50 protein-coding genes, 1 tRNA gene and 1 riboswitch (1 of these 52 only partly in view) are annotated in these 57,671 nt (G+C 41.4%); of the genes, 32 read left to right on the top strand and 19 right to left on the bottom strand.

The genetic code is table 11. From position 1 onward, the window contains the following. Positions 1-40 carry the end of a hypothetical protein gene (locus GSQ74_RS07085; protein ID WP_158991574.1) on the top strand. Its footprint begins 443 nt before the window's first position, so the window shows 40 of its 483 coding nt (coding positions 444-483); its start codon lies beyond the left edge, outside the window; it ends in the stop codon at positions 38-40. A 67-nt stretch (positions 41-107) separates the two neighbouring features. After that, entirely contained in the window at positions 108-1,028 is a 921-nt protein-coding gene (locus GSQ74_RS07080; protein WP_158991572.1) for a DUF6263 family protein, read from the top strand. A 218-nt stretch (positions 1,029-1,246) separates the two neighbouring features. Here GSQ74_RS07080 and GSQ74_RS07075 read toward each other — a convergent pair whose 3' ends face one another. The 3 genes from GSQ74_RS07075 to GSQ74_RS07065 form a co-directional block, all read right to left on the bottom strand. Further along, on the bottom strand, positions 1,247-1,732 hold the full coding sequence (locus GSQ74_RS07075; RefSeq protein ID WP_158991570.1) for a GNAT family N-acetyltransferase: 486 nt from the start codon (positions 1,730-1,732) through the stop codon (positions 1,247-1,249). Positions 1,733-1,805: 73 nt separating this feature from the next. Then, positions 1,806-2,309 (bottom strand): MarR family winged helix-turn-helix transcriptional regulator, encoded by a 504-nt coding sequence (locus GSQ74_RS07070; protein ID WP_158991568.1) that lies wholly within the window; start codon positions 2,307-2,309, stop codon positions 1,806-1,808. After that, on the bottom strand, positions 2,306-2,815 hold the full coding sequence (locus GSQ74_RS07065; RefSeq protein WP_158991566.1) for a GNAT family N-acetyltransferase: 510 nt from the start codon (positions 2,813-2,815) through the stop codon (positions 2,306-2,308). The genes GSQ74_RS07070 and GSQ74_RS07065 overlap by 4 nt, the downstream gene beginning before the upstream one ends. A 520-nt stretch (positions 2,816-3,335) precedes the next feature. On the opposite strand from GSQ74_RS07065, the gene GSQ74_RS07060 reads away from it, so the two are divergent. From GSQ74_RS07060 to GSQ74_RS07050, 3 genes are read left to right on the top strand one after another with little or no spacing between them, the layout of a single operon-like run. After that, complete coding sequence (locus GSQ74_RS07060; RefSeq protein ID WP_254060827.1) at positions 3,336-3,926, top strand: RNA polymerase sigma factor; 591 nt, start codon at positions 3,336-3,338, stop codon at positions 3,924-3,926. Positions 3,927-3,937: 11 nt separating this feature from the next. Beyond that, on the top strand, positions 3,938-4,342 hold the full coding sequence (locus tag GSQ74_RS07055; RefSeq protein WP_216846687.1) for a hypothetical protein: 405 nt from the start codon (positions 3,938-3,940) through the stop codon (positions 4,340-4,342). Between the two features lie 23 nt (positions 4,343-4,365). Next, complete coding sequence (locus GSQ74_RS07050) at positions 4,366-4,581, top strand: hypothetical protein (protein WP_158991563.1); 216 nt, start codon at positions 4,366-4,368, stop codon at positions 4,579-4,581. Positions 4,582-4,674: 93 nt separating this feature from the next. Here the strand turns inward: GSQ74_RS07050 and GSQ74_RS07045 are convergent, their stop codons facing one another. After that, on the bottom strand, positions 4,675-5,187 hold the full coding sequence (locus tag GSQ74_RS07045; RefSeq protein ID WP_158991560.1) for a hypothetical protein: 513 nt from the start codon (positions 5,185-5,187) through the stop codon (positions 4,675-4,677). Between the two features lie 215 nt (positions 5,188-5,402). Here GSQ74_RS07045 and GSQ74_RS07040 point away from each other — a divergent pair, with 215 nt between their 5' ends. Continuing rightward, entirely contained in the window at positions 5,403-5,957 is a 555-nt protein-coding gene (locus GSQ74_RS07040) for an isochorismatase family protein (protein WP_216846686.1), read from the top strand. Positions 5,958-6,069: 112 nt separating this feature from the next. Next, on the top strand, positions 6,070-7,845 hold the full coding sequence (locus GSQ74_RS07035; protein WP_254060826.1) for a glycosyltransferase family 39 protein: 1,776 nt from the start codon (positions 6,070-6,072) through the stop codon (positions 7,843-7,845). Positions 7,846-8,074: 229 nt separating this feature from the next. On the opposite strand, the gene GSQ74_RS07030 is transcribed toward GSQ74_RS07035, so the two are convergent. From GSQ74_RS07030 to GSQ74_RS07005, 6 genes are all read right to left on the bottom strand, one after another. Then, on the bottom strand, positions 8,075-10,609 hold the full coding sequence (locus GSQ74_RS07030; RefSeq protein ID WP_158991557.1) for a phosphocholine-specific phospholipase C: 2,535 nt from the start codon (positions 10,607-10,609) through the stop codon (positions 8,075-8,077). Between the two features lie 183 nt (positions 10,610-10,792). Then, positions 10,793-11,710, bottom strand: coding sequence for a tRNA (adenosine(37)-N6)-dimethylallyltransferase MiaA (gene miaA, locus GSQ74_RS07025; RefSeq protein WP_158991555.1), 918 nt, complete (start codon positions 11,708-11,710; stop codon positions 10,793-10,795). Between the two features lie 93 nt (positions 11,711-11,803). Beyond that, positions 11,804-12,457 (bottom strand): hypothetical protein, encoded by a 654-nt coding sequence (locus tag GSQ74_RS07020; RefSeq protein ID WP_158991553.1) that lies wholly within the window; start codon positions 12,455-12,457, stop codon positions 11,804-11,806. A gap of 125 nt (positions 12,458-12,582) precedes the next feature. Continuing rightward, a complete protein-coding gene (locus GSQ74_RS07015) occupies positions 12,583-13,992 on the bottom strand; it encodes a CCA tRNA nucleotidyltransferase (protein ID WP_158991551.1) in 1,410 nt (469 codons plus the stop codon). 385 nt (positions 13,993-14,377) lie between these two features. Further along, a complete protein-coding gene (locus tag GSQ74_RS07010) occupies positions 14,378-15,493 on the bottom strand; it encodes a DUF3810 domain-containing protein (protein WP_158991549.1) in 1,116 nt (371 codons plus the stop codon). Positions 15,494-15,586: 93 nt separating this feature from the next. Continuing rightward, positions 15,587-16,102, bottom strand: a complete 516-nt coding sequence (locus GSQ74_RS07005; protein ID WP_158991547.1) for a DUF2911 domain-containing protein — start codon at positions 16,100-16,102, stop codon at positions 15,587-15,589. A gap of 268 nt (positions 16,103-16,370) precedes the next feature. Between GSQ74_RS07005 and GSQ74_RS07000 the strand changes: the two genes are divergently transcribed. The 3 genes from GSQ74_RS07000 to GSQ74_RS06990 all read left to right on the top strand — a co-directional run bounded on the left by GSQ74_RS07000 (position 16,371) and on the right by GSQ74_RS06990 (position 19,726). After that, complete coding sequence (locus tag GSQ74_RS07000) at positions 16,371-18,020, top strand: glycosyltransferase family 39 protein (RefSeq protein WP_158991545.1); 1,650 nt, start codon at positions 16,371-16,373, stop codon at positions 18,018-18,020. A 321-nt stretch (positions 18,021-18,341) separates the two neighbouring features. After that, positions 18,342-18,701, top strand: a complete 360-nt coding sequence (locus tag GSQ74_RS06995; RefSeq protein ID WP_158991543.1) for a nuclear transport factor 2 family protein — start codon at positions 18,342-18,344, stop codon at positions 18,699-18,701. 140 nt (positions 18,702-18,841) lie between these two features. Further along, positions 18,842-19,726: a hypothetical protein gene (locus GSQ74_RS06990; protein WP_158991540.1), complete on the top strand. Its 885-nt coding sequence runs from the start codon at positions 18,842-18,844 to the stop codon at positions 19,724-19,726. A 259-nt stretch (positions 19,727-19,985) separates the two neighbouring features. Here the strand turns inward: GSQ74_RS06990 and GSQ74_RS06985 are convergent, their stop codons facing one another. Next, positions 19,986-20,999, bottom strand: a complete 1,014-nt coding sequence (locus tag GSQ74_RS06985) for a fumarylacetoacetate hydrolase family protein (RefSeq protein ID WP_158991537.1) — start codon at positions 20,997-20,999, stop codon at positions 19,986-19,988. Between the two features lie 719 nt (positions 21,000-21,718). Here GSQ74_RS06985 and GSQ74_RS06980 point away from each other — a divergent pair. From GSQ74_RS06980 to GSQ74_RS06965, 4 genes are all read left to right on the top strand, one after another. Next, the gene (locus GSQ74_RS06980; protein ID WP_158991535.1) at positions 21,719-22,876 is read left to right on the top strand and encodes a homogentisate 1,2-dioxygenase; all 1,158 of its coding nucleotides are present in this window, start codon (positions 21,719-21,721) and stop codon (positions 22,874-22,876) included. Between the two features lie 58 nt (positions 22,877-22,934). After that, entirely contained in the window at positions 22,935-24,089 is a 1,155-nt protein-coding gene (gene hppD, locus GSQ74_RS06975; protein WP_158991532.1) for a 4-hydroxyphenylpyruvate dioxygenase, read from the top strand. Between the two features lie 215 nt (positions 24,090-24,304). Continuing rightward, a complete protein-coding gene (locus GSQ74_RS06970) occupies positions 24,305-27,733 on the top strand; it encodes a DUF559 domain-containing protein (RefSeq protein ID WP_158991529.1) in 3,429 nt (1,142 codons plus the stop codon). 238 nt (positions 27,734-27,971) lie between these two features. Then, entirely contained in the window at positions 27,972-30,500 is a 2,529-nt protein-coding gene (locus GSQ74_RS06965) for an outer membrane beta-barrel family protein (protein ID WP_158991527.1), read from the top strand. Positions 30,501-30,663: 163 nt separating this feature from the next. Here GSQ74_RS06965 and GSQ74_RS06960 read toward each other — a convergent pair whose 3' ends face one another. Continuing rightward, a complete protein-coding gene (locus GSQ74_RS06960) occupies positions 30,664-32,475 on the bottom strand; it encodes a DNA mismatch repair protein MutS (RefSeq protein ID WP_158991524.1) in 1,812 nt (603 codons plus the stop codon). A 66-nt stretch (positions 32,476-32,541) separates the two neighbouring features. On the opposite strand from GSQ74_RS06960, the gene rlmH reads away from it, so the two are divergent. The 3 genes from rlmH (at position 32,542) to GSQ74_RS06945 (ending at position 35,083) form a co-directional block, all read left to right on the top strand. Continuing rightward, positions 32,542-33,015, top strand: coding sequence for a 23S rRNA (pseudouridine(1915)-N(3))-methyltransferase RlmH (gene rlmH, locus GSQ74_RS06955; RefSeq protein WP_158991521.1), 474 nt, complete (start codon positions 32,542-32,544; stop codon positions 33,013-33,015). 64 nt (positions 33,016-33,079) lie between these two features. After that, a complete protein-coding gene (locus GSQ74_RS06950; RefSeq protein ID WP_158991519.1) occupies positions 33,080-34,060 on the top strand; it encodes a cation diffusion facilitator family transporter in 981 nt (326 codons plus the stop codon). A gap of 282 nt (positions 34,061-34,342) precedes the next feature. Further along, positions 34,343-35,083, top strand: a complete 741-nt coding sequence (locus GSQ74_RS06945; RefSeq protein WP_158991516.1) for an SDR family oxidoreductase — start codon at positions 34,343-34,345, stop codon at positions 35,081-35,083. Positions 35,084-35,207: 124 nt separating this feature from the next. On the opposite strand, the gene GSQ74_RS06940 is transcribed toward GSQ74_RS06945, so the two are convergent. Further along, positions 35,208-37,607, bottom strand: a complete 2,400-nt coding sequence (locus GSQ74_RS06940; protein ID WP_158991514.1) for a T9SS type A sorting domain-containing protein — start codon at positions 37,605-37,607, stop codon at positions 35,208-35,210. Positions 37,608-37,794: 187 nt separating this feature from the next. On the opposite strand from GSQ74_RS06940, the gene dctA reads away from it, so the two are divergent. Both dctA and sucD read left to right on the top strand, forming a co-directional pair. Further along, on the top strand, positions 37,795-39,045 hold the full coding sequence (gene dctA / locus GSQ74_RS06935; protein ID WP_158991511.1) for a C4-dicarboxylate transporter DctA: 1,251 nt from the start codon (positions 37,795-37,797) through the stop codon (positions 39,043-39,045). 214 nt (positions 39,046-39,259) lie between these two features. Further along, entirely contained in the window at positions 39,260-40,132 is an 873-nt protein-coding gene (gene sucD / locus GSQ74_RS06930) for a succinate--CoA ligase subunit alpha (RefSeq protein WP_158991508.1), read from the top strand. A 52-nt stretch (positions 40,133-40,184) separates the two neighbouring features. On the opposite strand, the gene GSQ74_RS06925 is transcribed toward sucD, so the two are convergent. Further along, the gene (locus tag GSQ74_RS06925) at positions 40,185-40,724 is read right to left on the bottom strand and encodes a hypothetical protein (RefSeq protein ID WP_158991505.1); all 540 of its coding nucleotides are present in this window, start codon (positions 40,722-40,724) and stop codon (positions 40,185-40,187) included. Between the two features lie 163 nt (positions 40,725-40,887). Between GSQ74_RS06925 and GSQ74_RS06920 the strand changes: the two genes are divergently transcribed. The 8 genes from GSQ74_RS06920 to GSQ74_RS06885 all read left to right on the top strand — a co-directional run bounded on the left by GSQ74_RS06920 (position 40,888) and on the right by GSQ74_RS06885 (position 50,452). Then, entirely contained in the window at positions 40,888-41,253 is a 366-nt protein-coding gene (locus GSQ74_RS06920; RefSeq protein WP_158991484.1) for a methionine-R-sulfoxide reductase, read from the top strand. A 226-nt stretch (positions 41,254-41,479) separates the two neighbouring features. Then, positions 41,480-41,682: riboswitch (cobalamin riboswitch) on the top strand. A gap of 103 nt (positions 41,683-41,785) precedes the next feature. After that, the gene (locus GSQ74_RS06915) at positions 41,786-42,760 is read left to right on the top strand and encodes a ribonucleoside-diphosphate reductase small subunit (protein ID WP_158991481.1); all 975 of its coding nucleotides are present in this window, start codon (positions 41,786-41,788) and stop codon (positions 42,758-42,760) included. A 192-nt stretch (positions 42,761-42,952) separates the two neighbouring features. Next, positions 42,953-45,325 (top strand): ribonucleoside-diphosphate reductase subunit alpha, encoded by a 2,373-nt coding sequence (locus GSQ74_RS06910; protein WP_158991478.1) that lies wholly within the window; start codon positions 42,953-42,955, stop codon positions 45,323-45,325. 226 nt (positions 45,326-45,551) lie between these two features. Then, positions 45,552-46,226 (top strand): hypothetical protein, encoded by a 675-nt coding sequence (locus GSQ74_RS06905; protein WP_158991475.1) that lies wholly within the window; start codon positions 45,552-45,554, stop codon positions 46,224-46,226. Continuing rightward, entirely contained in the window at positions 46,226-46,441 is a 216-nt protein-coding gene (locus tag GSQ74_RS06900; RefSeq protein WP_254060825.1) for a cysteine-rich CWC family protein, read from the top strand. Before GSQ74_RS06905 ends, GSQ74_RS06900 begins: the two co-directional genes overlap by 1 nt. Before the next feature lie 87 nt (positions 46,442-46,528). Continuing rightward, on the top strand, positions 46,529-47,272 hold the full coding sequence (gene fabG / locus GSQ74_RS06895) for a 3-oxoacyl-[acyl-carrier-protein] reductase (RefSeq protein WP_158991472.1): 744 nt from the start codon (positions 46,529-46,531) through the stop codon (positions 47,270-47,272). A gap of 191 nt (positions 47,273-47,463) precedes the next feature. Beyond that, the gene (locus GSQ74_RS06890; RefSeq protein WP_158991469.1) at positions 47,464-49,563 is read left to right on the top strand and encodes a hypothetical protein; all 2,100 of its coding nucleotides are present in this window, start codon (positions 47,464-47,466) and stop codon (positions 49,561-49,563) included. Positions 49,564-49,747: 184 nt separating this feature from the next. Beyond that, positions 49,748-50,452, top strand: coding sequence for a DUF4136 domain-containing protein (locus GSQ74_RS06885; protein WP_158991466.1), 705 nt, complete (start codon positions 49,748-49,750; stop codon positions 50,450-50,452). A 47-nt stretch (positions 50,453-50,499) separates the two neighbouring features. On the opposite strand, the gene GSQ74_RS06880 is transcribed toward GSQ74_RS06885, so the two are convergent. After that, positions 50,500-51,996, bottom strand: coding sequence for an NAD(P)/FAD-dependent oxidoreductase (locus GSQ74_RS06880; RefSeq protein ID WP_158991463.1), 1,497 nt, complete (start codon positions 51,994-51,996; stop codon positions 50,500-50,502). A 78-nt stretch (positions 51,997-52,074) separates the two neighbouring features. On the opposite strand from GSQ74_RS06880, the gene GSQ74_RS06875 reads away from it, so the two are divergent. Genes GSQ74_RS06875 through GSQ74_RS06865 form a run of 3 tightly spaced genes read left to right on the top strand, consistent with a single transcriptional unit; the run spans position 52,075 to position 53,888 of the window. After that, positions 52,075-52,923, top strand: coding sequence for a phytoene/squalene synthase family protein (locus tag GSQ74_RS06875; RefSeq protein ID WP_158991461.1), 849 nt, complete (start codon positions 52,075-52,077; stop codon positions 52,921-52,923). A 43-nt stretch (positions 52,924-52,966) separates the two neighbouring features. Next, complete coding sequence (locus tag GSQ74_RS06870; protein WP_158991458.1) at positions 52,967-53,656, top strand: lycopene cyclase domain-containing protein; 690 nt, start codon at positions 52,967-52,969, stop codon at positions 53,654-53,656. Then, positions 53,649-53,888, top strand: a complete 240-nt coding sequence (locus GSQ74_RS06865; protein WP_158991455.1) for a cytochrome b5 domain-containing protein — start codon at positions 53,649-53,651, stop codon at positions 53,886-53,888. The genes GSQ74_RS06870 and GSQ74_RS06865 overlap by 8 nt, the downstream gene beginning before the upstream one ends. Here GSQ74_RS06865 and GSQ74_RS06860 read toward each other — a convergent pair. Further along, positions 53,866-54,804 (bottom strand): PfkB family carbohydrate kinase, encoded by a 939-nt coding sequence (locus GSQ74_RS06860; protein WP_158991452.1) that lies wholly within the window; start codon positions 54,802-54,804, stop codon positions 53,866-53,868. The genes GSQ74_RS06865 and GSQ74_RS06860 overlap by 23 nt on opposite strands. 233 nt (positions 54,805-55,037) lie before the next feature. On the opposite strand from GSQ74_RS06860, the gene GSQ74_RS06855 reads away from it, so the two are divergent. Further along, positions 55,038-55,111: transfer RNA gene (locus GSQ74_RS06855), tRNA-Asn, on the top strand. Positions 55,112-55,330: 219 nt separating this feature from the next. Then, entirely contained in the window at positions 55,331-56,107 is a 777-nt protein-coding gene (locus tag GSQ74_RS06850; RefSeq protein WP_158991449.1) for a hypothetical protein, read from the top strand. Here the strand turns inward: GSQ74_RS06850 and GSQ74_RS06845 are convergent. The 3 genes from GSQ74_RS06845 to GSQ74_RS06835 all read right to left on the bottom strand — a co-directional run. Further along, complete coding sequence (locus tag GSQ74_RS06845; protein WP_158991446.1) at positions 56,097-56,747, bottom strand: hypothetical protein; 651 nt, start codon at positions 56,745-56,747, stop codon at positions 56,097-56,099. The genes GSQ74_RS06850 and GSQ74_RS06845 overlap by 11 nt on opposite strands. 1 nt (position 56,748) lies before the next feature. After that, complete coding sequence (locus tag GSQ74_RS06840) at positions 56,749-57,243, bottom strand: TIR domain-containing protein (RefSeq protein ID WP_158991443.1); 495 nt, start codon at positions 57,241-57,243, stop codon at positions 56,749-56,751. Next, positions 57,207-57,671 (bottom strand): nucleotide kinase domain-containing protein (locus tag GSQ74_RS06835; RefSeq protein ID WP_216846685.1); only part of this gene is annotated, 465 nt, incomplete at its 5' end. The genes GSQ74_RS06835 and GSQ74_RS06840, both read right to left, overlap by 37 nt.

Here is a 57,671-nt window from a genome sequence, read left to right as displayed (position 1 = left end):
AGGCACCGTAAAGGTTGAACAAAAGTATTATGTAGAGTAATGCTGCATCTCAAAAGAAGCATTCATATATCAAGTCAAAAACAATAAATTTAAATCCATCTATTTTCATGAAAATTTTATTAAGCTTTTTACTATCGATAATTATACTTGCGCCATGTGAGGCACAAAAAGTAAAGCCGGTTTTAAACCTGGTAAAAGGCAACACCTATTACACCGTTAGCACGGTAACCTCATCAATACTCCAAAGCTATAACGGGCAGGATGTAACGGTAGCGGTAGATATGTCATCCAAAACCGCCTATAACATTACCGATGTTAAGGATACCATTTACACCATGCAGGTAAGCTATGCCAATATCACTATGAAAATAGTATCGCCAAACGGTACGGTTGAAATGAACTCCGACAAAAAGGATAGTACTGATATGTCATCCAGATTCTTATCAGCTATGATTAACAAACCCTTTTCTGTAACCATTACCAAATCAGGCCGTGTGCTGGAAGTAAAGAATATCGAAGGTATCATCACTTCCATATTTGCAGGCATGCCACAAATGGATGAAACGCAAAAAACGCAAATGAAAGCCCAGTTTATGCAGTCATTCGGCGAAAGCGCATTTAAAGGTAACCTGGAGCAAACTTTGGCTATCTATCCGTCAGTTAAAGTATCAAAAGGCGATTCCTGGGTAATAAATACTACGCTGCAATCTGTAATGGCGGCTAATATCTCGACAACCTACCAGTTGCAGGATATAACAGATACTTATTACCAAATACATGGCGACGCCAAAATTACTTCAGCCAGTGATGGCAAAGTAAGCCAGATAAACGGCATGCCGGTAAAGTACGATCTGAGCGGTACGCTAACATCTGACATCAAAGCAGATAAAAAAACAGGCTGGGTGATCGAAGAAAAACTAAAACAGGATGTATCAGGAACTATCGACATCCAGGACAACCCTAAAATTCCCGGTGGCATGAAAGTACCCATGAAGATCCATTCTGATATTACTACGACGGATCATTAAGAGATTAGAGTATTTTTACCCTCTTTGTCGTGCAGCGAAAGCGAGGGTCGACCAGCGAAGCGATGTCGGAGTGAGTAATTATCAGTTAGAAAGTCGCCGCCACCCAACTAATCTCTAATTAACTCAAGTTGTTAGTTATACAATTTTATTTAAAGTAAAAGTGAAGATAAATGGTGGTGATTTTTCAGGAGGCATCCTTTGAAAGTTACTAAGTAGTTTTACAATTCTTTCACCATCCAGATAGTACAGGCAAAATGCCCCGAATTACCCAAAGCGCCAGTCAAAGGTTTAAAGCCAGCCTTTTCATAAAGGCTTACTGCTTTTGCTAATTGCGGGAACGACTCGAGGTACAAATGTGTATAGCCCATCGCTTTAGCTGCTTCGTAACATTTGTCCATCATCATTTTGCCTATGCCCCGGCCGCGGGTAGCGTTTATGAGGTATAGTTTTACCAGTTCGGCATAGCCGGCGGGTAATCCTGGTGTTGGGTATATGCCGCAGCCGCCAATTAAGGCGCCATCTTCTTCGGCTACAAAATAGCAGCTTGCTGGCGCCTCTTCAAACATTTCGAACAAGTGATCGGTATCCGGATCAGAATATACAGTGCCGATTTTAGGCACATCAAACTCAACCAACGATGCGCGGATAATGCGCGCTAACTCTTCGTTATCTTCTTTCTTTATATTTCTTAATGTAACAGGCATAAACAATAGGTGTTGTATATTTGATAATTGTAATTATTTCTTTATAGCGATATGTTTGAAACCCATCGCTATGTTAAAGTTCTTCCTCGTCTTTCAATTCATTAGCCGCCATAATAACTTTGGCGCGTTGGTAAAAGCCTTGCAGCTCCATTTGTTGTTCCACCTCTTCTATCGCCTTCATCAGGTTGTTTTTGGTTTCGGTTAATTGTGTTGTAGCGGCTATCATTATTTGCCAAACAGGCTTCATCCTGTTTATAAGCGCCTGCCCTTTTTCGGTCAACTGCAACAAGCGCTTGCGCTCGTCGGTTTTATCCTTTCCTGATTTTATCAGCTTTTGTTTTTCCAGCTCCTTTAATAAGGTTATGGTGGAAGGGTGCGAGTACCCGATCTCGGCAGATAACTCAACCACGCTCAAACCCGGCTTAACATGCAGCGTATAAATTACCGGGAACCACTTAGGTTCGAAATCTACGCCATGAGCTTTATAGATCATCAGGCCATCCTTGCGCATTTGCTCGGCGAGGCGCTGTAAACGGGTGGCAATAGCCAGTATACCCAATTCGTTGATAACATTCATAGCGCGGTTTGTTTATCTAAATGTAATTGATAAAACATATTGTCAGTAACCATGAGCGGGAAATAAGGCGGCAGATCGGCAACAGCTATCGGGGTAAAACTATTGCGCTCATAAAACCGGTGCGCGGCTTTTAGCTGGTGAACCGTGCCTAAATATATATCTGTGATTTCCTTCTCGCTGCAATATTGCAGCAATGTATTGAGCAATTGTTGTGCAGTGCCCAGTTCCTTACCCCGATATTCTTTTTTAACAAACATCTTACGGATACAAGCTGAATTATGCCCACAATTGATCAATGCGATAGTGCCAATCAGTTTGTCGCCCAGAAATGCGCCCCAGAAATTCCCGCCGCCCTGATGGTAATTGGTCTCCACATCCAGCAGATCAAGTTGCTGATTAATAGTGATAGTTAGTCCAAATTCTTTTTGCTGGATGGATAAGATCAGGTCTATGATCTGATCGCAATAATCGTTGTAAATGGGTTTGATGGTTAGTGTATTTTCCATACCAAATTATTTATGTTCAAATATATGTAGTTAACTACATATATTTGAACATTTTATTTATTTTTTTATCTGCTTAAATTTTACGCTTAAAACATTGTAATGATCTCGCTTTCGATTATTTGCAGACGGACGTCTTCATAACGACCGCTCGTTTTCAACAAATCATCTCTGAAAAAAATATTCCTATAATTTTATCTTTAGTGGGCATCGCTTAGAATTCCTTTAAGCGTGGTAACTCAAATTTATTCTTTGATGCTCACTTCTTAGTATCTTTTATCTAGCAACTTGAGTTAATTAATTAATCAATCACTAGTCACGGTGCTCTTTCCCTTTGTTGCGCAGCAATAGAGAGGGAAAGAGCGAAGCGAAGTCGGGTGAGGAATCTCCACCACATAACTAATCTCCAAACAACCACTCACAAATCACTATTATTTATAAAAAAAGCAGCACCCAACCGGATGCTGTTTTTTTTTATAAATAATTTAAAATGTTTTTATTGCCCAATCGTCTTTATCTTTAAATGCACAATACATTGGTAACAGCCGTAATGCCCGAGGATAAAAACAGTCACGTTATACAAACGATAAAATCGTATGGTAAAAACTTGCTGGGCTTTATTCGTCGCAGGGTAAAAAGCGATGCCGATGCCGAAGACATCCTGCAGGATGTTTGGTACCAGTTTAGTTCAGTGATCAATTCGCAGCCGATAGAACAAACAGGCGCCTGGTTGTACAAGGTTGCCACCAACAAAATTACCGATAAGCATAAAAAGAAATCAGAAACGCTATTGGACGATATGCTGGTGGGCAGCGATGAGGACACTGATGATGATGGCACCGACTTTAAAGCCATCTTGCTAACAGAAGCTTCTACCCCCGAAACAGAATACCTGCGCAATCTTTTTTGGGAGGAACTTTTTTTAGCGCTGGATGAACTGCCCGAGAAACAACGCCAGGTTTTCATTTGGAACGAACTGGAGGATGTTTCCTTTGCCGAGATGGCAGAACTAACCGGTGATAATGTGCAAACCCTGGTAACCCGTAAACGCTATGCTGTACTGCACCTGCGTAAACGGTTGAAACAATTATATGAAGAGATTACAGAATATTAAAAATTAAAGACATGAAAAGAATATTTTTTAAAGGACGATTTATTTTTATCCCGATACTGGCAGCGGTTGTTTTATCGCTGGTAAGTTTTGTGGTGATGCAGTTATGGAATAACCTGCTGCCTGCTATACTGCACGTAGGCATAATAACTTTTTGGCAGGCCATGGGCATATTTATATTATGCAAAATACTGTTTGGTTTTGGTAAAGGTGGTAGAGGCTGGGGTAATGGAGGCGGAGGGCCATGGATGCGCCGCCGTATGGAGGAAAAGTTTAAAAACATGACCCCCGAAGAAAAAGAACGCTTCAAACAAAAAATGGCCGAGCGCATGTGCGGAGGTTTCAGTGGCCACCACCGTGGCGGAAGGTTTGGCGATTGGGAAGATTTTAAAACCGAAGCTCCAAAAGCAACCGAATAATTAAATTAAAAAAATACCCCTGCATGGATATACTGGTATTTGTAACAAATGTTGCCGACTTAAAAGCGGTTAGTAAGATTAAACCCTTATTAACCGCCATGCCGGCTATCGAGGATTGGAATGTCGACCTGGATGATTGCGACCGCATCCTGCGTATTGTAAGCAATGACCTTTGCCCACGCAAAGTAGAATCAACCCTGCAAACCGCAGGCTTTGATTGTTATGAATTGGCTGATTAAAAGGCTGGAAAATCCTCTTCTGTATAGAAGTCATTATATAATTAAGCGACGCAAACTTACCATGTGGCATAGTTTACGTTGCTTATATTGTTATTAAATAGCCACGCCTGCCGCTGTAAAGCGCAATGGCCCGGTACCTGACAGCGCCGCTGTTGCCCAGGAATCTTCATTAACCCAAAGCTTCTCGTTTTCGGCAATAACGTGTACGCCATCAGCCATAAAGTCACCGCTAATGCGTATCACCGCCAAAGGCATGTTTACCTCAAATTCCGCGGTAATATTATGTTCAAGATTCATCGCTGTTTCGTTATCCAATTGATGAACATGTATCAGTACAGATCCATTACCGTTTAATACCTTAACGCTGTTTCGTTCGGTTTCAACCTTGTAATTGCCTTCGCTTTCAGCTTTGTTTTCGGTAAGGCGTATGTAATTGCCCGCGGCATCCTGAATATCCAGGTTTATACTGAAAAACGATGCCGGGTCGTTATCATGGTAAAGAGAATGAACATGCAGGATCTGCTTGGTAATATCGTCATTAGCAACAGTAATAACACCCTGTGGAACTATAAAGGCGCTGGTGCCGAAAAGAAATGCGTATTTCATGATATGTTGAGATTAATTATATTTATTAATACCTCAAAACCATCAAAATGTTTATTCAATGACAATTATTTTTTTAACATAATAAGTTAAACTTGTAAGTTTGCCTTATTAAAATTGGTGAATGGTTGAACAGGTTGATTAAGTTGTTACAATCCAACATTTAAACATTAGAAAATAACTACTCACTTAATAAACTCAATAAACAATTCACTATTATGATAACTGCCTTAGACGAAAAAACAGCACTCGTATTAATCGACATGCAAAAAGGGATCGTAGCTTTCCCGGTAGCGCACCCAATAGCCGGTATAATCGAAAACACAGCTAAGTTAGCCGATGCTTTTCACAAAGCCGGTCAGCCGGTTGTAATTGTTAATGTAGATCCTGCAAAATTTAAACCATCACGCAAAGAGCCAGCACCATCTCATGGTGGTTCATTACCAGCGGATTTCATCGAAATCATCCCTGAAATCAAAACAATAGATTCCGACATCTTCGTTACCAAATCAACCTGGGGCGCTTTCGACAGCACCGACCTTGATGCGCAGCTTAAAAAAGCAGGCGTAACCGGTATTGTAATTGGTGGTGTTGCAACCAGCATAGGTGTTGAAGGTACCGCACGTACAGCAGCAGCATTAGGCTACAACGTAACCTTCGCCAGCGACGCCATGACCGACATGTTTGCCGACGCCCACAACCACAGCTTCAAATACATTTTCCCAAGGTTAGGAGAGGTGGATACCACCGAGAATATCCTAAAGTTCTTATAAATATTTTTTTAATTGTCATTGCGAGGAACGAAGCAATCGCACGGAAGCAAGCCGGATTACAAGTTCGCGATTGGTTCGTTATTACAAGTTCCCGACTACCCCAACCATCGCAATGACAATTTTTTCTCATTATATTTGCCCATACCCGAATTACAAATTATTTATGGAGCAAACTATCCCGGCTAAGCAATTAAAATGGCTTTACTTTTTTATTGCGCTGGCTGTCGCGGTTAATTTTAGTGGCTTATTTGTTACCATTATGGGGCCTGATGCTGCGTTGTACGCCACCATATCCAAAACCATGGTATTGCATCATGATTATATAAATCTGGCTGTAAACGGCCGCGATTGGCTTGATAAGCCCCATTTCCCGTTCTGGATAGCAGCTCTATCTTTTAACCTGTTTGGCTTTGGTACCTGGGCCTATAAACTGCCGGGGATCTTGTTTTTGCTGATGGGCGCTGTGTATACTTATTACTTCGCCAAAAGCCTGTACAATAAACAAATTGCCCTATGGTCGGTGCTGATACTGCTTACCGCCCAGCACATCTTACTTTCTAATAACGATGTTCGTGCCGAACCCTATTTAACCGGACTGATCATTGCCGCGGTATATCATTTTTATAAAGCTAACATCCGCAATAATTATTGGCATCTGCTGGCGGGCTGTATCTTTACCGCCTGCGCTATCATGACTAAAGGCATGTTCGCTATTATTCCTATTGGTGGCGCTATTGTTGGTCAGTTCATCATCACCCGGCAATGGAAACAACTGTTCAACTGGAAATGGTTGGTAGCGATTATATTCGTGCTGATATTCATCATCCCCGAACTGTATTGCCTGTATTACCAGTTCGATATTCATCCTGAGAAGGTTGTTTTTGATCATACCAATGTTTCGGGGATCAAATTCTTTTTCTGGGATAGTCAGTTTGGGCGTTTCTTCAATACCGGCCCCATCAAAGGCGGTGGCGATCCGTTTTTCTTTGTGCACACCACGCTTTGGGCATTTTTGCCATGGTCGTTATTGCTTTTTGTGTCGATATACCGCTTTATAAAAACAGGTATAAAAAACACAAAGGGGCAGGAATGGTACTGTATCAGCGCTGCCTTGCTTACTTTTTTACTGTTCTCAGCATCCAAGTTCCAGCTGCCGCATTACATGAATATCGTGTTCCCGTTTTTTGCCATTATTACGGCGCAATACCTGTACGGCGTGCAATTGCCTAAGAGCATTAAAGCTATCCGCATTACGCAAATCGCGGTAATCGCTATCATGATCGCGCTCATCTGCACTATCGAATATTTCTTTTATTCAGCGTTAACAGCACCGGTTATGATTATGCTGTTAATCCTGTATGTTGCCATGATTATTGTACCGCGACAAGTTAGCCACGATGGCATCCAACGCATTATCATCAGCACCATACTGGTTTCGTTTATAGTGAACGTTTACCTTAACATGGCTTTTTATCCAACCCTGCTCCAATACCAGGCAGGCAGCCAGGCCGCGGAGTGGATCAACCACCACGACCTGAAAAAATACCCGGTAATACAATGCGATAATGATGCCTGGGCTATGGAATTTTACCTGAACAGGCCACTGCAAACCGTTAACCCTGATACCATAAAATCCGTTCCTGAAAATACTTTTTATCTGTATGCTAACCCCGCTGTTATAAAAAGTGTAAAAGCAAAAGGCTGGCAGTTATTAATTGTAGATACCCTGCAATATTATACTATAACCCGTTTAAAAGGTAGTTTCCTGAACAAGAAAACCCGCGCATCCCAGCTAGCACCTATGCAAATTGCACTGGTTAACCCTCCGGGGATACCGGTATTGAATAAGTTGAATATTAACCCGGCAGCGGTAAGAAAGCCGTTATAGTTAATTGAAATGACAATGGTCTGTACGCCATAGGTGTTCGGAAGATTGCATTGCGGTTTTTAATTCCCCCCAGGGGAGAGGCGCGATTGGATATGAAGTGGCAGGGTTTACACACCAGATAATCTGTTAAACCCCACCCTTCCCTGCCCCTAGGCGGGAATCGCACAAGGCCAATGCTTCCTTTTTTTGATCTTCTGAATACTAATGGTCTTTACGGAATCCGTTATAATCACACGCTCACCCTACCCATAATAGGGTCACTAAAACTGGATTGTCCGGTATCAACATGCCCGGCAAATCGTCTTAAATAAATATCAGAGTCTTCACTTTTTATGGTAAAATCATACCAGCCATAACTCTTTTGCAGTTTAATTATACCGGTCAGTACACTTCCGGCCGCTAATGGCAACGTTTTAACAGGTTCCCGCCCGGTATTATCAATCAATTGCAGGCGACAGGTTTGCTTACCTAAATTCCTGAAAGATATGGCAACATCACCCGTAGGTTTTTTATCTTTTGTAGCCTGATAATCAAAAACTAAAGCAACTTCAGGGTCACCAGCACTACCACCAAACTCGCGGAAGAACCCATTAGGCCCATATACCCGCAAATGATAATTGCCTCCTTCAAATGCATGCAATGGCCAGCTATCAGTTAAATGATCGCCCGCTTTAAGGGCATATGCCCAGCTACGAGCATCTTCCTGTAAATACCTGCCTGGTGCATACACATTATAAGGCGCACCCAAGGCATCTGCTCCAAAAAAGCGGCTCCCGGCAGCAAAGGTGATATTAAAGATAGAGCGGTCCTCATTCAAACTACCATCGGCATGTAATTGATAATTTACCGCACATGATGGCCTGATGCCGACTTCCTGCTTAGGCAGATATGGCGATGATGCCGGATCATCATTAATTTGTTTGATTTCCTCCGCGGTAAGTACCTTAAAATCACTCGGCAGAGCCTTAAATTTAGCCTTGTGTATATCCTCAACAACAGTATCTCTAACCAAAAAATCGGGCTCCTTTATTTCTTCACCATTATATTGTCGAAACACTGAGGTCAAATCCCCGCAAATGGTACGGCGCCAATCGCTGATGTTAGTTTCTTTGATCGGCTTGCCTGTTTTCTTGCTTAAAAAATGCTCCAGAAATTGCAGGATAGAAGTATGATCGAACACTTCCGAGTTAACAAAACCACCCCTGCTCCACGGCGAAGCAATAACAAGCGGTACACGATAACCTAAACCTATAGGGCTTTCGGCAAGGTCTTTTTCAGGGAATCCATTTCTGGCTTGTTCCTGTTCCAGCGTCACATATTCTACTCGGGTATCGATGCCTTCGGATACTTTGCCAGTCCCCGGCCTATGCGAATGCGGCGCTACAAACGGCGGCACGTGGTCAAAATAACCATCGTTCTCATCATAATTTAAAATGAAGATGGTCTTTTTCCAAACTTCAGGGTTCTTAGTCAATATATCCATCACTTCAGATACATACCAGGCACCATACCACGGCGCGCTCGGATGATCAGAGAAATTCTCAGGCGCCACCAACCACGACACGGTTGGTAAACTGCCGCTATTCACATCCTCTCTAAATTGCTTCAACACATCGCCTTTAGGTACTTTAACCTCGCGTTTGGTGCCGTTGTCATCATAAGTCAAGGTGGTTAGCTCGCGGTAATCCGTCTCCTTTTGGTTGGTTATAAATGCTTTTTCGTGGATGTTTTTATCTCTTCGCGATAGCTTTTCAAATGCACCCGGTTTAATCGCTGCTAGTTCTTTTTCTATATCAGCAAGGTCATTTTGTTTGGCTTTTAGCTTTGCTTTCAGGTGGGGAGCTTGCGCATTACCCACAGGTAAACCCACTATTTTTTGTTTGACTGTCTCAATCTCAGTGCTCAACTCTACCTTGCGTTTTTGCGCATAGCTGTTTCTTTTTTTATTCAGGAAGATATTGTACTGCGCGAAGTATTCCAGCGGGTTATCCGTAAAATTCGATAGCCATTCTCCCTCTTCCTCGCTTAAACCTGTTTCAATACCAATTTCGTTCTGGTAACATTTCCAGCTGATGCCGTTATCCTCTAACCGTTCAGGAAAAGTAGTCCATTTTAAGCCGCCAAAATCAGCATCCTCGTTCCATACACTGGCGTGCGAATCTTCATTTTGCTGCTCGCGTATGGTGCCCGACCAAAAGAATAACCTATTAGGACTGGTACCAGTAAGCGACGAACAAAAGTTTTGATCGCATACCGTAAACGCATCAGCCAAAGCATAATAAAAAGGAATATCATCCCGGTTATGATGGCCTAAAGTTAATGGCATATCAGCATAAGCCGCATTGCCAGATCGTTTTGATTCCAACCATTTATCAAATTTGCCATCGTTACGGGCGGCCACCTGGTTTTGCCATGTATGGGGTAAGGAATTCATCCAGGTAGATTTGGTGTTCTTTATATCGAGATGAAACGGCGCATAAGTTTCGCCCTTATCATTGCTTTGCAGCCATACTTTGTTTTTATTGGGCAGATGAATTGCACGTGGATCATTATATCCCCGTACACCCCGCAAAGTACCAAACATATGATCGAATGAGCGGTTTTCCTGCATAAGGATGACCACATGCTCGGCATCCATGTAGGTGCTGCCCGGCATAGGGTTAATAGCCATAGCCCGCTGAATAGCCGATGGTAGAATAGTGGTTAGTCCTGTCGCGCCGGTCAATAACGCTGCCTTTTTTATAAAGTTCCTGCGGGTATCCATACACAAAAGTGAGGAAAATTTGATGGATTTTAGGGCTTGGGAAGGTAAATATTACACACGGTTGTGGAGAGGATGTTTCTCATCTTTGTCATTCTGAACGCAGTGAAGAATCTATCGATAAGCTCGCCGCTGGCAGAGTAGCGGATAGATGCTTCGTCCCTCAGCATGACAAATGGAAAAAAATCAGGTAACCACTAATTCCGCGTGCCTCACAATATCATTCACCACATCCTCATCATCAGCTTCCAGCCAGTGTATATCTTTGTCCTTGCGGAACCATGTTAACTGCCTTTTGGCAAAATGACGTGTATTTTGTTTGATGAGTTCCAAAGCAGATTCCAGATCAATATTTCCATCAAAATGATCAAAAAGCTCACTATACCCAACGGTATTCAAAGCGTTTAAACTGCGATGGGATATAAGCGATTTAACTTCATCAATTAAACCCAGCTCAATCATTTTATCAACCCGGTAATTAATCTGTTGGTACAAAATATCCCTCGGTAAATTCAACCCGATCTTCACAATATTAAATGGACGCTTATTAACGGTCGACTTACGGTAATAGGAGATGGGCTTACCTGTCGTTTCAAAAACCTCCAACGCCCTTATTAAACGTTGCGGGTTTTGTATATCCACCTGCTCATAATAATCAGGGTCAACTTCTTTCAATCGCTCCTGCAAATGCTTTATGCCAAGCTCGGTAAAGTCCTTGTTTAATTTATCTCTGATGCCCGCATCAGCTACCGGCAGGTTATCAAAACCCTCACAAATCGCCTTAATATACAAGCCTGACCCACCAGCCATTACAACCGCGTCATACTCCTTAAATAATTCATCCAGCAAAGCCAAAGCCTGCTTTTCAAAATCGCCTACGCTAAAATTTTCATGTATAGAGTGCGAATCAATAAAATGGTGCTTAACCGCCGCCAATTCATCTGCATCAGGTTTAGCTGTACCAATGCTCATTTCGCGGTAAAACTGGCGCGAGTCGGCAGATAACACAACCGTATTGTAATGCTTGGCAACTTGTATGGCTATAGCCGTTTTACCAACAGCGGTAGGGCCGGCTATTACGATGAGGGTTTTGTTGTTATTCATATTCTAGTCGATGGTCAATAGACCATAGCAAAATTTATACCTTTATTTTTCAGCAGCTTTGCTATGGACTATAAACTATGGTCCATCGACTAATTAATAGTCGTCGTGCGATTTTTCGTCATCGAAACCTTCGTTATCAGAAAACTCGCTGCCAAATTCGTCCTCTTCTTCATCATCAGCACCACGAACGCCAACTTCGCCAACTTCTTCTTCAGTATCCAGTACCCCGGTTAATTCATCTGCATCTTCCGGATTAAAGCCAAGTTCTTCGTGCAAAAAGTCAAAGTCACCTTCTTCTTCAGTTGCGGGCTGCGCAGCCACATTAACTACATTGCCGAATTGCTTAGGTGCCTCGCCAACTGATTTAATAACAGCTGGATAGGTAACGCCTTTAGCATCTTCCAGTATAATTTTCATCAGCTCCACGTGAAAATCAAACGGGCGGTCGAAATTAAAAGTGTAGTAAAATTTCTGGTGCGGATCATCAATAAAGCTACTCAGCTTCACTTTATCCATTAACGATACCCCGCGATCAATCCTGCGTTGGTTTGGTAAATAGGTAATCTCTTCGCCTTTGGTCCATTGATCATTGCTGATGTAGAAAGACGAAGGATATTCGGGATTGTAACCTGTTGACTGGTGAATAGCACGATGAAGGTCCTCGAAAGTTTGATTTGATTTTACATCAATCTCTCTCATTACATCATCGTAGTCTTCAAAAGTAACCCTGAACCTGTATAGTGCCATTTTTATATAGTAGATTTTAAGCTAACAAAAATAATATTTTAATTTTATTCTAATCCCCGAACTTTGATTTGATATATACAGTTTTTTTTAAATATGAACTGTAAAAATATCGTTTCAAAAATTCATTAAATCCTTTCCACAACTTTTAAGCCAATTTCTGTGCCTTTTAAAATTGTGTACTCAATTGCCTCCTCGCGCGAGTTTGGAATTTCCCCCTCCAGGATAGCTTCGCGGATCTGATTTTTAATTATTCCTACTTCCCGACCTTCTTTTATACCAAATAAGTGCATAATATCCAATCCAGTAATGGGTGGTTGCCAGTTTCGCATATTATCGCGCTCCTCAACATCTTTTAATTTTTGTTGAACGAGATCGAAATTCTGGCGATATTTTTTTACTTTATATTCATTTTTGGTGGTAACGTCTGCTTTACACAACAGCATTAATCCTTCAATGTCGTCACCTGCCTCAAAAAGCAAACGCCTCACCGCCGAATCCGTCACGATAGATTGCGACAAAACTATCGGCCTCAAGTGCAATTGAACCAGTTTCTGCACCTGCTTCATCTTTTCGTTCAGCGGCAACTTTAACTGGGCGAATATCTTGGGCACCATGCGTGCGCCTTTATCTTCATGACCGTGGAATGTCCAGCCGTGGCCTGGTTCAAAACGTTTGGTAGCAGGTTTGGCAATATCGTGCAATATGGCAGCCCAACGCAGCCAAAGGTCATCGGTTGTGGTGCAAATGTTATCCAACACCTGCAAGGTATGATAAAAATTGTCCTTATGGCCTTTACCATCAATATAATCAACCCCGTAAAGTGTTACCATTTGTGGGAAAATCTTATGGAGCAAACCTGTATCAAACAAATAATTAAACCCGATAGATGGTATAGGCGATAAAATGATCTTATTTAACTCATCCGTAACCCGTTCCTGCGATACAATGCTGATCCTATCGGTATTTGCTTTGATTGCAGCTACGGCAATATCATCAATCCTGAAATTTAGTTGCGAAGCAAAACGAATAGCCCGCATCATCCGCAACGGATCATCCGAAAAAGTCTCCACTGGGTTTAAGGGTGTGCGGATTAATTTCTGCTCCATATCGGCCATTCCGCCAAAGGGATCAAGTAACTCGCCATAAGTATCCGGGTGCAAGGAGATTGCCAAAGCATTTATGGTGAAATCACGGCGTTTTTGGTCGTCTTCTAAAGTGCCATTTTCAACCAGTGGTTTTCGGGAATCTAAACGATAGGATTCCTTGCGGGCACCTACAAATTCAATTTCCAAATCCTGGTATTTTAATTGTGCGGTGCCGAAATTTTTAAACACAGCCAGCTTTACATTCAGTTTTTTAGCAACCTTTTCGGCAAAGTCAATGCCGTTGCCAATCACCACAATATCAATATCCTTTGATGGGCGTTTTAAAAAAATATCGCGTACAAAGCCACCAATAGCATAAGCTTGTAAATTAGTTTCGCCTGCTATTTTTGATATGATTTTGAATACCGGGTGGTGTAGATGTTGTTTCATGTAATGAAGCAAAATTAGCAAAATATTTTAAGGGTGTTATGCTGAGCGTAGTCGAAGCATGAGGGAGGGGCTTTTAGCCTATTCTAAACCAACGTGTCATTGCTGTAAGGCCATTCATGCAGACTGAACGCGGAGCAATGATGATTAGGCTTTTTACCCTCTTTGTCGCGCAGCGAGAGAGGGTGGTCGAGAGAAGCAAAGACCGAGTGCGTAATTACACGAGCGACATTAGCGCAAATACCTGACGCACAGTTGACTCACCCCGACTACGCTGCGCTGGTCGACCCTCTCTCCGGCAGGCCGGAAAGAGGGTGAAAAATTATTTCCTCGTTACTTAATTACATTGTCCAAAGCGGGAATCACACAAGGCCCTTGCTTCCTTTTTTCATTTTCTGACTACTGGTACCGGCACTTCGCTTCTCGCTCCTTTTTTCCACGACATTACCAGCCTTACCATGCGGTTATAGGTTTGCAGGCCGTGCGGTTGGTTGTTCGCCTTTAAAAAATTGTTGTAAAACAGGCTGCTTATTACATCGATGGCGCTTTCGTGCGAGATCCAGTAATTGCGTTCGGCAACAAAATCGAGGTGTACCTGGGGCAGTACGCGTTTTTTTAGTTGGAGTTGAAGGGTGCTATCGCGCATGTGCAAATCGCCCATGCATTCGTCAACCAGTTCGTGCCAGGCGGAGTAGCGCAATAGACGGTCGTTTGATTTGATGCCGGTTAGGAAGCCTACAAAATTAGCTTCATCTTCCGCACCGTAACCCATTTGATGCGACATCTCGTGACAAGCCACAAACGGCCGCAGGAATACCGGCATTTGGTAATTGATCTGCGATTCGGTGGTGAAAGGGTTATAATAACCCGATGTGCCCAGGTAATTGATGACAGGTGTAAATAATGACAGTTTAATATCCGGGCTATACGTTGAAAAATTTTTTGAACTATCGGACATTACCAGCACTGCTTTAATGGCTGTTTGGATGATGGCTTTATTACCTTGCTGCAAATCGGCGGGAGTAACGCGCGCGCGGGTGGCGTTGGCGCTATCGATAGCCATTTGGGTGAGGCTGTAGAGTTGTTGGGTGGTGTAGTCGCTATCTGCCAGTTTTAGTCTTTCCCCCGCTGAGGGGCGGAAGTAATTCAATCCCCATAAAAAATAAAAACTCAAGGTGGCGATTTGCAGGGTGATGATGATTCCTAATGCCAACATCCCGGCAGGTTTAAACTGCTTTTTAAACAATAAACGTATCAGTTTAACTAGATAATAAACGATGAAAGCAATGGCTACAAGGTATAAAATATCGCCAACACTAAACGGGAACAGGTTAAATACCGGGTGAAAAATATGGCAAATTACCGGGTATATACCGGTTGAGTAATAGCGCTCAATAACCAAAGGATAAGTCTCGAGCCATTGCAACAGGAAATATACTACAGCAAGTATTGCTATAACGATGATCCGTTTCTTTAGAATGCTGCTTTGGGGCCTTTTGCGCATGGGGTAAATATAGCGGATAAATTATCCGCAGAAAAGCAAAAAGCCACCGGGACTATCTCCTGATGGCTTTTATATATAATTGTTACTTATAGCTTATTTTATGCTAACAGGCACTTCAAGCTCATCCCAAATCAGGCTGAAACCATTGGCGTCAATAGTGTAAAGCAATCTTTCGTGTTTGGTTGCCGGTTCAGGGGTTACGGTTACACGTAAAACATCTTTTGATGCATCATACTTAAACGCGCCCCATTGGTTAGCTACGCTATTAAAAATGATAGTCCATGTTTTTTCGCCGGGAATAGCGAAGAAACCATAAGTACCTGCAGGTAACCTTTTGCCTGCAACGGTGATAGCTTTGGTGGTTGTAAAACGGGTTGCTTCGTTAGCACCGGTGCGCCAAACAGCTTTGTATGGAACTAAACCATCCCAAATTTTGCGCCCTTTAACAGAAGGGCTACCATAATTGATAACAATAGTAGAGCCGGCGACTACTGCGCTTACACTATCGCGTGGGCTGGCAATGGGTTTAGTTTGTGCAAACGCAGCACCAGTAAACATACAGGCCGCTACTAAAAATAGTACAGCCTTTAAGCGAATTGTTGTTTTCATAATCAGACAAATAAAATGATTTATAATGTAAAGATAGGATTAGCGCCTTATTGTTACAGAAACGGTAAGAAATTTTAATATTATGGCATTAGCATTAATATTGAAATTAATATTGGCACGAATTATGAACAATATTTGAAGGAAACCCACATTGCAGTTAGGAATAGCCTGAATAAGGTTAAACAATTGTTGTGAGTTTTTTACCTCTGCCGCAAGGCAGGGGTTTTTTATTTTCGGATATTTGCCTGCAGATTATTTACTTTGCTGCATGAAGGTACAAAACAAGCCGTTTTACATATTATTGTTTGTTTTAGCGCTGATTGTAAATTTTTCAGGCATCAACGTAAAATTCTTCACCGATGACCCCGGGTTGTACGCCTCCATCGCTAAAAACCTCATCTACAAAAAAGAATTTTTCGAGCTATTTACCTATAACCAGGATTGGCTGGATAAGCCGCATTTTCCATTTTGGATGGTGATGTGCAGCTTTAAACTGTTTGGCATAAGCCAATGGGCCTACCGCTTGCCCGCGCTATTATTTTTTATGCTGAGTGTGCTGTATACCTGGCTGTTCAGCAAAAGGTATTACGGTACCGAAGTTGCAGCCATGGCTGTTTTAATATTGATGACGTCGCTAAGCATCATTATGAGCAATACCGATGTGCGCGCCGAGCCTTACCTGATGGCTTTTGTTATCGGTAGCATATACCATGTTGCACGGTTGCATGAGCGTTATAAATTCTCCGACTTAATATTAGCGGCCCTGTTAACCGCCTGCGCCTTAATGACCAAAGGACTGTTTGTAATGGTAGCCATTTATGGCGGTTTACTGGGGCAGGTTTTATTTGAGCGGAGATTTACCAGTCTGTTTAATTTTAAGTGGCTGGCTTTAGCGGTATTGATAATTGTATTTATCTCGCCTGAGTTGTATGCTTTATACATTCAGTTTGACATGCACCCGGAGAAGCTGGTATTTGGAATACACCATGTATCGGGCATTAAATGGTTTTTGTGGGATAGCCAGTTCGGCAGGTTTGTAAATAAGGGGCCCATCACTCATAAATCGGGCGATGTATTTTTCTTTGTGCATACCCTGCTTTGGGCCTTCGCGCCATGGTGCCTTATATTTTATTACGCGGTGTTTAAGAACCTGAAAAGCATCTACCAAAAACAAAAACTTACAGAATATTATACCCTGTGCGGTGGTTTGTTATTGCTGGTGTTGTTTTCACTGTCGAAATTCCAGTTGCCATTTTATACCAATACTATTTTCCCGTTGTTCGCGGTGATCGCAGCACCTTATTGTTTTAAACAGTTGAGCAAGGCTGGCACCGCATTCAGATTGGTTGGGCAGTGGGTTTATATTGTGGCATTCCCGGTTTTGGTTTTGCTGATTAACTATTTTTCGAGTCCGGATAAGGAGTTTTGGTTTTATATAGATATTGTAGTCGCCTTGTTGATAATTGGGCTCATCTGCTATAAAATAAAAGTAAACCACATTAAGGTTTTCCTGCTGAACTGTACGATTGTGCTATTTGTGAACTTCTATCTGAATACGGTATTTTATGAGCAAATAACAGCTTACAAAGGACAAATAACGGCTGCTGATTATTTGAATCAACCTCAATTCAACCACCTGCATATTTACTCGCTACGCACCGAGAACAATATCTTCCAGTTTTATAATCAAAAGCACGTCGACTTTATCCCTTTGGAGCAGTTCCAGAACTTTAAACCACTTGATAGCGCGGTATTTTATGTAACCCAGCCATCTATGGATATTTTGGTGCAGAGCCATGCTCAATTTAAAATACTACAAAGTTTTACTGATTATCCGCAGGAAAACCTTTTACCGAAGTTTATAAATAGGGCAACGAGGGATGAGGTTTTGGGTAAGGTTTATTTGATAGAGAAATAAGGGCGATTAATTGGTACGGTGAAATTACCATGGGTGTTCGGAAGATCAAAAAAGTGGTCATGCTGCGTAGTCGAAGCATGCGGGCGGGCCTCTGCGCCTACCCTTCGACTACGCTCAGGGTGACATCCACTACACATAAAGCGATTTGTCATTCTGAGGAACGAAGAATCTTCTTCGATATGCATAGCGGCCTTCCATGCCCGCTTGTCGCTTTTAGAAGATTCTTCACTCCATTCAGGATGACAAAATTTTAATTATATTCGTTTAAACCTAACACTATCATCGTATAAAGGAGTCTATCAAAAATAAAAGATAATCAAAATGACAGCTATAACAACAATCGCATCCCGCCTTATTGAATTATGCAATGCCGGCCAATTTGTGGATGCTTATACCGAACTTTTTAGCGACAATGCCATCAGTATTGACCCCATTGCAGGCCCGGAACCGGTAAAAGGGTTACCGGCACTAATACAAAGGGAACAGGATTTCTTAGCCAATACTGAAATACATGAGGTAAATGTATCCGATGCAATTTCTTCAGGCAGCTATTTTAGTGTAATTTTTTCGTTGCACATCACCCCAAAAGGCGGCGAAAGTCGGCAGGTGAAAGAACTAGCTGTTTATAAGGTTGAGGATGGTAAGATTGTGAGTCAGCAGTTTTTTATTGATAGAAATTGAATTGGAAGTGGTGCGGTGAAAATGCCGACAGCAGGCTGAAATAATATTGTATACCGCAGGGTACTCTCCGAGAGCCCCTGCGGAGACTGAGATTCAGCAAAGGTTTTTTTTATGTTATACTTTCTTAACTTCAAAAGTTAATGGGAGGTAATAAAAATAAAAAACGAAGAACGACGAAGAAAAATAAAACAGCGACAAAAAAGCCAGAGATTCAAACGATAAAAGTTAATCCAATATGGAGCTTTATCAAAAGGTTTTGGGGGTGGATAGTATCTTTTAGCGTTGTAATTGGCTTAATTTTAGATTACCAGCAAATAAAGAATATGCTTTTGTCTCCTCAGAAACAATATGAGCAAAACTATTTTTATAAAGGAGACTTATCGCCCGAAAAAATATCTGATGACAAAACGCTTTTATATAAGTTATCACCGGTGCCCCCTAATTTCAACTATGTTAAAAAGAATTGGTTGCCGCTTATACCTGGTATAGCTATAAAATTTAATCCTGACAGTATGTTACACATATTTGTTGGTCAGTATAACTTTTATTGTCCCAAAACAATACTCGAAAAAGGTGTAAGTCTGCACTTACCAAACACATGCGACACTACCAGTTTACTTTCATTAGGCGTTAAAGACGATAGAATATACGTTTCTGTTCAATTTGATGATTTACAAAAAGAAGAAACGGTTGGTTATATCACATACAACCACTGGACGCTATATAGGCCAAACATGTTCGATTTTCAAACAGATGGCAAGCGATATCTTCAGGTAGAAGATTTAAAAAATAATATTATATTTTCTATTCACTATTGGAAAGGCGTCGATGTTGTTGATGATGGTGTTTTTATTGCAGGTTATTTTTTGGAATCTAAATCTGTAACAGTAATACCAAATTTCAGATATGGTTTCGATCATATCACTTGTTATTTAAAAGATAGTCCGGAATGGAAAGAACATGCTTATGACGATATTCGTCATATTATTAAAAGAGTAGATACTCTTGCTTATAAGACAAAGTAAATTGGCCTTTAAAAACAATAAATGTGATGCATTCTGATTATTTTAACATCACAATTGCGATCGTTTGCAACGAGTGCTTAAAATGGGTAGCTATTGTATCGCGACACGCATTGCAAATGAGGAAAGAGTTAAGCACTCGTTACCGACGAGCGCAAAGTAGGTCATCACCTCTCGCGTCATTGCGAGGTACGAAGCAATCTCTACTTAGGAAAGTCCGCTTTGTACAGCTTAGAGATTGCTTCGTACCTCGCAATGACGGTTACAGTTCAATTAGCTGTTTCTTTTTCAACTCCAATATCGAAAAATCACTATCCGATTGTTTAATGATATTGCCCAGCATGCCTAAGCCCGTAACTTCCAACTCAACCAAATCATTAGGTTGCAGCCATTGGGGTTGGTAGTTGGGGTTGTTTAATTTGCCTGTACCGTTCAGCTCCAGGAAGCAACCGGTGCCTACTGTGCCGGAGCCGATGACATCGCCCGGAAAAACATCGCAGCCATAGGCGCAGCGCTCGATGATCTCAGCAAACGTCCAGTCCATATCCGCCATCGTGCCTGCGGAAATTTGCTTGCCGTTTACATGGCATATCATTTTTAAATTATAGCTATTACCGATGTGGCCCGCTTTGGTTGGCACTTTGTAAGCTTCCAACTCATCCGGTGTTACCAACCACGGACCAATAACGGTAGAAAAATCTTTGCCCTTAGCCGGACCAAGGTTGAGCAGCATTTCCTCCATTTGCAGGGTACGGGCGCTCATATCATTCATAATCATATATCCGGCGATGAAGCTATCCGCCTCGGCGGCACGGATATTTTTACCTTTTTTATTGAGTACCACGGCAACTTCCAGCTCAAAATCCAACTGCTGAAAATGATCGGGCATACACTCAATTTCGCCGGGGCCCTGTATTGCGTTATGGTTGGTGAAATAAAATATCGGGTACTGGTCGAACTCGGCTATCATCCCCACTCCTCTGTTGCGGCGGGCAGTTTCCACATGCTGACGGAAGGCGTAACCATCCCGGCACGATGTGGGGTGCGGCACAGGTGCTATCAACTCGAAAAACAGTTCTTCGCGGGCTTCAAGTTTCCCAGCGCTGATAGCGGTATTTACTTTTTGTGCACGCTCCATCAGCTCATCACCACCCCACAAAAACCCGCTCATGTTATCGGGTATCAGCTTATCACAGGAGTTTAAATTATAAATATGCCCGTTTATGTAAATACCAAGGTGCTCCCGGTCTTCGGTTTTGTAGGATACTAATTTCATGGCTATAATGGTTGGTTAACTCAAAGCTAACGCTTTTTGGTTGATTTTGTTGGGTGAAAAGTTGGGTTGATTTTGTTGAAAAGTTTACTCACCCCTTAACGTTGGCGAAACTTCATTGAGTCGCGCGACAATTTACTCACCCCGACTGCGCTACGCTCGTCGACCCTCTCTCCGCCGGTGGCGCATAGAGGGTAAAAACAGGGGAAAATCATATATTTTTTGATGCTTTTTATTACTTTTTTGATCAATTTCGGGTGTTTTTTGACCTAAAATCAGCTGTTTTGGGGCTAAAATCGACTAAATTTCGGCTTAAAATCAATGTAAAATCGTTGTTTTTGGGGTATTTTAGGGGCTTTTTCGGGCTAAAAGTGTACCAAATGTACCATGTGTTCCATTTGTACCGCGGTACAGTACGCACCAATCAACTACTCAACCACTCACCAAAAAAAGCTTGCATGTTAAACATTTAAAGCCTAATTTTGGTTAAACCATTATGAGCATACAAAAGCACTTTTATTTTTCCCTTGGACTCACTTCAATGAGTGACGCTTCTTCTTTCAGGGATGCTATGCTCAGTTCAATCGTACTGGCACAGTACTAATTACCTCTTTTCAGGGATAAAATTTTCATTGTCGGATTAATCCGGCGCATTCCTGCTATTTCCTGCTTTTTTAAACTTTAAAGTTTGTAAACTGTTAATAATAAACCAATTATTAGTTATGCCTATTTACCACACATTAGGAAAAATTCCGCCAAAGCGGCATACGCAGTTCCGTAAGCCCGATGGAACTTTATACGCTGAAGAACTGGTATCAACCGAAGGTTTCTCCAGCTTGTACTCGTTGGTTTATCACGCCTACCCACCCACTATTGTTAAGGAACTGGGTGAACCTTATTCTGTTGAGCCTAAGATCGCTCGTGAAAAACATTTGAAGCATACCAGCCTCATCGGTTTCAACGTAGCACCCGAGGATGATTACCTGAAAAGCCGTAAACCAATGCTGGTTAACAGCGACTTGCATATCTCGCTGGCAGCCCCGCGCAAATCTATGACCGACTATTTCTACAAGAATAGTCAGGCTGATGAAGTGATCTTTATCCACCAGGGATCCGGCACGCTGAAAACAGGTTTTGGTAAGATCAAGTTCGCTTATGGTGATTATGTGATCATCCCGCGAGGGACAATCTACCAGTTGGAATTTGATACGCCTGATAACCGTTTGTTTATTGTGGAGAGCTTTAGCCCCATCCGCCCGCCAAAGCGTTACCGAAATGAATACGGGCAGTTAATGGAGCATTCGCCTTATTGTGAGCGTGACATCAAACGCCCAACCGACCTGGAAACCCATGATGAGAAAGGCGACTTTAAAGTCCTCATCAAAAAACAGGGATTGATCTATCCTTATACATACGGCACACACCCCTTCGATTTTATCGGCTGGGACGGTTTCCATTACCCATGGGCATTATCTATTCATGATTTTGAACCGATAACTGGTAGATTACATCAACCACCGCCAGTACACCAGACATTCGAGGGTAATAACTTCGTGCTCTGCTCATTTGTGCCGCGTAAGTTTGATTATCACCCGCTATCCATCCCTGCGCCATATAACCACAGTAATGTGGACAGCGACGAGGTGTTATACTACGTAGATGGCGATTTTATGAGCCGTAAACATGTAGTTAAAGGCCAAATCACCCTGCACCCGGGTGGCATACCACACGGACCATCACCGGGTTCAGTTGAAATATCAATAGGCAAGGAATCAACAGAGGAGTTAGCGGTAATGATCGATCCGTTCCGCCCACTGATGATCACCGAAGAAGCAATTAAAATAGAGGACCCGAATTATTATAAAGGCTGGGCAGAGTAGGCCCCACCCAAACCCTCCCCGGAAGGGAGGGCTTTAAAAACATTAAAAAACCAAGAAAATGGATACAATAATAGATCATAACAATACAAAAGTCTCCCCTACCGGGGGAGATTTAGAGGGGGCTAAAGATTTTTTACCGTTGAACGGTACTGATTATGTTGAATTTTATGTAGGCAATGCCAAGCAAGCTGCCCATTATTATAAAACAGCTTTCGGTTTTCAGGATCTGGCTTATTCAGGCCCTGAGACCGGCGTGCGCGATAAGGCATCGTATGTATTACAACAAGGCAAAATTCGTCTGGTATTAACTACGCCTTTACACTCGGAGCACCCCATCGCGGAGCATATTAAGAAACATGGCGATGGTGTAAAAATACTGGCTCTTTGGGTTGATGATGCTTACGATGCATTTCAGCAGACAGTAAGTCGCGGAGCAAAACCATATCAAAAACCACAAACATTAACTGACGAACATGGTGAAGTCCGCACCAGCGGGATTAAGCTTTATGGTGATACCGTACACATGTTCATCGAACGTAAAAACTATAACGGTTTATTTTTACCGGGATATAAAAAACTGGAAACACATTACAATCCAAGTGATACCGGCCTTTTATATGTCGACCATTGCGTAGGTAACGTAGGCTGGCATAAAATGAACCAATGGGTTGATTTTTATGCGGATGTAATGGGTTTCAAGAACATCTTAACATTTGATGACAAAATGATCTCTACCGAATACTCAGCGCTGATGAGTAAGGTAATGAGTAACGGTAATGGCTATGTTAAATTTCCGATAAACGAACCGGCCGAAGGCAAAAAGAAATCGCAAATAGAAGAATATCTGGAGTTTTACGAAGGCGAAGGTGTACAGCACATGGCTTTGGCTACGCATGATATTGTAAAAACGGTAACCGACCTGCAAAGCCGCGGTGTAGAGTTTTTAACAGTGCCTACCTCCTACTATGATGAGCTGACCGATCGTGTTGGTCACATCGATGAGGACTTAGTACCACTAAAGAAACTGGGTATCTTAGTTGATCGTGATGATGAAGGTTATCTGTTACAGATCTTCACCAAACCGGTTGAAGACAGGCCAACTTTATTCTTCGAGATCATCCAACGTAAAGGCGCCAAATCATTTGGTGCAGGCAACTTCAAGGCACTATTTGAAGCCATTGAACGTGAGCAGGATTTGAGAGGAAATTTGTAATTGAACAGTTCACAATTTATATAAAGAAAAGCCCCGCAGTAAGTTGGGGCTTTTCTTTTTTGCTGTTGTCATAATAGCGTTCTAACGCTTTCTTCTTCCGGTATCCTGGCTCTTGAATCTTGGTTCTTGCTTCTCCAATCCCAACTAATCATCAATTAACTACCAAACTCATAGGTATTTTACTAATTTCGCTACCTCATACGCTTAATTATAAAATGGACTATCAATTTAAAGATATAGAGCAAAAGTGGCAGCAGTTTTGGGCCGATCATCAAACTTTTAAGGCTGAGGATAATAGCACTAAACCAAAGTATTATGTGCTGGATATGTTCCCGTACCCATCGGGCGCGGGGCTGCATGTTGGCCACCCGCTGGGCTATATCGCTTCTGATATTTTTGCAAGATATAAACGTTTAAAGGGCTTTAACGTGTTACACCCAATGGGTTACGACTCATTTGGTTTGCCGGCTGAGCAATACGCTATACAAACAGGTCAGCACCCGGCTATTACTACCGAAACTAACATTGCCACCTATCGCAGGCAGTTAGATCAGATTGGTTTTTCTTTCGATTGGAGCCGTGAAGTGCGCACCAGTTCGCCCGATTATTACAAGTGGACGCAATGGATATTTATGCAGCTATTCAACTCATGGTATAATAAAGCCATCGAGAAAGCAGAACCGATAAGCGTATTAGTGAAGCATTTTGAGCAGCATGGTTCAGGTGGTATAAATGCTGTGTGTGACGAGGAAGTTTTAAACTTCAGCGCAACTGAATGGAGGGCGATGAGCCACGATGAACAACAAGCAGAACTATTAAAATATCGCTTGACTTACCTGCGCGAAAGTACCGTTAACTGGTGCCCGGCCTTAGGTACTGTATTGGCAAACGACGAGGTAAAAGACGGCTTTAGCGAGCGCGGCGGCTACCCTGTTGAGCAAAAGAAAATGATGCAGTGGAGCATGCGTATTACCGCTTATGCCGAACGCCTTTTACAAGGTTTGGATACCATCGACTGGCCCGAACCTTTAAAGGAAATGCAAAAGAACTGGATTGGTAAGAGTACTGGTGCTTCGGTGAGGTTCCCTATAGCAGCCCCACCCAAACCCTCCCCGGAAGGGAGGGCTTTAGAAGTCTCCCCAACTGGGGGAGATTTAGAGGGGGCTTATATAGAAGTTTTTACTACTCGTGTTGATACCATTTTTGGAGTGACATTTGTTGTGTTAGCTCCTGAACATGAATTGGTAAAGGAATTAACTACGCCTGAGCAACAGGGCGCAATTGATGCTTACATCACCCAAACAAAAAAGAAATCGGAGCTGGACAGGATGGCGGATACTAAAACGGTATCTGGCGCATTTACCGGCAGCTATGTGCTGAACCCGCTTAACGGCGAGAAAATCCAGTTATGGATTGCCGATTATGTGTTAGCCGGTTACGGAACAGGTGCTGTTATGGCTGTACCAAGTGGTGATCAGCGTGATTATCTGTTCGCCAAACATTTTGATTTGCCGATAGTACCGATCATGGACATCCAAAAAATAGAAACCGAAGCCGACCCAACTAAAGAGGGTAGATATATCAATTCGGATTTTATAAATGGCTTGTTTTATACCGAGGGTACTAAAGCGGTAATTGCCAAACTGGAAGAAATTGGCGCAGGTAAGGCAAAAGTAAACTTCAGGATGCGCGATGCCATATTTGGCCGTCAGCGTTATTGGGGTGAGCCGGTACCGGTTTATTTTAAAGACGGTTTGCCTCATCTAATTGAAGAAAATGAATTGCCTTTGGTGTTACCCGAGGTTGATAAATATTTACCTACAGAAAGCGGTGAGCCGCCTTTAGGTAGAGCAGAAAATTGGAACTATAACCCAGCCCCCTCTAAATCTCCCCCGGTTGGGGAGACTTCCTCCTCCCACTTGGCCGGAAACTACAGGGAGACGGCAGATCCCGTATATTATGAGCAGTTAAAGGATTTTAGCCGGGATAATAGAAATCAACCAACAGAAGCAGAAAATTTTCTATGGCAATTATTAAGGAACGAACAAACAGGTTTTAAAATACGAAGGCAACATGCCATTGGTCAATATATAGCTGATTTTGTTTCCTTACAGAAAGGATTGATTATTGAATTAGATGGTCATCACCACAAACTAAATAAAGAAGCTGACGATGCGAGAACTGAAGTACTTAATCACTTAGGATTTAAAGTAATCAGGTTTATAAATGATGAGGTGTTGAGTAATCCGCAAAAAGTAGCTAATGATATTAAACAAAAATTAGAAGTTCTACCCGATAGAAAAAAAGTCTCCCCTACCGGGGGAGATTTAGAGGGGGCTAGTGAGGCTTATGCTTACGAACTTTCAACCATGCCTGGTTGGGCAGGATCAAGCTGGTATTGGTACCGTTACATGGATGCGCACAACGACAGTGAATTCGCATCCAAAAAAGCAGTGGAATATTGGAAGGATGTAGACTTATACATCGGTGGCAGCGAACATGCTACCGGGCATTTGTTGTACAGCCGTTTCTGGAATAAGTTTATGAAGGACATGAACCTGGTGGTTGAGGAAGAGCCTTTCAAAAAGCTGATTAACCAGGGGATGATACAGGGCAGGAGTAATTTTGTGTATCGAGTAACTACATTTGATGCAAACGAAACACCAAGTCATTATTATCTATCAAAAAAACAATGGGATCGCTATAATGATCCTTTAGAAAGTGCTGGAGCACTCTTTGAAGAATGGGGATTTCCTATTAAGAGTAGTTATGCGACCTATAGTGCCCCTATACATGTAGACGTAAATATTGTAAACAACGATGTACTTGATATAGAAAAGTTTAGAAACTGGCGCGGAGAGTTTGCAAATGCTATTTTAATTCTTGAAGATGGTTCTATCTCCTCCCCAACCGGGGGAGGCCGGGAGGGGGCTTACATCTGCGGTGTCGAAATCGAAAAGATGTCGAAATCCAAATTCAACGTGGTTAATCCTGATGATTTGATCGCTCGTTATGGCGCGGATACATTGCGTATGTATGAAATGTTCTTAGGTCCGTTGGAGCAGAGCAAGCCGTGGAATACCAATGGTATTGAGGGTGTGTTTAAGTTCCTGCGTAAATTCTGGCGGTTGTTCCATAATGATCAATGGGTATTTACGGTATCGGATGCTGAACCAAGTAAAGCTGAATTAAAATCATTGCATAAGATCATCCGTAAAGTTGAGGAAGATGTGGAACGTTTCTCGTTCAATACTTCAGTTTCCAGCTTTATGATAGCGGTTAATGAATTGACCGACTTAAAATGCAATAACAAAGCGATATTGCAGGATCTGGTGATCATCCTATCCTCTTACGCACCACATATTTGCGAGGAGCTGTGGACTTTATTAGGTAATGAAGCTGGCGCTTTATCCTATGCAAGCTATCCTAAATTTAATGGTACTTATTTAATAGAGGATGAGTTTGCCTACCCTATTTCCATCAACGGCAAAACCAAAATGAATTTGAGTATATCGCTTAGTCTGGATGCAGCAGCTACCGAGGCTATTGTGTTGGCTAATGCTGATGTGCTGAGGTATCTGGATGGCAAATCGCCTAAAAAAGTTATTGTAGTGAAGGGCAGGATTGTGAATATGGTGGTGTAAAGGCCGCTTTGATTTTGTGTCATTGCGAGGGACGAAGCAATCGCGGACTGTGCATATCAACTTGCATAGCGCACGATTGTTTCGTCCCTCGCAATGACATTTCTTTTTCAGACCTTTTTTATTTTCCAAATCCCTTAGTGTAACATTTACAATATGTTACACTATAATTAATTAATTTTGACAAATTAATTGTAACAATTCGGGTATTTTCGCCTCCAATTTCCAAAAGCATCAAAAAATGAAACGTTTTTACATATTAGTTCTATTATTAGGCTCCATGCTGACGGCAAAAGCGCAGTTTGGCGGGTCTACAATTACAGGTAAAATAGCCGGTACGGTTATTGACTCGATCACCAAAAAACCTGTTCAATATGCCAGCGTGGCTATCTATCTGAGCAGTGGTAAAACCCCGCTAAACGGTATGCTTACTGATGCTAATGGCGGTTTTAAAATTTACAACATCCACCCGGGCAGCTATAGGGTTACCATTACGTTTGTTGGTGGCTATAAAACTAAAACCATAAACCCGGTTGTTACCAGCGGCTCAAAACCTGACGCCAACCTAGGGAGTATTAAAATAAGACCCGATAACGGAGACCTTGGCGAAGTTTCAATTACAGCAAACGCGCCACTTGTTGAAAGCCATATCGACAAGATAGTTTACAACGCCGAAAAGGATATTACCAACGTAGGCGGCAATGCGAGCGACGTATTACAAAAAGTACCATTGGTAGCAGTTGATATTAACGGTAATGTTTCTTTACGTGGTGATGCGAATGTTAAGGTTTTGATCAATGGTAAACCATCTGGCGCTATGTCGGCCAGTTTGTCGGATGTATTAAAAACCATCCCTGCCGATCAGATCAAGAGCATCGAGGTTATCACCTCACCATCTGCAAAATACGATGCGGAAGGTTCAGCAGGCATCATCAATATCATCACCAAACAAAAAAATGTATCGGGTGTAAGCGGTTCAGTTAGCGGTGGTATCGGTACGCGTCAAAACAACGGTAACTTTAACTTAAACTATAACAAAAACAGGTTAAGTATATCTGCCAATATTGGTGGTAACCTTACCTGGCCGCAAACATCTCTCACCAATTTTAATCAGTATATAACAAAGGCACCGGATACCGCGCATAACACTGCAAATCGTACCAGCATTATTAAGCGATACGGAACTATCAGTTCAATTACTGCCGGGTATGATGTTAATAGTTATAACAGCATTACCTCAACTTTCAGGTATAACAGGGGGGGCTTTAATCAAACCGGCCCTTCGCATAACACATCAAGCGGTAGTATGCTTAGCAGTAAAGGAATTGACAGTGCATATAATAATATATACGACAACCAAACCATACAGCACAACCTGTTTTATGGATTTGACTGGAGTGTAGACTATACGCATAAATTTCATAAAGAGGGGGAAGAACTGGATCTATCAGCACAATGGAGCCATAGCATAGTAAATACTGACTATACTAACACCTACACAGGTGAAGCAGGGGTAGTGCCTTACTCAAACCAAAGAGGTTTAAATGATGGTACAAACAATGAATATACTTTCCAGGTTGATTATACCCTGCCGATTAGCAAAACATTAAAATTTGAGGCCGGTGGTAAAACAACCATCAGAAGACTGAATAGTAATTTTGATACTTTTGGTGGTGATGACCTTGACGTACAGGACCCGGTTAACAGCGATATTTATGATTACAATCAAAATGTTTACGCTGGATACTCAGTGTTTACAATTACGCTACCTAAAAATTACACCATATTAGCAGGTGGTAGGTTTGAGAACACAACAATTAACGGTGATGCGATTAGCGAAGAACCGAATTTGCCAGCAGTGAATCAAAACTATAATATATTCATCCCAAGCTTAACCATTCAAAAACAGTTTGGTACATCACAAACGCTGAAATTAAGTTACAGCAAACGTATAACCCGCCCAAGCTTAACTTACCTTAACCCGTTTGTTAATATGAGTAATCCACAGAGCGAATCAGAAGGTAACCCCGACCTGCGTCCTGAAATTTCGCAAACGGTTGAGTTGAATTACAATACGTTCATTAAATCTTCGGTAATTAACTTCTCAATTTATTACAAACACATTAACGGCTTAATAGAAAGTATAGTAGTTCCGGATAGCACCGGATCAGCAGCAAAAAGCGATGTTGGTACGGTAAGCACTTACCAAAACATAGGTAGCAATAACTCTTGGGGTTCAAGCTTTTTTGGCTCAATTAATCCGATCAAAATATTAACTATTAGGGGGAGTATTAATGCATACACTTACAGCCCTGATCCTACCGGCCTGTTCGCTTCAGACCATAGTGCTGAAGGTACTTATGTGCAATACAACGCATTCGGTATGGCTGAAGTTGATTTGAAAAGTATTGTAGGCCAGGTTTTCGCTATTGAGAATTCACCACGCCGTACTATTCAGGGTACTAACCCATCGTTCAGTCTGTTAGGTTTCGGCGTAAAAAAACAATTTGATAACAAAAAAGCATCGATTGGTATTAACGTGCTGCAGCCGTTTAACAAGTATAAATACTTCGATCAGAACATAAGCGGCCCAGGCTTAACGCAAACCAGCAGTACCGCATTCCCGTTCCGTTCGGTTGGTTTAACGTTTAGCTACAGCTTTGGTAAACTTACCTTTAGCAACCCTAAAACGAAAAGCAATAATCCTGATGATGAGAAACAAGATGACCAAGGCATGGGCAGTGCACCAGCAGGTGGAGGCGCAAAATAATAAAACCACAATTGTATAAGTCAAAAAGGCCCTCGTTTTACGAGGGTCTTTTTTTGTTGAAATCTGTCTAAAAACGATTGAATCCTGTTTTTATATAAAAACAAAGCGTCACTGCCACGCTTCGCTCAATGACGATAGTTTATCGCTTTGCCCGCTTCTAAGATCAATTTACCGCATCAACATCAATACCTATCTGTTTCAGCAATAACGATGCATTAAAGGTTTTGCATTCGCCATGCTTCATTTTGTAGTCGAATAGCATTTCGCCGTTTACTACCTGTATATCGAAATAGAAGTTGCGGATATAATCCGGGTATTTCTTTTCCAACTCGGCAATCTGCAAATCATGAGTGGCAACCATGCCCACGCCTTTTTTGCTGATGAGCTGCTCAATTACTGCTTTCGAGCCCAGGTATTTATCAACCGAATTAGTGCCGCGCAGCATCTCATCTATCAAAAAGAAAACCTTATGCTCGTTTTCAACCGCAGCCAGCAGCATTTGCAGGCGGTCGAGTTCGGCTTTAAAGGTTGAGGTGCTTTCGTTCAATGAATCCTTAATACGCATGTAACTCACAATGGTAATCACCGATACGGTCATATCATCACCACAAACCGGCGCCCCCGATAAAGCCAATACGGTATTAATACCGATGGTACGCAAAAAGGTACTTTTACCTGCCATGTTTGATCCGGTGATAATATCTATCTTAAAAGCATCATTCAGCTCGTAGTTATTGGTTACGCTGTATTTATTGCTGATGAGCGGGTGGGCGATATTTTTGGCTATGATGGTGTAGGCCTCACCATCAGCTATTTGAGGGAAACCCCATTTTGGATAATTGATGGCTACGGATGATAGGCTGATCAATGCCTCAAATTCGGCTATTACATCAAAAGCGGTTTCAATATCCTGTTTATTATCGCGTTTCCAGTTTTCAATGGCGATAACCTGTTTTAACGACCATAAAAAGAAAACATTTAACACGAAGTTAACTATCATAATGAGGTTATATCCGAGCTTGTTAATAAGCTTAGCCAAGCCCTCTATACTTTTATTCGTTTGCCCATTATTCAGCTTTTGATTGAGCTCGGTGCATTTTGGCGACTGCCACTTTTCTGCTTCGATTATTTTTAATACCACCGCATAATTAGCCAACACCTGGCCTATTTTATCAGCAATAGTCGCCGACTTCATAATAAGCTCACCTTTTGAATTTAATATCAACAAATTAAAAATACCCAGACCTATGGCGACAAAAGTTATAGGCGCAAAATAAATGCTCGTTACAATGGCGGCTGATAATAACAAGGGGGCAATTTTGATATATATGCCCAGCCATTTTTCGCCGGTAATTTCAAGCGGTAATTTCAGGTAAGCAAACAGCATGTTCAATTGGATTGCATCCTTGCTGTTGGCAAATAAAAGGCGTGCCTGCATATCTGTCTTCCAATCCGGTTTTGAGGCTATTTCCTTTACGGCATCTTGTCGTAATAGAACCGTATTCTTTTCTGAAGGCGCATTCAGCCATTCGCCGAGTTTATTGTTGCCAGCAGTAGTTGCCGAGCGGTTGATGAACTGATACAGTGATGAACTGCCAAAAATATCCAGATCAGCGCTGTAAAAGTGTTTATCGTTGCTAAATGCGGCACCGTTATCATACATGTTGGTGTGGTGCAGTACGCTGTTAATTTCGTTGTCGTTCACCTTTACCAGGTTTTCGAAATATTTCTTTTCGTCCTCAAACCCACTTTGTTTTGATACCAGCCAGGCAAAGCCAAAAAGCACAATCACAAGCGTTACCGCAATAATGGTGAAGTTGTTTTGCATATTACCCAGGTAAATGGATATGACCAATAGCCCAATCAATCCCAGCCTTAAAAAGGAGTAGATATTGATCAGCTTTTTATATTTGTTTACTTCTGCATTAGCAGCTGTTATGCGTAGGTTATAGTTGTTAATAGTATCCTGTTCCATTTGCGTTTAAAAAATCAAGCTAAATAAGCACTTATATTTTAAATAAACGTTTATTTTGTTTTTGATATGAAGATCACTTTTTTAACAGTTGGCAAAACAGAGGACGCTTATTTGAAAGATGGCATTGAAAAATATGTTAAACGACTGAAGCATTATACCCGTTTGGAGATAATCAACCTGCCTGAACTGAAAAATACCAAGGCCCTAACTCCCGAGCAGCAAAAAAATAAAGAGGCCGAAATGATCTTAAAAAAAATTGTGCCTACCGACCATGTGATTTTATTGGATGAGAATGGTATGGAACTCACCTCTAAGAAATTTGCAGCCTATCTCGAAAAGAAAAACATCAGCGCGACAGCAAGTTTAATTTTTATTGTAGGCGGACCTTATGGCTTTGATGAAACCGTTTACCAACGGGCTAATGATAAAATATCGCTATCGCGCATGACTTTTTCGCACCAGATGGTACGCTTGTTTTTCACTGAGCAATTATATCGTGCCTTCACCATTATAAAAGGCGAGCCTTACCATCATGAGTAGCCGCTATTACCTGGCAACGAATGTTTTGATTGTTTGGGATTGTTAATTTGGCTAACTTTGCACTATGTCAGAGCATTCCCCTTCGCACGATCATTCACACTCGCATGATCACTCCCATTCACACGATCACGATCATTCGCATGGATTATTCGGTCATCATCATCACGACGCACCCCAAATTGATAACTTAAATGCTGCCTTTATCATCGGCATCATTTTAAACTCGGCCTTTGTTATTATTGAGGTGATAGCGGGTTTATATATACACTCTCTATCATTATTAACCGATGCAGGCCACAACCTGAGCGATGTTGCAGCACTTGCATTGGCATTGTTAGCCTTTAAGCTAACCAAGGTAAGCTCAAATAATAAATACACTTACGGTTACAAACGTTCAACCATCATCGTATCGTTTTTTAACGCGGTTATACTGTTTGCCTCGGTAGGTGTAATTGTTTACGAAGCAGTGATCAGGTTTATACACCCTGCAACTATCGAGGGTGGTACTATGACCTGGGTAGCTTTAATAGGTATTGGCGTTAATGCTTTTACCGCCTACCTTTTTGTTAAGGGTAAAGATGGCGACCTGAATATAAAAAGCACTTATATGCACATGGCTATGGATGCTATTGTATCCTTAGGCGTAGTAATTTCGGGTGTTATCATCTACTTTACGCATTTCTACATGCTAGATAGTATTGTGAGTATTTTTATAGCGATCATTATTTTACGTGGCACCTGGAGCTTGTTAAACGACAGCTTACGATTAGAAATGGACGGGGTGCCTAAAGAATTAAACCTCGATAAAATAAAAACAGAATTACTTAAAGCCAAAGGTGTTATTGATGTACACCACATGCATGTGTGGGCATTAAGCACTACCGAAAACGCGCTAACGGCCCACCTGGTTGTTGACCCGGAGCATTTGAGTACGTTCGATAATATCAAACATGATCTTCGCCACCGTTTGGAGCATCTGGACATTAGTCACAGCACCTTTGAACCGGAGTTTTCTACAGAAGATTGTAAGCATCAGGACTGCTAATATTTCACGTCATTACTGATATATAAAGGAATCTTTACATATCGAAATTCTACACCACGTCATTGCGAGGTACGAAGCAATCTCTACATAGGCACGTCGGCCTTGCAGGTTTTTTCTGTACAGTATAGAGATTGCTTCGTACCTCGCAATGACGCTCGGCAAACCGGCACACGTTCTCCCCGCTCGCACCTCCCCGCACCCATTTGAATTTCGCAACACATTGTTTGAACTTTACAACAACAATGCCCGCGCCCGCATCTACCTTTGTTAAAAAAATCAACCATGAATAAGTTAGCAAATAAAGTGGCACTGGTAACCGGTGCGTCAAAAGGAATAGGTGCTGCTGTAGCTGTTGAACTCTCCAAAAATGGCGCAGCTGTAATTGTAAACTATGCGGGCAGTAAAGCGGGTGCCGATGAAACCGTAGCAACAATCACCGCTGCCGGTGGTAAGGCTATTGCCGTACAAGCCGATGTAAGTAAAACCGCTGATGTTACCCGCCTTTTCGATAGTGGCATCGAAGCATTTGGTAAGATAGACATACTGGTAAACAATGCCGGTGTAATGACCGTAAAGCCAATAGGCGAATGCACCGACGAAGAGTTTGATCATCAATTCAACATCAACGTAAAAGGAACTTTTAATACCATGCGCCAGGCTGCAACCCGTTTGGCTGACGGTGGTAGCGTGATAAACTTCTCAACCGCAGTTACGAGGGTGAACTTTGCAGGATACGGCATCTACGCGGCAACCAAAGCGGCGGTAGATCAATTTAGTAGAATTTTCGCTAAAGAAGTTGGAGGCCGTGGCATCAATGTAAACTCCATACAACCCGGCCCAACCGCTACCGATCTTTTCCTTAACGGTAAAAGCGATGAACTGATAGCCAAATTAGCATCTGCAAGCCCGTTTAACAGAATTGGTGAGCCTGTTGAAATTGCCCGTGTAGTGGTATTTTTAGCGAGTGATGATGCCAAATGGGTATCCGGCGAAAACATCGCGGTGAGTGGTGCAAGATCATAGAAGCTATTTAAAACAAGATAAAACAAATCGTCATTGCTTCGTACCTCGCAATGACGATTTGTTTTTTATATAAAAGACCTGCTGTCCGTCCGTTCTCTAATATAGACAAAGCGAACATGCCGGACTAATCGCTCGTCTTAATTAGCTTTTTAACGATGGTTTTACTCCCACGCTGTTTTATCTGTACCAGCCAAACACCCCGGTGAAGTCTGCCGAGATCGAGTGTTTCGGAGAAATCGTTGCCGGGCTTTTGGTAGGTGGCAACCGCGTATGAAATACCCATCCCCACATCGGTAATATTAATAATTACAGGATTCAAATTATTATTACTGAAGACAACTGTTACATATTTTGAAGTGGGATTTGGATAAAGGCCAATGCCGCTAGCCGGTGTTTTCACGGTAGAGGTGTCAGTCCCTGTTGAATCTGGTTTTGATGGTGGAACAGTTGTTTTTGTTGTATCCGGTGGTGGCACTACGCCTGACGCTATACCTACAGGCACTACAAAGGTTGGTGTTTCAGTTACATTAACAGTTAATTTACCGCCGGTGAGCTTTACAGCAGTTGAGCTCATCATATTCCCCGTCATGCTGGGGCTATAGATTATAGCCGAATCTGCCGTTCCCAAATTAAGTGTGTAGCTCGCGGTGCGGCCAACCTGATCAGGTATGGCAAGGGCATACATTACCTTGGCGCTGTCCTGATATTGATCAACTATAGGGTTGCTGCTTAGGGATTGCTTATACAAGTAATTACCAAATTGTTTATTTAGTTCATAAAGATAATTAGCCGCTGGTCTGCGCGAAAAATCCGGATTTAGTAAACCCGATGATCCGTATTGTATTGGGTTTGTTGGGTTATCGTCATAAGCCTCATAAAAAAACAACCTGGCTACACCTGCCCGAGCGTATAGCATCGAAGTACGCAATATCCAGTCCGCCTCAACCTGCAAGGCTGTTTTGCTGCCGATTGCAGGTGCCCTTTGCGGGCTACCGGAATTAACATCATAACCCGATTCTGTTACCCAAACCGGCATATCATGTGCATAAAGGTGCGACATCTTTACAAAAGCCTGCGCTGTTTTCATTGTGCCTGATAACTCGGGGGCTACACCTGTTGTTGCTACCCCACCTGATACCCCATTATTAGAATAAAAGTGATAATTGATCACATCCCAGCATAAATTCACCGTACCATCAGCTTTATAACCACGGTGTAGTTTACACCAGTCTATCATGCCTTGCACATACGATGGATCTGCCGAGGCTAAGCCGCCCATTACTACCTGCATAGTAGCATCGGCATTTTTTACACCTACACCAGGGCCCATGGCATTCATATTCCCATCATAAAAAGCCGACATATTTGCCGCATATTCATAACTGGTTTGATAGGCATTAGTGCCTTTCCACCATTTATCACGCTCATTATCGCACTCAATATATTGTATCAGCGCAGTACCTTTTTTAACCACGTTTGCCGGGTCATCCGTCCATCTGATACTTGGGTCAACACTTAATAATGATGAACTCACACTTCCGTTTGCACCATACCTCGCCGCATATTGAAACGCCACTTTTGCCTGTAATATATATGAATTTGGATCGCTAAAATCGCTGCCATAAGGTACAGGTACATTTTCCGAATCCTGCTGATTTGTTGGCCAGGTAGCCATTAGCCAATTGGGCTGCCCTTTTAAATCAGCCAATACAAAAATATTGTTGGCTTTACAGGCTGCATAAAGGGCATCATAATTCCAACCGCCGCTGTGTACCGGATCATAAGTATATTCACCCTGGGTCGATTCCAGTTTATTCCAATCCATATAATGCCTGAATTGCGTAAAAGACTCCATACCTGTTAACATAAGCGCGCTAACCACCAGCGGATTATTCGGATCCTCAAAATCCCACTCAAAACCATTGATCCCGCAATATTGATTTAACGGATAAGCTTTAGGAACTACCGGCGCAGGTGTTGGTGGCGCAGTGTAATGGCCGTAAAACTCCATTTCGGTTGGGTATTGATACCATGCGTTAATAACAATGTATTTAATATTATTCATAGGTTTTGCAAGCGCAAAGCCCGGCGTACCGGGGATTGGCCCATCCCACTGCATGTACCCTCCACCAACATAAGTAGCTATTGGAATGCGCGCACCTGTACTATCAATAACCGATACTGTAAGCGGGTTAGCTGCACCCAAACCGCCCTGGTAATTGTAAAATTCAATTTGGGTTATATCTATTTTCTCGCCGGGTAGTACCGGGTAGTATGCATCAAAATTAGGGAACAATAACCCATAACCAACATTAACTGTGTTAGTTAAATTACCATCAAATAAACCGCCCAAACCATTACTAACATTATTTAACTGGTACCAGCGAGAACTATCAATAGGAATTTTAGCTGTAGCGGTATCCGTAGATGTTGTTTGCGCGAAAGCATTGAAGCTGTAAAAGCATAAAAGCACAACTATGGATTTACGTAGCAAACGTATATATCTTACACTGCACTTATCCATAATTTTAATAACGATATTCATTTACACGCAAAAGTAACAGATTCATTCACAGTGTGGCTAGTAGTTTTTATTTAGATAGACGAGGGTGTCCGTCCGTTCGGGGGAAAGGGTCAAAGTGGACGGACGGACACCCATTCGGACAACAATCATAAAAACCAATTTATTCGCTATACTTGTTTTTCCAATTATGAAGCGATTATTATCCAATTTAACTTTCCAGGTAATCAGTGCCATTATATTAGGCGTTGTTGTGGGAGCATATTTTAAAGACTTTGCCCCTACTGCACAAACCATCAGCAAAACATTCATCAACATGATCACCATGCTGATTGTGCCGATCATTTTTTGCACCATAGTATTAGGTATTGCAGGCGTCGACGATATGAAAAAAGTAGGCCGTGTTGGCGGTAAGGCGATATTGTACTTCGAGATCATGACTACCTTTGCCCTTATTATCGGCTTAATTGTAGCCAATGTACTTAAACCCGGCGAAGGCTTTATAAACCACCCAACAGTAACAGCCAATGCCGATAAAATAGCCGGATACGAAAAAGCCGCCGCCGATATGCATTGGGGCGAATTTTTAACCCATATTGTACCATCCAATATATTTAATGCTTTTTCTGCCGGTGATATTTTGCAGGTGTTGTTCTTCGCTATACTTTTCGGCTATGGCATCAGCAAAATGGGCGAGGCTGGTAAATCTATCGTTTCTGGTATCGATAAAATATCCAAAATCTTCTTCAACATCATGAAGCTAATTATGCGGCTTGCACCCATCGGTGCATTCGGCGGGATGGCTTATACCGTGGGCACTTATGGCATCAGTACCCTACAACCTATGATGCATCTGTTAGGTGCGGTTTACCTTACCATGTTCCTGTTTATTTTTGTGGTGCTGAATATCGTTTGTCGCATTTACAAATTCAGCCTTTGGCATTACCTTAAGTATATTAAGGATGAAATACTGCTGGTATTAGGTACCTCATCCTCCGAATCGGCCTTGCCCAGTATGATAGAGAAGATGGAGAAATACGGCTGCTCCAAATCGGTTGTTGGTTTGGTGATCCCTACCGGCTACAGTTTTAATTTGGATGGCACGACTATTTACATGTCGATGGCGGTTATATTTTTAGCACAGGTTTTCCATATCGATCTCAGCATCGAACAGCAACTGGTTATTATCGGTATACTGATGCTCACCTCCAAAGGCGCAGCAGCAGTTACAGGTGGTGGCTTTATTGTATTGACATCAACGCTGGCAGCTATTAAAATCATCCCTATTGAGGGTGTAGCGATATTATTGGGGATAGACAGGTTTATGTCGGAAGCCCGGGCTATTACCAATTTAATAGGTAATGGCATTGCTACAATTGTTGTGGCGAAGAGCGAGGGGGAGTTTACCCCCCAGCCCCCTGAAGGGGGAGTTTTGGATTAGCAATCTCCACCATGTCATTGCTGTAAGGTACGAAGCAATCGCGAACTTTGCATAGCCGCTTTGTATAGCTTAGAGATTGCTTCGTTCCTCGCAATGACGTTCTGAGATCAAGCAAAGCACCCTCTCACCAAACTTTTACAAAAAAATTACGCCAACAGCATCGCAGGGCACAAAAATATTTTAGCTTTGCGCTTACTAAAAAAGAAAAACAGCAATGAGTGTTCTTGTAAACAAAGATTCAAAAATTATTGTTCAGGGTTTTACCGGTAAAGAAGGTACCTATCATGCTGAGCAAATGATAGCCTACGGTACGCAGGTTGTTGGAGGTGTTACCCCGGGTAAAGGCGGACAACGCCACCTTGACAGACCAATTTTTAACACGGTAAAAGACGCTGTTGACCAAACAGGCGCCAATGTATCTATCATATTTGTACCTCCTGCTTTTGCTGCGGATGCCATTATGGAAGCTGCCGAAGCCGGTATTAAAGTTATTGTTTGTATTACCGAAGGTATCCCTACAAAGGATATGATCATGGTAAAAGAATATATCAGTGACAGGGATACCCGCCTTATCGGGCCAAACTGCCCGGGCATTATCACTGCCGACGAAGCTAAAATTGGTATTATGCCGGGCTTTATCTTCAAAAAAGGTCACGTTGGTGTGGTTTCAAAATCAGGTACGCTTACTTACGAGGCGGTTGACCAGGTTGTTAAAGCCGGAATGGGCATCACTACCGCTATAGGTATTGGTGGCGACCCAATCATCGGTACTACTACTAAAGAAGCTGTTGAATTATTAATGAATGACCCTGAAACTCATGGAATCATTATGATTGGCGAAATTGGTGGCGGTATGGAAGCAGAAGCTGCTCGTTGGATAAAAGCTAATGGCACTAAACCAGTAGTTGGTTTCATCGCAGGGCAAACAGCGCCTCCGGGCCGTCGTATGGGCCATGCAGGTGCAATTGTTGGCGGTGCCGATGATACTGCGGCCGCGAAAATGAAGATCATGACCGAATGCGGTATCAAAGTTGTTGAATCACCAGCTGAAATTGGTGCTGCAATGGCTGAGCTATTGAAAAAATAGAGTCAAGAAGTTAGATATAGGAAATCCTGGCTTACAGCCGGGATTTTTTTGTTTAGGCTACTCCATTTACATAAAACCCTAAAACGGTATTATTTGTTAAATTAATTTTGATTTGAAAATAACAGCTTCCTCCGTCGTCTACATTAACCCAATCCTTTTTCCAATAAGTATTATCCTGTTTGTCACAAAAACAACTTACCCAAACTTCTTTTTCATCTTTTGGATTAATAATAGCTAAAAATTGTTTGTAATATTTTTCGGGGCGATGTATCAAATTATCAAATGAAATTGCATTACCGGGTTCTTTTCGATGAAATTTTTTGTTTACACTATCTTGAAATGCCTTTTCAGTTTTATTATATTCGGTTACCTTCTTAGCTATCATCACCTCTATTTTAGCAATCTCCGAGGCCGATAAATTCATTGGTTTATCGACACTCTTAAATAAATGGTTATCCCGTGATGTATCAAATTTAAGAACCACATATCTTGATGTATCAATAGGTTTTTCAGCAACAACCACATTGACTTTTGGATTTGGATGAGAGCACGATATAAATAATATTGACATTAAGGTTAAGGCAAGTTTCATATGATAAAAGTAAATAATTTTTCACAATAAAACCCCTGTCAAAACTATGTAAACATCCTTCCCACAAACAAAATCCACCCCCAAATTTGTTGTATATTTATATAAGCCGAAAGGAGAAAAATCGGTGAAATCATATAAATAATCTGTGCAATCATAATCAATAATGGAATACAATAAATTAACACCTGAAGAAGAATATATAATATTACATAAAGGCACTGAGCGCCCGTTCACTGGCTCGTTACTAAATAATAAAGCACAAGGTTTATATGTATGTAAAAGATGCGATGCGCCTTTATATGATTCGGCTACCAAGTTTGAATCCCACTGCGGCTGGCCTAGTTTTGATGATGAGATACCCGGAGCAGTAAAACGCGTACCGGATGCCGATGGCCGCCGTGTGGAAATTGTATGTGCTAATTGTGGCGCACACCTTGGCCACGTTTTCGAGGGAGAATACTTAACACCTAAAAATACCAGGCATTGTGTAAACTCGGTTTCTATGAAATTTGTACCACTCGAAAATTAAAACCACAGGTTGTCCGCCTTGTCCGTATAAAAAACGGACGGACAGGGGGACACAAAAATATCCACTGTCATTTCAAAATGACAAAATTCTTACGGTGATAAATCAGGGCACTTAACCCACTCAAAGTAACCAAATTAAGGTGTCATTTTGTTAACAACTCGGCCTCTTGTTTAAAACTATCACTACCAAAATAGGCTACTTAGCCCTTATATTTGGACTAACAAGTTCTTACAAAAGCTATACGGGTTACCGGTTATTTCCGGCATTAAAAGGGAACCATGTTAAAATCATGGGCTGACGTGCAACTGTATTATCAGTTAAAAGCAGAAAGTTTAAAGTGTAAAGTTTTCAAAACTATTCTTTCAACTTTAAACCTTCAACTTTAAACTGCAATTAAGCCAGACACCTGCCTGCATAGCATGTCAAAACTTTCACGAATAAGGTTTTGCCAAAAGTCTTTTTTTATCACTGCTTCATCCGCGAACGCAGTCGGTTAATTGTCTTTTGTCAACACCAAAACTACAAGGCACAAATGAAACAGGAAGACGAATTATTACTCAGAGAGAACAAGGACAGGTTTGTGATCCTGCCTATCAAGTATCCCGCTATTTGGGAGATGTACAAAAAGTGTGAAGCCAGCTTTTGGACTGCTGAAGAGATCGATCTTTCTGATGATATGAAGCATTGGGAAACGATGAACTCCGGCGAGAAGCATTTCATTTCGCACATCCTGGCATTTTTTGCCGCCAGCGATGGTATTGTGAATGAGAATTTAGCCATCAACTTTATGAGTGAGGTTCAATTACCCGAGGCACGTTGTTTCTATGGATTCCAGATCATGATGGAAAACATCCACTCTGAAACTTATGCCTTGCTGATTGATACGTACATTAAAGATCCGATTGAGAAAGATCGCCTGTTTCATGCCATCGATACAGTACCCTGTGTAAATAAAAAAGCGGAGTGGGCTTTGCGTTGGATCAACAACGGATCATTCGCCGAACGCCTGATCGCTTTTGCTGCTGTTGAGGGTATTTTCTTCTCCGGTAGTTTCTGCTCTATATTCTGGTTGAAAAAACGCGGTTTAATGCCGGGGTTAACTTTCAGTAACGAATTAATCTCTCGTGATGAAGGCATGCACTGCGAGTTTGCCTGCTTATTATATCGCATGCTGGAGCATAAATTACCAAAAGATCAGGCTACCAAGATTATTACTGACGCGGTAGAGATCGAGAAAGAATTTGTTACCGATGCATTACCGGTAAACCTGATCGGTATGAATGCCAAATTAATGAGCCAGTACATTGAGTTTGTTGCCGACAGATGGTTAGGCGAGCTTGGTTACGATAAAGTGTATGGCGCAAGCAACCCGTTTGATTTTATGGAGATGATATCGCTACAAGGCAAAACCAACTTCTTTGAAAAACGTGTTGGCGACTATCAGAAAAGCGGCGTGCTAAATGCAACAGCAGATAGCAAGAGCTTTTCATTAGATGATGATTTTTAGTTATAGTAGTTAGTATCAAGTATCTGGACTGATCGGCATACTAACTATGAAACAAAAATCATCAATACAAAAAATAAAAAAGTCTATCGACTAGATACTAAAAGAGAGTCTTGCTACTTGATACTAGCGACTCGATACTTAAAAAAACTAGTTACTAAGTACTAAAGAAAAAGCTACTAAATACCCAAGAATATGTTTGTAATAAAAAGAGACGGAAAAAGAGAATCGGTAAAATTTGACAAGATTACCGCACGCATAGAAAAACTATGCTATGGGTTTCACTTGGTTGACCCTATTGATGTGGCTAAAAAGGTAATTGAAGGTTTGTTTGATGGTGTAACCACCTCCGAACTGGATAACCTGGCTGCTGAAACCGCTGCTTCGTTAACCACCAAGCATCCGGATTATGCATTGCTGGCATCGCGTATAGCAGTATCCAATTTGCATAAAAATACGATCAAATCTTTCTCCGAAACTATGCGCAAGCTATATGAGTATGTGGATGAGAAAACAGGCAAAAACGCTTCATTAATAGCTGAAGATGTTTGGCAGGTAATACAGGATAATGCTGAGTTATTAGACAGCACCATCATTTATGATCGTGACTTTGGTTTTGATTACTTCGGTTTTAAAACCTTAGAAAAATCATACCTGTTAAAGGTTGAAGGCAAAATAGTAGAACGCCCTCAGCATTTATTCATGCGTGTATCGGTAGGTATCCACAAAGAAGATATCGAAAGCGCAATCAAAACATATCATTTAATGAGCGAGCGTTGGTTTACGCACGCTACTCCTACCCTTTTCAACGCAGGTACGCCAAAACCTCAAATGTCATCATGCTTCCTGTTAACCATGAAGGATGACAGCATCGAAGGTATATATGATACATTAAAACAAACTGCCAAGATCTCTCAAAGTGCTGGCGGTATTGGTTTAAGCATCCACAATGTAAGGGCTACAGGCTCATATATCAGCGGTACAAATGGCACCAGCAACGGTATCATCCCAATGCTAAAGGTATTTAATGATACTGCCCGTTATGTAGATCAGGGTGGTGGTAAACGTAAAGGTGCCTTCGCCATTTATTTAGAGCCTTGGCATGCAGACGTATTCGACTTTTTAGACCTGCGTAAAAACCACGGTAAAGAAGAAATGCGCGCCCGTGATTTGTTCTATGCGCTTTGGGTATCTGACTTATTCATGCGCCGCGTAGAAGCTAATGAAGACTGGAGCCTATTCTGCCCGCACGAAGCACCGGGATTGGCTGATTGCTGGGGTAAAGAATTTGAAGCGTTGTACGAAAAATACGAAAAAGAAGGCCGTGCCCGCAGAACTGTAAAAGCACAGGAACTTTGGTTCGCGATACTTGATGCTCAGGTTGAAACCGGTACACCGTACTTGTTGTACAAAGATGCTGCTAACGGTAAATCAAACCAGCAAAATCTTGGTACCATAAAAAGCTCGAACCTTTGTACCGAAATCATGGAATACACCGATGCTAACGAAGTTGCGGTTTGTAACCTTGCATCATTAGCATTACCAAGATATATTCAAAACGGTGTATTCGATCATAACAAATTATACGAGGTTACTTATCAGGCTGCCATCAATCTGAATAAGATTATCGATAATAATTACTATCCTGTTGAGGAAGCCCGTTACTCAAACTTACGCCACCGCCCTATTGGTTTAGGTGTACAAGGTTTGGCTGATACTTTCATCCAACTGCGTATGCCGTTTGAAAGCGAAGAAGCTAAAAAACTGAACATAGAAATATTTGAAACTATCTATTTCGCTGCGATGACCGCTTCTAAGGATCTGGCTATAAAAGATGGCGCTTATGAAACATTCAAAGGCTCACCATTGTCACAAGGCAAATTCCAATTCGATCTTTGGAATGTAAAACCGGAAAGTGGCCGTTGGGATTGGGAAAACCTACGTTTAGATGTAATGAATCATGGTGTACGTAACTCATTATTAGTTGCGCCAATGCCTACGGCTTCAACTTCACAAATATTGGGTAACAACGAGTGCTTTGAGCCTTATACCTCAAACATCTACACCCGTCGTGTATTAAGCGGTGAGTTCATCGTGGTAAACAAATACTTATTACGAGATTTAGTTAACCGTGGCCTTTGGGATACCGAGATGAAAGATAAGATCATAACTGCAAACGGATCTATTCAGGATATTGCGGAAATACCTGCTGACGTGAAAGAACTGTACAAAACAGTTTGGGAAATAAAAATGCGTAGCATTATTGATATGGCTGCCGACCGTGGCGCTTATGTTTGCCAGTCGCAATCATTAAACCTGTTCATCAATGCGCCGAATGCATCCAAGCTAACTTCAATGCATTTTTACGCATGGAAAAAAGGTTTAAAAACAGGTATGTACTATCTGCGTACACAAGCAGCATCGCAAGCAGTTAAGTTTACTGTTGAGAACCAGGGTGGCAAAAATATGGATGCGATAATACCTGAAGTAGTTGCAGAATTGACTAACGATGTACCTGCTGGCCCATCATGTTCAATGGAAGAAGGCTGCGTAACTTGCTCTGCATAACATTTTTTTGAGCACCCGTTAAGATTTAATCTGTAGTTAATAATTAATAGTTAAAGCTATATTATTTTCTACGGATTTATTTTTTACTGCAGATATTTTACTACTTTTAGGCATTCAACCTCACCGTATGTATCATATTTTCAGTGTACTAGTCTGTAAAAAAACTTTTAAGACAATAATTCTAATCACTTTAATTGTTTCATTATACACATCTGTAAATGCGCAAATGTACTCTGCCACAGATCCTCCAAAACGTAGTAATGGTGGGTTAACCTATGGAGGCGATAATGGCAGCGGAGATGGCGACAGATCATGGGCATTATCCTTAAGTGCAGGTTATGATGTACCACAAGGCAATATGGGTTCAACATTTAAGGCAGCACCAACGTTTAGCTTTAGTTATTTAAATAACTACAACAACTTTACCTTTAATGCAAGCATCGGTTATGTATCTTACAAACCCAAATTTGATACTGCTTATTTTGTAGGTAACGACCCAACACAAGGATACGTCCAATACGGAAGCTTTAACTCTTTACAACTATACACGGGCGCAGCATACAATATTTCAATATCAGATAATGCCAGGTTTTATTTTGGCTTAGATTTAGGTAGCTACTTTAACTTTTTTAAATATAGCGCTAATGACGGCCAGGGAGATATAAGCGCTTACAATACAACATACAGTCAGCAATTTATAGCTCCTAAATTAGGTATTGATGTTATGGTAAGTGATAATCTAAGTTTAGGTATTGAGGGTAAATATAACTTTATACTCTCCGGATCAGAAGCTAATAATTTAAACTTCACCATTCAGGATAATTATGTAAGTTCCAATTATACTGCGGTGTCTTATAAAACGTTTTCAGGACATATAACATTAACTTATCATTTTTATTAGTGATCCATCCAAAACACGAAACAGTACACTGCGAACGCTGCAAAGCATCATTTGAATGCAAGGCAAACTCATTTACCAAATGCCAGTGCGCCAAGGTGCAACTTACCCTAAATGAAACCCAATTTGTAAGTGAACTATTTGATGGCTGCTTATGCGCTGATTGTTTACTGGAATTACAAAAAGAATATAAAGAAGATTTTAACAACCAGAAATAATTAACGATTGATGCGAACATCTCCCCTTTTCGCAGTTTCAGCCAAAATAATTATCTTCGCTTCCCGAAAACGAATTTATTAAGCTTCATGAAATTATTAGAAGGAAAAACCGCGCTGATCACAGGCGCGTCAAAAGGCATAGGCCGTACAATAGCCGAAAAGTTTGCTGAACATGGTGCCAACGTGGCCTTTACCTATTTATCGTCTGTTGAAAAAGGACTGGCATTAGAGCAGGAATTGCAAAGCCATGGCACAAAAGTAAAAGGTTATCGTTCTGATGCTTCTAAATTTGATGAGGCCGAAAAATTAATAGCTGATATTATTGCAGATTTCGGCACACTGAATATTGTGGTTAACAATGCTGGTATAACCAAAGATGGTTTACTAATGCGCATGACCGAAGAGCAATGGGACGAAGTGATGGATGTGAATCTGAAATCAATATTCAACGTTACCAAAGCAGCATCAAAAATTATGATGAAAAACCGTGATGGCGTGTTTATTAACATGAGTTCGGTTGTTGGTGTACAAGGTAATGCAGGGCAGGCTAATTACGCGGCATCAAAAGCCGGTATTATTGGCTTCTCCAAATCAATAGCTAAAGAATTAGGTTCAAGAAATATACGTACCAACGTGGTAGCGCCGGGCTTTATCCGCACCGAAATGACCGAGGTATTAGACCCTAAAGTGGTTGAAGGCTGGGCACAAGCTATCCCGCTTAAACGCGCCGGCGAAACAGCCGATGTGGCTAACGCCTGCGTTTTCCTGGCATCGGATATGGCGACTTATATCACCGGACAGGTTATTCCGGTTGATGGTGGGATGTTATAAGCTAGAGATTAGAGGTTGGTGATTGGAGATTAGTATTCTGATTAATTCCCTTTGTCATTCTGAGTGCAACGAAGAATCTTCTTCGATTTGCAAAACGAACTATACATGGCGCAGAAGATTCTTCGTTGCACTCAGAATGACAATTCAAGGCATATAATTCATAAATAAACAGCATATTTGGTTTACCGGATATGCTGTTTTTATTTTCTATCACATGGGGGGCGGTTTCAGGATGGTGGGCTTTGGCTTGCCTGCTGTTGGGCTGTTTGTATGCGTGGCTAATGTATTGCCAACCGGTAGATCTTAGCAAACAATTCCGATATATTCTGTTCGCGTTACGTGCTTTGGCCGTGTTTATTATATCGCTGCTGTTGTTGGCCCCGTTGGTAAAATCCGTGAGTTACCAATCGCAAAAACCATTGATTTTGATTTTACAGGATAATTCTGAATCCATCAAACTTTTTCCGACACCAAAGCAAGTCTCCCCTCCCGGGGGAGATTTAGAGGGGGCTTTAACTAAACTTAAATCATCACTGGGCGATAATTATGAAGTCCATGAATTTAATTTTGACCGTACACTTAATAATGGACTTTCCAATAAATTCAATGGAAAACAAACTGATATTGCATCGGCATTAAAACAAGTGAATGAGCGCTATGTAAATCAAAACATCGGCGCAATAATACTGGCTACCGATGGTTTATACAACCAGGGAACTGACCCGCAGTACGAGGCGAGAAATATTAAAAGCACCATCTACACCATCGCCCTTGGCGATACCACACCCAAACGCGACCTGCTGATTGCCAATGTCAACTGTAACAAAACGGCTTTTTTAGGAAATGATTTTGAGATTGAAGTTTTAATCGAAGCCTACCAAGGCAAAGGCGAAAACATGCGTTTAACCGTTACTGAAGACGGCAGGCAGGTATCAAACCAAAACATTGCTGTTGCTGCAGATGCATTTCAAAAACTCGTCCCAATTAAATTGAATGCTGATAAAAAAGGCATCCGTAAGTTTAACATTAGCATAACGCCTATAAAAAATGAACTATCCACCCAAAACAACACCGAAACTATTTATGTAGATGTGCTGGATGCCCGGCAAAAGATACTACTGGTATACAACAACCTGCACCCTGATATTAATGTAATAAAACAAGATATTGAAAGCGATAAAAACTATGAGGTTAAAGCAGTACTGTTATCCGATCTGGCAACTATCAAACCCAACGATTACAGCCTGATTATTTTACATCAACTAACAGCTAATAGCTCAGGCATCCTGCAAAGCATCATCACCAAAACTAAAATCCCTGTATGGTATATGCTTGGCGCACAAACTAATTTGCAGGATTTTAATGTTACACAACACGCAGTAAAAGTATACGACAATAGCAATCAGCTACAGGAGGTATTTGCGCTACCCCTGCCGGAGTTTTCGGCTTTTACCCTGTCAGATTCCACCAATCAAAAAATAAGCTTATTCCCGCCGCTATTGGCGCCATTTGGCAACTATACCTCTTCGCCAACTAACCAGGTACTACTCAAGCAGAAAATAGGTGACATTGCAACCTCCTACCCATTACTTTCATTCGCTGATGAAGGTGGTCGGCGGATTGGCCTGTTATTGGGCGAGGGCTTATGGCGCTGGCAATTGGCCGAATATAAAACCGACGGCAATCATCACGCCATGGAAGAACTATTAGACCAAAGCGTTCAATATTTAACCGCAAATGCCAATCATCAGCAATTTAGGGTTTACCCGGCTAAATCTGTTTTTGATGAGGGCGAGAATGTGATCATCAACGCCGAATTGTACAACGATGCATTGGAGCTGATTAACACACCTGATGTGCGAATTGAATTAACAGCGCATTCAGGTAAAAAATATAGTTTCCTGTTTACCCGCAATGGTCAAAGCTACCAACTAGATGCAGGCACGCTCCCTGTTGACGAATACAGTTACCTAGCCAGTACTAAATTGGGCAACAAAATATTTACGGCTAATGGCCAGCTAACCATAAAAGCTTTAAACCTGGAAACCCGCCAAAGCGCAGCTAATCATCAGCTATTAAATAACATCGCCAAACAATCAGGCGGGCAAATGTTACTGCCATCGCAAATGGATAAGCTTGCCGATCTCATCAAGAAAAACGACAATATTAAAACCATAGTTTACGAAGGAAAGCATTACGATGACCTGGTGGATATAAAGTGGGTTTTCGTGCTAATTTTAATTCTTCTTACCACAGAGTGGTTTATGCGTAAGCGCGAGGGGCAGATATAATTGACTTTAATGCTATTCTAATGTATATCTAACAAAAAAATTACCACGTAATTAAGTACTTTGGCGTGCAAATTGATAGATTTGTTAGGGCTGAAGTTTATTTGAAAAAACAACATTTAACCGTTAAACCTTTTTATTGATTATTAGTCTAACACAATATATAACCGAGGGCGCATAAAAAACCATGAAAAGATCAATTTATTTAGGGCTGATTGTATTAATTGCAGCCAGCTTTTCTGCATGTAATACATACAACTATTATACAGCAGGTCTTAACACAACAAACATGAGCAGGTACCATACTTTTGCCTGGATGCCAATGGGCGCCGGAAAAGGTAAAGCGCCCGGTAATGTAGCTATGGCTGATGCTAAAATTAAAGATGCTGCAACTTCGGCGTTAGAAACCAAAGGCTTGTCTGTTTCGCAAAAACAACCTGATTTGTTGGTTAGCTATACTACCACTGTTGGCAGGGGTACCAGGACTAATTATTACTCTAACTATGGTTGGGGCGGTTATGGCTGGGGTGGCGGTTACGGTTGGGGTGGTTATGGCTGGGGCGGATTCGGCCTTGGCTTTGGTTACGGTTGGCGAGGAGGCTACGGCTGGGGTGGATTTAGCCCTTACTATTACGGCGGCGCTCCATTTGCTTATAGCGGCGGGTTAACTTATGCTGAACAAGAACATTATAAAGAAGGAACCTTAATTATTGACCTGATAGACCGCAGAACCCGTAAAGTAGTTTGGAGAGGTTACGGTGTAGGCGAAGTGCACCACGACCCGCAAAAAAATATTGATGACTTGCCTAAAGTAGTAAGCGGTATAATTAACCAACTAAGCTTGCAACCACTATCAGCACCACCAAGAATGATACGTACCATGAACTCTTAATAAAACATACAACTCTACAACAAAAATAGCCTTGCAATGTTGCAAGGCTATTTTTGTTTAGCGGAAAAATATTTCAAAGCCTCCCCTGCCGCTATCTGCCCTGATATTAAAGCAGGCGGCACACCCGGCCCCGGCACGGTTAGTTGTCCTGTAAACAACATATTTTTAATATGCTTTGCCCGCATAGCAGGTTTAAAAAATCCGGTTTGTGCAAGGGTATTGGCCAACCCATAAGCGTTGCCTTTAAAGGAGTTATAATCAGCTTTAAAATCATTCATGGCATAGCTGCGTTTTACAATGATGCTATCCTTTATGCTTTCGCCGGTTATGCTTTCAAACCTGTCGACTATCAAAATAAAGTACTTCTCGCGCAGCTCATCATTATCTTCCAAATTCGGGGCTAATGGCACAAGGAAAAATAAGTTTTCGCATCCCTCTGGTGCTACGCTGCTATCTGTTTTTGATGGGCAGCAAACATAAAATAAAGGTTTTTCAGGCCATTGGGGTTTGGTATAAATATCATCTGCATGCTGTTCAAAATCTTCATCAAAAAATAAATTATGGTGCTTAATGTCTCCCAATTTTTTATTTATACCGATGTAAAATAATAAGCTCGATGGCGACATGGTGCGGCTATCCCAATATTTATGATCATAGTTGCGATAAGGCTCATCTATTAATTCTTGATCAGTGTGTTCGTAATCCGCCCCGGTAATTACGAAATCTGCTTCTACAATACCATTATTGGTGACGATGTATTTTACCTTTTCATTTTCTACTTCTATTTTGAGTACTTCAGTATTTAGTTTGATGTCAACCTGATTTTCCTCAGCAATATTTACCATCGCTTTTACAATTTCGTTCATACCGCCCGTAGGGTACCAGGTACCTAAAACCAGATCCGCGTAATTCATCATACTGTACATGGCGGGCGTATCCTGCGGCCTCGCGCCTAAAAACAGTACCGGGAACTCCAGCAACTTTATTAGTTTCGGATTTTTAAAGTACTTACGCACATGTTTGCTCATGCCCGTAAGCAATTGCATGCTAAAGCTTTTGCGTATCAGGTTCCAGTCGATAAACTCTGTAATAGTATGCGATGGGCGAAATACATACTCCCCCATCCCTACTTTGTACTTGTATTCGGCTTGCTTTAAAAATGCACTTAATCCTTTGCGGCTTCCGGGTTCAATGCTTTCAAAAAGCGCTTCCAAATCCGCCATTTTAGCGGGGACATCCATTTCATCACTCTTGCCAAAATAAACACGGTAAGCCGGGTCTAACTGTTTCAATTCATAAAAATCCTGTGACGATTTGCCAAACAACGCGAAAAAGTTTTCAAACACATCAGGCATCCAGTACCAGCTTGGGCCCATGTCAAAGGTAAAACCGTCCTTTTTCCAAACTCTAGCCCTGCCGCCGGGCTGGTTGTTCTTTTCAAGGATAGTAACTTTAAAACCTTCCTTTGCCAAGATGCATGCTGCTGACATCCCCGCGAAACCCGCCCCAATTACTACTATGTGTTTGTTGTTACCCACGTGCATAAGGCACCTAAATTAACCAAATTGTTTTGCCCTTACTAAAAAACAATACGGCTTAAAATTTGTACTTTTAACGAGTTTATGCGAGCTAGTCAAATCGATCTTTATAACCAAACCTGCTTTGATTGCAGCAGGCTGATCACCCAAAAATACAGCACCTCGTTTAGTATTGGTATTAAGGCATTTGACCAAAATTTCAGAGCTCCGATTTATGGCATTTATGGCTTCGTGCGATTAGCTGATGAAATTGTGGACACCTTTCATGAACATGATAAACACAAACTGATAAGTGAATTCAGGCAGGAAACGTTTAAAGCTATAGAACAAAAAATCAGCCTCAACCCTATTCTGCAAGCATTTCAGGCAGTTGTTAACCAATACCAGATCAGTCACGATTTGATAGTTGCTTTTTTATGTTCGATGGAAATGGACCTCGACAAAAAAACACATGACAAGGAAAGTTATCAGGCTTATATCTACGGCTCAGCTGAGGTTATTGGCCTGATGTGTCTTAAAGTTTTTTGTGGGGGCGATAATAAACAATATCTACATCTGCTACCTGCCGCACGCAGCTTAGGTTCCGCATTTCAGAAGGTAAACTTTTTGAGGGACATAAAATCCGACCTGGAGGAACGTGGCCGCACTTATTTCCCAGAAATTGATCTTAACAATTTTGGCGAGGCCGATAAACAGCGGATAGAAGCTGATATTAAAAAGGATTTCGATGCAGGGTTTGAGGGGATAAAACAACTGCCAAAGGGAACGCGCCTGGGGGTTTATATTGCCTATGTTTATTATTTCCAGCTTTTTAAAAAAATCACAAGAATACCAGCAGCTACTGTACTGCAAAAACGGATTCGTATATCCGATACCCGCAAGTTGTCGCTTTATTGCAAAGCCTTAGTGCAGCAAAAGCTGAATCTTATTTAAAACTGAGCTCAAAATATCTATCTTAAACATCTAAATTTACTTTGTGAAGTTTACTTATCTGCTTATTAATTTTTTCACGATATTTTTCCCACTGGCACTATCTTTTGACAAAAGGGTTCAGTTTTATAAAAAGTGGAAATTTATTTGGCCGGGCTTATTAATAACCGGGCTTGTTTTTTTATTTTGGGATGTATTGTTTACCATGGATGGTGTATGGTCATTCAACCCGGAATATATAACCGGCATTACCATTTTGCAATTGCCTATAGAGGAGATCTTTTTCTTTTTAACAGTACCATTCGCCTGTATATTTATTTATGCATGCCTAAATTATTACATAAAATGGGAAATGGATATACAGTTAACACGCATCATCTCCAATATAATCATCATATTTTCTATATTAATACTGATAATTTACCACCACAGGTTATACACCCGGGTAACATTTACTTTGCTTGCCTTTCTGGTGATCCTGTTCCAGTTTATTTATAAAGTTCGGTGGCTCAACCGCTTTTATATAACTTTTTTGGTGGTGCTGATACCCTTCTACATTATTAACGGCGTACTTACCGCATGGCCAGTGGTAATGTATAATAATATGCAAAACATGGGGTTAAGATTAGGAACCATACCTATTGAAGATCATTTTTACTGCATGGCCCTGTTACTGATGAATATTGGCTTTTTTGAATATTTTAGATTAAGATCTATTAAAATACACCATGCCTGAGCTGCCTCAATACACCAAATCGCAATTAGCCCTACGCAACGGGCAGGACAAGCCTGAGATATGGGTTGCTTACAATGGCATTATTTACGATGTAACCGAAAGTCGCCTTTGGCGCAAAGGCCAACACTACGAACATTGGGCAGGCCAGGATTTAACCCCAGAGCTTGCCGACGCCCCACATACTCACGAAGTTTTTGTGCGATTTAAAGCTATTGGGAAATTGAAACCTTAAGATCTATTGAAAACTGCGATAACACAACAAATTCCTGTACGCGTGCAGCTATCTCTTCCTGGCTTAGGTTATTGATCTTTTCAGTGCCGAATTTTTCTACACAAAATGAAGCTAATGCTGATCCATAAATGATAGCGTTCTTCATGTTGGCAAAATTAATCTCGTTAACCTTTGCCAAATAACCTATAAACCCACCTGCAAAGGTATCGCCTGCACCGGTTGGATCAAATACTTCGGCTAATGGTAATGCCGGCGCCGAGAATATAAGGCCATCGCCGAACAGTAGTGCTCCATGTTCGCCTTTTTTTATGATGAGGTATTTAGGGCCCATCTGTAATATTGTAGCGGCAGCTTTTACTAAAGAGTATTCGCCTGATAATTGGCGCGCTTCGGCATCATTAATAGTTAAAACATCAATCAGTTTAATGGTTTCCAGCAAATCATTCATAGCAATATCCATCCAGAAGTTCATGGTGTCCATTACAATCAGCTTAGGGCGTTTTTTAAGGCGTTTAATAACCGTTTGCTGCACCTGCGGGGTCAAATTACCCAGCATCAGGTATTCGCAATCCTGATAGCTTTCAGGGATGATGGGATCGAAGTCACCCAATACATTCAGTTCAGTAATGAGCGTATCACGGCTGTTCATATCATTATGGTATCTACCCGACCAAAAGAACGATTTCTCGCCTTGCTTGATCTGTAAACCTTCGGTATCGATATGATGGATGTGGAACTCCTCTATCTGGCTATGCGGGAAGTCATCACCCACTACACCAACAATTTTAACATCATCACTAAAATACGATGCCGCTAAACTCGCGTAGGTAGCCGCGCCGCCAACAATCTTATCAGTTTTACCAAAGGGTGTCTCAATAGCGTCGAACGCTACACTGCCAATAACAACTAAACTCATTATATAGTATTTTGCGCAAATATTGTGATTTTACCTCACAAATACTCATTTATAGGTATTCTGCAATAAAATTACCTGCCCCAAGCTATTTTATGTTTCGGAAACAAAAAATTATTTACCTGTTAATCAGCCAATACTGGCTATAATTAAAAATATATTGATTTTTTTTCCGAGAACTGTTGCGAAGTTTCAATGGAAATTATACTTTTGCACACTCCAAAACGGAAAATGATTCCTGAGTAGCTCAGCTGGTTAGAGCATCTGACTGTTAATCAGAGGGTCGCTGGTTCGAGCCCAGCCTCAGGAGCCTGAAAATCAATGATTTAACCCAACTCTGGCGAGTTGGGTTTTTTGTTTCTCACACATTTCTCACACAATTTCTTATTTCTTGAATTTAGTCAGAACGCGCTTTTGGATAAAATCCATCGGTATTCTGTTTAATTTATTAGTTTATAGAAGACGGATCTGTTCAGATATTTATAATTTCGTAGAATAAACGATATTTTTCTACTAATCCTTTCACATTATGTTTTCCGGTTTTAATTTATCATTTGACACAGTTGATAAAGATTTTTATCAGAGGGGTTTAACAACCTACAACAGTTATAAAAATCAAATTGAACATTCACTTAATAATTATCTTTCACCTGACGGTTCTATTAATGGATCTCAAATGCAAGCTGATTGGTTCCCACTAGTTAAAGCCAATATTTTCATCTCCCACTCGCACGATGATCAAGATGCCGCAATAACATTAGCAGGTATGTTATCAGCCTTGGGGCTTACAGTTTTCATTGATTCGTGTATTTGGGGTTATGCTCCTGATTTGTTAAAAAAAATTGATAATAAATATTGTTTAAATGAAGATCGCGCTACCTATAATTATGACGAAAGAAATAAATCCACAAGTCATGTACATATAATGCTGTCTACAGCACTAAGTATGATGATTGACAAGGTAGAATGTGTTATGTTTTTAAATACTCCAAATTCCATTAAATCTTCAGATATAAAAAGTGAAACATTTTCACCATGGATATACGCGGAGATTGCTATGACAAAATACGTTCGCAGAAGACAATTAAATGAATATCGCCCAACTCTCTTAAAGGGCATGGAGCAAACAAGGAACCTTAATGAAAACCTAAGTATAAAATACCAATTAAACCTGGATCATCTAATGGAGCTAACAGATGACGATTTGATAAATTGGGTTAATAAATATTCGCAATCAATACCTAAGCCTGTCTTCGCATTAGACTTGTTGTACGAAATTTTTTCCAATAAAACGATTAGATTGTAATTCGGTTCGTACCGACAGAATAATGTGCTTGGCTTTTATCAAAATCAAATGGATCAGCAACAACAAGGTTAAATGATTCTGCCTGTTCGTTTTGTAACCATTCAACAAGTGTTTCGGCTTCATCAAAACTGAACTTTCTATGGCCGATGCCATTTTCATAACCGATATTTTTTAAAAGATTCGCAGGAAATTCGGGCGCTGCACTCCCAAAATAATAGAAATGATTTGAAATCAGCACATTTCGGGATTGGGTATCCCGGTTTTTATTGAATTCATTTAGCGTGCCATCTGGGTGACTATGATGGGAATGTGCTTGGGTCCAAGTGTTTGTTTCAGCATTATGAAAATAAATATTATCGCCGAGCATCATTTTTTTACTTCCGTTGCGTACCGGTCTCTTATCCTTAAATTCATCATTTTCCCAATATTCGTTAAAGGTGATTTTTCGGCTAACCTTCATAGCAAAAACACATCTTCCGGGTGCCCTAAGCCTTCCACCTCCGACGCCAACTATCCAATCGCCTATTTGCGCACTGTTTCTAATACGGGGTTTACAAGTTGCCAAACTACAAAAACCGTGGAATGGGTTTGGTGCGAACCCTAAATCTCTGTCGACAACGTAAATGTAGACGCTTGGCATATTAACAGTTTACTGACCCACTTGCATTCGGTGGCTGTCGGGTATTACCATCGGAATTTTTAAATGTATTGTCACCATCAATTGCTGACATGATACTATCTGTATTCCAGTTGACTATCGCTGACCCGTATTTTTCCAAACTTGGCGGTATATCGGCTTCGGTACCACCCCGGACAAATACGCCCACAATTCTTTTTCCCTGTTGATTTGCTTTCTCTATTTCCCAGTTCACCCAACTGCGTTGATGAGTGTCTTTTCCAATTAACACCACAACTGTACTGGCCCAGGATATTTTCATTCGGAGTATACGCTGTATTACTTTATCGCTAACGCGTTTTTCATCCATGCGGCGCTGATTTTCCGGCTTCATCCGGACCGAACTATTTCGGACATCATAGCCACGGCTCGCCATCAGGCTGGTTAGCTTGCTGACCTCCGCATCATCTTGGTGGTGATGGCTTATGAAAAGATGCCTTCGTTTACTGTCTTCTGACATGATATTTGGATTTGATTATTTATATTCCATTTCGGTGGAAAGAAAAAACTCATCGGGCCTTTTGACTTATTGAATTTTTGTTTGATCCGGGTTCGGCCCGATTTGTTATTGCTTTCCGGGCTTGTGGCTCGCAGATATTTATCGGTTTCACAAAACAGGTTTTGACAGTCAATAAGTTGGAGTTGTCTTCCCCATAAATTTGGTAAATTGAGGCCAAGCCGTCTGCATTCCTTTTCCTGGTCATCTGTCATTAATTTAATAATATCTTCAAATGAATAGCTACCCAGAGAGTCAAAACATTTCAATATGCCGTTCTTAGCGCCGGGGCCGGCCACCACAAAATCCATTTCTGAAAAATTCAACAATTCGCTGTAGTTCAAATCTATCGTAAATTGGAAGGCTAAAAAAGGACCGAGCGAAGGGTATGA

Origin of the sequence: Mucilaginibacter sp. L196, assembly GCF_009765905.1 — a bacterium.
In the GTDB taxonomy this organism is placed as follows: domain Bacteria; phylum Bacteroidota; class Bacteroidia; order Sphingobacteriales; family Sphingobacteriaceae; genus Mucilaginibacter.
The sequence above is the reverse complement of the archived record's forward strand: the minus strand, read 5'-3'. Positions and strand labels throughout refer to the sequence as shown.

Coding starts and splice junctions, on each gene's coding strand:
- sucD (WP_158991508.1), top strand. CDS start 39,260: ATGAGTGTTCTTGTAAACAAAGATTCAAAAATTATTGTTCAGGGTTTT.
- GSQ74_RS06890 (WP_158991469.1), top strand. CDS start 47,464: ATGCTGTTTTTATTTTCTATCACATGGGGGGCGGTTTCAGGATGGTGG.
- GSQ74_RS06995 (WP_158991543.1), top strand. CDS start 18,342: ATGACAGCTATAACAACAATCGCATCCCGCCTTATTGAATTATGCAAT.
- GSQ74_RS07075 (WP_158991570.1), bottom strand. CDS start 1,732: ATGCCTGTTACATTAAGAAATATAAAGAAAGAAGATAACGAAGAGTTA.
- GSQ74_RS06980 (WP_158991535.1), top strand. CDS start 21,719: ATGCCTATTTACCACACATTAGGAAAAATTCCGCCAAAGCGGCATACG.
- GSQ74_RS06950 (WP_158991519.1), top strand. CDS start 33,080: ATGTCAGAGCATTCCCCTTCGCACGATCATTCACACTCGCATGATCAC.
- GSQ74_RS07060 (WP_254060827.1), top strand. CDS start 3,336: ATGCACAATACATTGGTAACAGCCGTAATGCCCGAGGATAAAAACAGT.
- GSQ74_RS07010 (WP_158991549.1), bottom strand. CDS start 15,493: ATGCGCAAAAGGCCCCAAAGCAGCATTCTAAAGAAACGGATCATCGTT.
- GSQ74_RS06905 (WP_158991475.1), top strand. CDS start 45,552: ATGTACTCTGCCACAGATCCTCCAAAACGTAGTAATGGTGGGTTAACC.
- rlmH (WP_158991521.1), top strand. CDS start 32,542: ATGAAGATCACTTTTTTAACAGTTGGCAAAACAGAGGACGCTTATTTG.
- GSQ74_RS06945 (WP_158991516.1), top strand. CDS start 34,343: ATGAATAAGTTAGCAAATAAAGTGGCACTGGTAACCGGTGCGTCAAAA.
- dctA (WP_158991511.1), top strand. CDS start 37,795: ATGAAGCGATTATTATCCAATTTAACTTTCCAGGTAATCAGTGCCATT.
- GSQ74_RS07020 (WP_158991553.1), bottom strand. CDS start 12,457: ATGGCACTATACAGGTTCAGGGTTACTTTTGAAGACTACGATGATGTA.
- GSQ74_RS07030 (WP_158991557.1), bottom strand. CDS start 10,609: ATGGATACCCGCAGGAACTTTATAAAAAAGGCAGCGTTATTGACCGGC.
- GSQ74_RS06860 (WP_158991452.1), bottom strand. CDS start 54,804: ATGAGTTTAGTTGTTATTGGCAGTGTAGCGTTCGACGCTATTGAGACA.
- GSQ74_RS06985 (WP_158991537.1), bottom strand. CDS start 20,999: ATGAAATTAGTATCCTACAAAACCGAAGACCGGGAGCACCTTGGTATT.
- GSQ74_RS06920 (WP_158991484.1), top strand. CDS start 40,888: ATGGAATACAATAAATTAACACCTGAAGAAGAATATATAATATTACAT.
- GSQ74_RS06960 (WP_158991524.1), bottom strand. CDS start 32,475: ATGGAACAGGATACTATTAACAACTATAACCTACGCATAACAGCTGCT.
- GSQ74_RS06885 (WP_158991466.1), top strand. CDS start 49,748: ATGAAAAGATCAATTTATTTAGGGCTGATTGTATTAATTGCAGCCAGC.
- GSQ74_RS07005 (WP_158991547.1), bottom strand. CDS start 16,102: ATGAAAACAACAATTCGCTTAAAGGCTGTACTATTTTTAGTAGCGGCC.
- GSQ74_RS06880 (WP_158991463.1), bottom strand. CDS start 51,996: ATGCACGTGGGTAACAACAAACACATAGTAGTAATTGGGGCGGGTTTC.
- GSQ74_RS07070 (WP_158991568.1), bottom strand. CDS start 2,309: ATGAATGTTATCAACGAATTGGGTATACTGGCTATTGCCACCCGTTTA.
- GSQ74_RS07045 (WP_158991560.1), bottom strand. CDS start 5,187: ATGAAATACGCATTTCTTTTCGGCACCAGCGCCTTTATAGTTCCACAG.
- GSQ74_RS06970 (WP_158991529.1), top strand. CDS start 24,305: ATGGACTATCAATTTAAAGATATAGAGCAAAAGTGGCAGCAGTTTTGG.
- GSQ74_RS06910 (WP_158991478.1), top strand. CDS start 42,953: ATGTTTGTAATAAAAAGAGACGGAAAAAGAGAATCGGTAAAATTTGAC.
- GSQ74_RS06940 (WP_158991514.1), bottom strand. CDS start 37,607: ATGGATAAGTGCAGTGTAAGATATATACGTTTGCTACGTAAATCCATA.
- GSQ74_RS06915 (WP_158991481.1), top strand. CDS start 41,786: ATGAAACAGGAAGACGAATTATTACTCAGAGAGAACAAGGACAGGTTT.
- GSQ74_RS06850 (WP_158991449.1), top strand. CDS start 55,331: ATGTTTTCCGGTTTTAATTTATCATTTGACACAGTTGATAAAGATTTT.
- GSQ74_RS06925 (WP_158991505.1), bottom strand. CDS start 40,724: ATGAAACTTGCCTTAACCTTAATGTCAATATTATTTATATCGTGCTCT.
- GSQ74_RS07050 (WP_158991563.1), top strand. CDS start 4,366: ATGGATATACTGGTATTTGTAACAAATGTTGCCGACTTAAAAGCGGTT.
- GSQ74_RS06865 (WP_158991455.1), top strand. CDS start 53,649: ATGCCTGAGCTGCCTCAATACACCAAATCGCAATTAGCCCTACGCAAC.
- GSQ74_RS06965 (WP_158991527.1), top strand. CDS start 27,972: ATGAAACGTTTTTACATATTAGTTCTATTATTAGGCTCCATGCTGACG.
- GSQ74_RS07040 (WP_216846686.1), top strand. CDS start 5,403: ATGATAACTGCCTTAGACGAAAAAACAGCACTCGTATTAATCGACATG.
- GSQ74_RS07035 (WP_254060826.1), top strand. CDS start 6,070: ATGACAATTTTTTCTCATTATATTTGCCCATACCCGAATTACAAATTA.
- GSQ74_RS06845 (WP_158991446.1), bottom strand. CDS start 56,747: ATGCCAAGCGTCTACATTTACGTTGTCGACAGAGATTTAGGGTTCGCA.
- hppD (WP_158991532.1), top strand. CDS start 22,935: ATGGATACAATAATAGATCATAACAATACAAAAGTCTCCCCTACCGGG.
- miaA (WP_158991555.1), bottom strand. CDS start 11,710: ATGAATAACAACAAAACCCTCATCGTAATAGCCGGCCCTACCGCTGTT.
- GSQ74_RS07080 (WP_158991572.1), top strand. CDS start 108: ATGAAAATTTTATTAAGCTTTTTACTATCGATAATTATACTTGCGCCA.
- GSQ74_RS07055 (WP_216846687.1), top strand. CDS start 3,938: ATGAAAAGAATATTTTTTAAAGGACGATTTATTTTTATCCCGATACTG.
- GSQ74_RS06990 (WP_158991540.1), top strand. CDS start 18,842: ATGGGAGGTAATAAAAATAAAAAACGAAGAACGACGAAGAAAAATAAA.
- GSQ74_RS07000 (WP_158991545.1), top strand. CDS start 16,371: ATGAAGGTACAAAACAAGCCGTTTTACATATTATTGTTTGTTTTAGCG.
- GSQ74_RS06875 (WP_158991461.1), top strand. CDS start 52,075: ATGCGAGCTAGTCAAATCGATCTTTATAACCAAACCTGCTTTGATTGC.
- GSQ74_RS07015 (WP_158991551.1), bottom strand. CDS start 13,992: ATGAAACAACATCTACACCACCCGGTATTCAAAATCATATCAAAAATA.
- GSQ74_RS07065 (WP_158991566.1), bottom strand. CDS start 2,815: ATGGAAAATACACTAACCATCAAACCCATTTACAACGATTATTGCGAT.
- fabG (WP_158991472.1), top strand. CDS start 46,529: ATGAAATTATTAGAAGGAAAAACCGCGCTGATCACAGGCGCGTCAAAA.
- GSQ74_RS06840 (WP_158991443.1), bottom strand. CDS start 57,243: ATGTCAGAAGACAGTAAACGAAGGCATCTTTTCATAAGCCATCACCAC.